The organism is Antarcticimicrobium sp., assembly GCF_029212575.1.
Classification (GTDB): Bacteria; Pseudomonadota; Alphaproteobacteria; order Rhodobacterales; family Rhodobacteraceae; genus Antarcticimicrobium.
This window is the reverse complement of record NZ_JARGPK010000032.1, coordinates 1-46,044: the sequence shown is the minus strand read 5'-3', so window position 1 is coordinate 46,044 and position 46,044 is coordinate 1. Positions and strand designations below refer to the sequence as shown.

55 protein-coding genes, 2 tRNA genes, 2 pseudogenes and 1 riboswitch are annotated in these 46,044 nt (G+C 62.9%); of the genes and pseudogenes, 40 read left to right on the top strand and 19 right to left on the bottom strand.

The genetic code is table 11. From position 1 onward, the window contains the following. The 4 genes and pseudogenes from P1U75_RS05855 to P1U75_RS05845 all read left to right on the top strand — a co-directional run. Positions 1 to 114 (top strand): annotated as a pseudogene (locus P1U75_RS05855) (IS5/IS1182 family transposase); the annotation flags it as partial. Positions 115 to 511: 397 nt separating this feature from the next. Then, positions 512 to 763, top strand: a pseudogene (locus P1U75_RS20600) (Arm DNA-binding domain-containing protein); the annotation flags it as partial. 112 nt (positions 764 to 875) lie between these two features. Further along, on the top strand, positions 876 to 1,970 hold the full coding sequence (locus P1U75_RS05850) for a hypothetical protein (protein WP_300240866.1): 1,095 nt from the start codon (positions 876 to 878) through the stop codon (positions 1,968 to 1,970). Next, entirely contained in the window at positions 1,898 to 2,320 is a 423-nt protein-coding gene (locus P1U75_RS05845; RefSeq protein ID WP_300240864.1) for a DUF6362 family protein, read from the top strand. The genes P1U75_RS05850 and P1U75_RS05845 overlap by 73 nt, the downstream gene beginning before the upstream one ends. Before the next feature lie 143 nt (positions 2,321 to 2,463). Here the strand turns inward: P1U75_RS05845 and P1U75_RS05840 are convergent, their stop codons facing one another. Beyond that, a complete protein-coding gene (locus tag P1U75_RS05840) occupies positions 2,464 to 3,321 on the bottom strand; it encodes a hypothetical protein (protein ID WP_300240862.1) in 858 nt (285 codons plus the stop codon). 489 nt (positions 3,322 to 3,810) lie between these two features. Here P1U75_RS05840 and P1U75_RS05835 point away from each other — a divergent pair. The 5 genes from P1U75_RS05835 to P1U75_RS05815 all read left to right on the top strand — a co-directional run bounded on the left by P1U75_RS05835 (position 3,811) and on the right by P1U75_RS05815 (position 6,772). Continuing rightward, a tRNA-Met gene (locus P1U75_RS05835) sits at positions 3,811 to 3,888 on the top strand. A 105-nt stretch (positions 3,889 to 3,993) separates the two neighbouring features. Further along, complete coding sequence (locus tag P1U75_RS05830) at positions 3,994 to 4,266, top strand: ParB/Srx family N-terminal domain-containing protein (RefSeq protein WP_300240860.1); 273 nt, start codon at positions 3,994 to 3,996, stop codon at positions 4,264 to 4,266. Between the two features lie 20 nt (positions 4,267 to 4,286). Next, positions 4,287 to 4,580 carry a hypothetical protein gene (locus P1U75_RS05825; RefSeq protein ID WP_300240858.1) on the top strand — a complete coding sequence of 98 codons (294 nt, stop codon included), beginning with the start codon at positions 4,287 to 4,289 and terminating at the stop codon, positions 4,578 to 4,580. Between the two features lie 5 nt (positions 4,581 to 4,585). Further along, positions 4,586 to 5,059, top strand: coding sequence for a hypothetical protein (locus tag P1U75_RS05820; protein ID WP_300240857.1), 474 nt, complete (start codon positions 4,586 to 4,588; stop codon positions 5,057 to 5,059). Between the two features lie 378 nt (positions 5,060 to 5,437). Continuing rightward, positions 5,438 to 6,772 carry a tyrosine-type recombinase/integrase gene (locus P1U75_RS05815; protein WP_300240855.1) on the top strand — a complete coding sequence of 445 codons (1,335 nt, stop codon included), beginning with the start codon at positions 5,438 to 5,440 and terminating at the stop codon, positions 6,770 to 6,772. Here P1U75_RS05815 and P1U75_RS05810 read toward each other — a convergent pair. Both P1U75_RS05810 and P1U75_RS05805 read right to left on the bottom strand, forming a co-directional pair. Then, positions 6,741 to 7,637, bottom strand: a complete 897-nt coding sequence (locus P1U75_RS05810; RefSeq protein WP_300240853.1) for a hypothetical protein — start codon at positions 7,635 to 7,637, stop codon at positions 6,741 to 6,743. The two genes, P1U75_RS05815 and P1U75_RS05810, sit on opposite strands and share 32 nt — an antisense overlap. Continuing rightward, on the bottom strand, positions 7,634 to 8,071 hold the full coding sequence (locus P1U75_RS05805; protein WP_300240851.1) for a hypothetical protein: 438 nt from the start codon (positions 8,069 to 8,071) through the stop codon (positions 7,634 to 7,636). Before P1U75_RS05805 ends, P1U75_RS05810 begins: the two co-directional genes overlap by 4 nt. A 281-nt stretch (positions 8,072 to 8,352) precedes the next feature. Here P1U75_RS05805 and P1U75_RS05800 point away from each other — a divergent pair, with 281 nt between their 5' ends. Beyond that, on the top strand, positions 8,353 to 8,697 hold the full coding sequence (locus tag P1U75_RS05800) for a hypothetical protein (RefSeq protein WP_300240848.1): 345 nt from the start codon (positions 8,353 to 8,355) through the stop codon (positions 8,695 to 8,697). Positions 8,698 to 8,868: 171 nt separating this feature from the next. On the opposite strand, the gene P1U75_RS05795 is transcribed toward P1U75_RS05800, so the two are convergent. From P1U75_RS05795 to P1U75_RS05780, 4 genes are all read right to left on the bottom strand, one after another. After that, the gene (locus P1U75_RS05795; RefSeq protein ID WP_300240846.1) at positions 8,869 to 9,348 is read right to left on the bottom strand and encodes a hypothetical protein; all 480 of its coding nucleotides are present in this window, start codon (positions 9,346 to 9,348) and stop codon (positions 8,869 to 8,871) included. Positions 9,349 to 9,503: 155 nt separating this feature from the next. Beyond that, entirely contained in the window at positions 9,504 to 9,848 is a 345-nt protein-coding gene (locus P1U75_RS05790; RefSeq protein WP_300240844.1) for a hypothetical protein, read from the bottom strand. 3 nt (positions 9,849 to 9,851) lie between these two features. Continuing rightward, complete coding sequence (locus P1U75_RS05785; protein ID WP_300240842.1) at positions 9,852 to 10,085, bottom strand: hypothetical protein; 234 nt, start codon at positions 10,083 to 10,085, stop codon at positions 9,852 to 9,854. A 3-nt stretch (positions 10,086 to 10,088) separates the two neighbouring features. After that, on the bottom strand, positions 10,089 to 10,484 hold the full coding sequence (locus P1U75_RS05780; RefSeq protein ID WP_300240840.1) for a hypothetical protein: 396 nt from the start codon (positions 10,482 to 10,484) through the stop codon (positions 10,089 to 10,091). Positions 10,485 to 11,379: 895 nt separating this feature from the next. Between P1U75_RS05780 and P1U75_RS05775 the strand changes: the two genes are divergently transcribed. Then, positions 11,380 to 11,613: a hypothetical protein gene (locus P1U75_RS05775; protein WP_300240838.1), complete on the top strand. Its 234-nt coding sequence runs from the start codon at positions 11,380 to 11,382 to the stop codon at positions 11,611 to 11,613. Next, a complete protein-coding gene (locus tag P1U75_RS05770; RefSeq protein WP_300240836.1) occupies positions 11,610 to 11,870 on the top strand; it encodes a hypothetical protein in 261 nt (86 codons plus the stop codon). Before P1U75_RS05775 ends, P1U75_RS05770 begins: the two co-directional genes overlap by 4 nt. On the opposite strand, the gene P1U75_RS05765 is transcribed toward P1U75_RS05770, so the two are convergent. The 3 genes from P1U75_RS05765 to P1U75_RS05755 form a co-directional block, all read right to left on the bottom strand. After that, a complete protein-coding gene (locus tag P1U75_RS05765; protein ID WP_300240834.1) occupies positions 11,867 to 12,979 on the bottom strand; it encodes a hypothetical protein in 1,113 nt (370 codons plus the stop codon). The genes P1U75_RS05770 and P1U75_RS05765 overlap by 4 nt on opposite strands. Beyond that, positions 12,976 to 13,155: a helix-turn-helix domain-containing protein gene (locus P1U75_RS05760; RefSeq protein ID WP_300240831.1), complete on the bottom strand. Its 180-nt coding sequence runs from the start codon at positions 13,153 to 13,155 to the stop codon at positions 12,976 to 12,978. The genes P1U75_RS05765 and P1U75_RS05760 overlap by 4 nt, the downstream gene beginning before the upstream one ends. Positions 13,156 to 13,253: 98 nt before the next feature. Further along, positions 13,254 to 15,806, bottom strand: coding sequence for an N-6 DNA methylase (locus tag P1U75_RS05755; RefSeq protein ID WP_300240829.1), 2,553 nt, complete (start codon positions 15,804 to 15,806; stop codon positions 13,254 to 13,256). A 208-nt stretch (positions 15,807 to 16,014) separates the two neighbouring features. Here P1U75_RS05755 and P1U75_RS05750 point away from each other — a divergent pair, with 208 nt between their 5' ends. The 5 genes from P1U75_RS05750 to P1U75_RS05730 all read left to right on the top strand — a co-directional run bounded on the left by P1U75_RS05750 (position 16,015) and on the right by P1U75_RS05730 (position 18,969). After that, positions 16,015 to 16,545, top strand: coding sequence for a hypothetical protein (locus tag P1U75_RS05750; protein ID WP_300240826.1), 531 nt, complete (start codon positions 16,015 to 16,017; stop codon positions 16,543 to 16,545). Then, on the top strand, positions 16,542 to 16,934 hold the full coding sequence (locus P1U75_RS05745) for a GIY-YIG nuclease family protein (RefSeq protein WP_300240824.1): 393 nt from the start codon (positions 16,542 to 16,544) through the stop codon (positions 16,932 to 16,934). The genes P1U75_RS05750 and P1U75_RS05745 overlap by 4 nt, the downstream gene beginning before the upstream one ends. A gap of 65 nt (positions 16,935 to 16,999) precedes the next feature. Next, a complete protein-coding gene (locus P1U75_RS05740) occupies positions 17,000 to 17,170 on the top strand; it encodes a hypothetical protein (protein WP_300240822.1) in 171 nt (56 codons plus the stop codon). Then, positions 17,167 to 18,459, top strand: a complete 1,293-nt coding sequence (locus tag P1U75_RS05735; protein ID WP_300240820.1) for a glycosyltransferase family 2 protein — start codon at positions 17,167 to 17,169, stop codon at positions 18,457 to 18,459. The genes P1U75_RS05740 and P1U75_RS05735 overlap by 4 nt, the downstream gene beginning before the upstream one ends. A 9-nt stretch (positions 18,460 to 18,468) precedes the next feature. Beyond that, positions 18,469 to 18,969 carry a hypothetical protein gene (locus P1U75_RS05730; protein ID WP_300240817.1) on the top strand — a complete coding sequence of 167 codons (501 nt, stop codon included), beginning with the start codon at positions 18,469 to 18,471 and terminating at the stop codon, positions 18,967 to 18,969. Between the two features lie 147 nt (positions 18,970 to 19,116). Here the strand turns inward: P1U75_RS05730 and P1U75_RS05725 are convergent, their stop codons facing one another. Both P1U75_RS05725 and P1U75_RS05720 read right to left on the bottom strand, forming a co-directional pair. Continuing rightward, positions 19,117 to 19,365: a hypothetical protein gene (locus P1U75_RS05725; RefSeq protein WP_300240814.1), complete on the bottom strand. Its 249-nt coding sequence runs from the start codon at positions 19,363 to 19,365 to the stop codon at positions 19,117 to 19,119. Between the two features lie 198 nt (positions 19,366 to 19,563). Then, positions 19,564 to 19,639, bottom strand: a tRNA-Thr gene (locus tag P1U75_RS05720). Positions 19,640 to 19,782: 143 nt separating this feature from the next. Between P1U75_RS05720 and P1U75_RS05715 the strand changes: the two genes are divergently transcribed. The 5 genes from P1U75_RS05715 (at position 19,783) to modC (ending at position 23,692) form a co-directional block, all read left to right on the top strand. Then, the gene (locus P1U75_RS05715) at positions 19,783 to 20,658 is read left to right on the top strand and encodes a hypothetical protein (RefSeq protein ID WP_300240811.1); all 876 of its coding nucleotides are present in this window, start codon (positions 19,783 to 19,785) and stop codon (positions 20,656 to 20,658) included. A gap of 22 nt (positions 20,659 to 20,680) precedes the next feature. Then, positions 20,681 to 21,052, top strand: a complete 372-nt coding sequence (locus tag P1U75_RS05710) for a LysR family transcriptional regulator (RefSeq protein WP_300240808.1) — start codon at positions 20,681 to 20,683, stop codon at positions 21,050 to 21,052. A gap of 77 nt (positions 21,053 to 21,129) precedes the next feature. Continuing rightward, positions 21,130 to 21,912, top strand: a complete 783-nt coding sequence (gene modA / locus P1U75_RS05705; protein WP_300240804.1) for a molybdate ABC transporter substrate-binding protein — start codon at positions 21,130 to 21,132, stop codon at positions 21,910 to 21,912. After that, positions 21,909 to 22,607, top strand: a complete 699-nt coding sequence (modB, locus tag P1U75_RS05700) for a molybdate ABC transporter permease subunit (RefSeq protein ID WP_300240802.1) — start codon at positions 21,909 to 21,911, stop codon at positions 22,605 to 22,607. Before modA ends, modB begins: the two co-directional genes overlap by 4 nt. After that, a complete protein-coding gene (gene modC, locus P1U75_RS05695) occupies positions 22,604 to 23,692 on the top strand; it encodes a molybdenum ABC transporter ATP-binding protein (protein WP_300240800.1) in 1,089 nt (362 codons plus the stop codon). Before modB ends, modC begins: the two co-directional genes overlap by 4 nt. A 19-nt stretch (positions 23,693 to 23,711) precedes the next feature. On the opposite strand, the gene P1U75_RS05690 is transcribed toward modC, so the two are convergent. Beyond that, on the bottom strand, positions 23,712 to 24,860 hold the full coding sequence (locus tag P1U75_RS05690) for a GAK system CofD-like protein (protein ID WP_300240798.1): 1,149 nt from the start codon (positions 24,858 to 24,860) through the stop codon (positions 23,712 to 23,714). Positions 24,861 to 24,964: 104 nt separating this feature from the next. On the opposite strand from P1U75_RS05690, the gene P1U75_RS05685 reads away from it, so the two are divergent. From P1U75_RS05685 to P1U75_RS05655, 7 genes are read left to right on the top strand one after another with little or no spacing between them, the layout of a single operon-like run. Then, entirely contained in the window at positions 24,965 to 25,420 is a 456-nt protein-coding gene (locus tag P1U75_RS05685) for an NUDIX domain-containing protein (RefSeq protein WP_300240796.1), read from the top strand. Beyond that, a complete protein-coding gene (locus tag P1U75_RS05680) occupies positions 25,407 to 27,038 on the top strand; it encodes an aminoglycoside phosphotransferase family protein (protein WP_300240794.1) in 1,632 nt (543 codons plus the stop codon). Before P1U75_RS05685 ends, P1U75_RS05680 begins: the two co-directional genes overlap by 14 nt. After that, on the top strand, positions 27,031 to 27,912 hold the full coding sequence (locus P1U75_RS05675; protein ID WP_300240793.1) for a GAK system ATP-grasp enzyme: 882 nt from the start codon (positions 27,031 to 27,033) through the stop codon (positions 27,910 to 27,912). The genes P1U75_RS05680 and P1U75_RS05675 overlap by 8 nt, the downstream gene beginning before the upstream one ends. Beyond that, the gene (locus P1U75_RS05670) at positions 27,909 to 28,982 is read left to right on the top strand and encodes an HprK-related kinase B (RefSeq protein WP_300240791.1); all 1,074 of its coding nucleotides are present in this window, start codon (positions 27,909 to 27,911) and stop codon (positions 28,980 to 28,982) included. Before P1U75_RS05675 ends, P1U75_RS05670 begins: the two co-directional genes overlap by 4 nt. Continuing rightward, positions 28,975 to 29,661, top strand: a complete 687-nt coding sequence (locus P1U75_RS05665; protein WP_300240788.1) for a histidine phosphatase family protein — start codon at positions 28,975 to 28,977, stop codon at positions 29,659 to 29,661. The genes P1U75_RS05670 and P1U75_RS05665 overlap by 8 nt, the downstream gene beginning before the upstream one ends. Positions 29,662 to 29,689: 28 nt before the next feature. Continuing rightward, positions 29,690 to 30,994, top strand: coding sequence for a metallophosphoesterase family protein (locus tag P1U75_RS05660; RefSeq protein WP_300240786.1), 1,305 nt, complete (start codon positions 29,690 to 29,692; stop codon positions 30,992 to 30,994). Positions 30,995 to 31,009: 15 nt separating this feature from the next. Beyond that, entirely contained in the window at positions 31,010 to 31,282 is a 273-nt protein-coding gene (locus P1U75_RS05655) for an amphi-Trp domain-containing protein (protein WP_300240784.1), read from the top strand. A 36-nt stretch (positions 31,283 to 31,318) separates the two neighbouring features. Here P1U75_RS05655 and P1U75_RS05650 read toward each other — a convergent pair whose 3' ends face one another. Then, a complete protein-coding gene (locus P1U75_RS05650) occupies positions 31,319 to 31,588 on the bottom strand; it encodes a DUF2312 domain-containing protein (RefSeq protein ID WP_300240782.1) in 270 nt (89 codons plus the stop codon). Positions 31,589 to 31,716: 128 nt separating this feature from the next. Further along, a riboswitch (cobalamin riboswitch) is annotated at positions 31,717 to 31,927 on the top strand. A gap of 133 nt (positions 31,928 to 32,060) precedes the next feature. On the opposite strand from P1U75_RS05650, the gene P1U75_RS05645 reads away from it, so the two are divergent. The 6 genes from P1U75_RS05645 (at position 32,061) to P1U75_RS05620 (ending at position 37,499) form a co-directional block, all read left to right on the top strand. Then, on the top strand, positions 32,061 to 33,905 hold the full coding sequence (locus tag P1U75_RS05645) for a TonB-dependent receptor (RefSeq protein WP_300240780.1): 1,845 nt from the start codon (positions 32,061 to 32,063) through the stop codon (positions 33,903 to 33,905). Next, complete coding sequence (locus P1U75_RS05640; protein WP_300240777.1) at positions 33,892 to 34,728, top strand: ABC transporter substrate-binding protein; 837 nt, start codon at positions 33,892 to 33,894, stop codon at positions 34,726 to 34,728. The genes P1U75_RS05645 and P1U75_RS05640 overlap by 14 nt, the downstream gene beginning before the upstream one ends. Further along, on the top strand, positions 34,725 to 35,705 hold the full coding sequence (locus tag P1U75_RS05635) for an iron ABC transporter permease (protein WP_300240775.1): 981 nt from the start codon (positions 34,725 to 34,727) through the stop codon (positions 35,703 to 35,705). Before P1U75_RS05640 ends, P1U75_RS05635 begins: the two co-directional genes overlap by 4 nt. Further along, complete coding sequence (locus P1U75_RS05630) at positions 35,702 to 36,460, top strand: ABC transporter ATP-binding protein (protein ID WP_300240773.1); 759 nt, start codon at positions 35,702 to 35,704, stop codon at positions 36,458 to 36,460. Before P1U75_RS05635 ends, P1U75_RS05630 begins: the two co-directional genes overlap by 4 nt. Continuing rightward, on the top strand, positions 36,457 to 37,110 hold the full coding sequence (locus P1U75_RS05625) for an adenosylcobinamide amidohydrolase (RefSeq protein ID WP_300240771.1): 654 nt from the start codon (positions 36,457 to 36,459) through the stop codon (positions 37,108 to 37,110). Before P1U75_RS05630 ends, P1U75_RS05625 begins: the two co-directional genes overlap by 4 nt. Positions 37,111 to 37,280: 170 nt before the next feature. Continuing rightward, positions 37,281 to 37,499: a hypothetical protein gene (locus P1U75_RS05620; RefSeq protein ID WP_300240868.1), complete on the top strand. Its 219-nt coding sequence runs from the start codon at positions 37,281 to 37,283 to the stop codon at positions 37,497 to 37,499. Between the two features lie 24 nt (positions 37,500 to 37,523). Here the strand turns inward: P1U75_RS05620 and P1U75_RS05615 are convergent, their stop codons facing one another. After that, entirely contained in the window at positions 37,524 to 37,739 is a 216-nt protein-coding gene (locus tag P1U75_RS05615; protein ID WP_300240770.1) for a hypothetical protein, read from the bottom strand. A 270-nt stretch (positions 37,740 to 38,009) separates the two neighbouring features. Here P1U75_RS05615 and P1U75_RS05610 point away from each other — a divergent pair, with 270 nt between their 5' ends. From P1U75_RS05610 to P1U75_RS05595, 4 genes are all read left to right on the top strand, one after another. Beyond that, entirely contained in the window at positions 38,010 to 38,873 is an 864-nt protein-coding gene (locus tag P1U75_RS05610) for an MBL fold metallo-hydrolase (RefSeq protein WP_300240757.1), read from the top strand. Between the two features lie 130 nt (positions 38,874 to 39,003). Beyond that, the gene (locus P1U75_RS05605) at positions 39,004 to 39,432 is read left to right on the top strand and encodes a YeeE/YedE thiosulfate transporter family protein (protein WP_300240755.1); all 429 of its coding nucleotides are present in this window, start codon (positions 39,004 to 39,006) and stop codon (positions 39,430 to 39,432) included. Next, a complete protein-coding gene (locus tag P1U75_RS05600) occupies positions 39,432 to 39,863 on the top strand; it encodes a DUF6691 family protein (RefSeq protein WP_300240753.1) in 432 nt (143 codons plus the stop codon). The genes P1U75_RS05605 and P1U75_RS05600 overlap by 1 nt, the downstream gene beginning before the upstream one ends. A gap of 8 nt (positions 39,864 to 39,871) precedes the next feature. Next, a complete protein-coding gene (locus P1U75_RS05595; RefSeq protein ID WP_300240751.1) occupies positions 39,872 to 40,300 on the top strand; it encodes a TIGR01244 family sulfur transferase in 429 nt (142 codons plus the stop codon). A gap of 45 nt (positions 40,301 to 40,345) precedes the next feature. Here the strand turns inward: P1U75_RS05595 and P1U75_RS05590 are convergent, their stop codons facing one another. The 4 genes from P1U75_RS05590 to P1U75_RS05575 all read right to left on the bottom strand — a co-directional run bounded on the left by P1U75_RS05590 (position 40,346) and on the right by P1U75_RS05575 (position 45,158). Beyond that, a complete protein-coding gene (locus P1U75_RS05590) occupies positions 40,346 to 43,027 on the bottom strand; it encodes a sensor histidine kinase (protein WP_300240749.1) in 2,682 nt (893 codons plus the stop codon). Next, positions 43,027 to 43,311, bottom strand: coding sequence for a hypothetical protein (locus P1U75_RS05585; RefSeq protein WP_300240747.1), 285 nt, complete (start codon positions 43,309 to 43,311; stop codon positions 43,027 to 43,029). Before P1U75_RS05585 ends, P1U75_RS05590 begins: the two co-directional genes overlap by 1 nt. A 38-nt stretch (positions 43,312 to 43,349) precedes the next feature. Next, positions 43,350 to 43,730 (bottom strand): response regulator, encoded by a 381-nt coding sequence (locus P1U75_RS05580; protein WP_300240745.1) that lies wholly within the window; start codon positions 43,728 to 43,730, stop codon positions 43,350 to 43,352. Between the two features lie 117 nt (positions 43,731 to 43,847). Beyond that, complete coding sequence (locus P1U75_RS05575) at positions 43,848 to 45,158, bottom strand: helix-turn-helix domain-containing protein (protein WP_300240743.1); 1,311 nt, start codon at positions 45,156 to 45,158, stop codon at positions 43,848 to 43,850. Positions 45,159 to 45,391: 233 nt separating this feature from the next. On the opposite strand from P1U75_RS05575, the gene P1U75_RS05570 reads away from it, so the two are divergent. Further along, positions 45,392 to 46,044, top strand: a 653-nt coding sequence (locus tag P1U75_RS05570; protein ID WP_300240741.1) for an ABC transporter substrate-binding protein, incomplete at its 3' end; no start/stop codon positions are given.

Genomic DNA, 46,044 nt, shown 5'->3' with positions numbered 1-46,044 from the left:
CAGTCCCTGAGGGCCAGAGACTTTGATCGCCAGGTCGCGGAATTCCGGATCCGCATCGCGGTGCTCGACCGCTACACCGCTCCTGGCATACCCATTACAAAGCCGGCAGGATGAGCCTGTCCGGGGCAAGGGGAAGTTTGCCCCTCAACCGATTTGCGCAACAAAGCCCGAGCGCGGCGAAAAAATCACGCCGTTCAATGGAGTGTGAGCAATCGCCTCACCGGGCAATACCCCATCAATTAGGGTGGACAGAGGGGTGGTCACAAAACACCAAACCTCCAACAAGTCACTGAAAATCCACGGTATTTTAGAGTGTGATGGTGCCCCCACACTGACTGCGCGAAGCGTACTATAGCGTTGCATAGTGTTGCATAGTGTTGCGCATGATCTTGATATCTTTCGTGTTCTAGGGACTACTGTGTCGCATGTCGTCGCACCGGAAAGCCCCGAAGCGCCGGCCCGATTGTGGGTTCAATTGTGGGTTTGCGTGCGCCTCGACACGGGAGCTCAAATGGGACGCGCAAAGAACAAGCTCACTGCAGTTGCGATCAGGAATGCCGCGCCCGGCATTCTTCAGGACGGTGGCGGCCTGATCCTGCACAAGCGGCCGGCGTCGGGCCGCTGGGTTTATAGATACTCGATCGCCGGCCGCCGCCGGGATATGGGGCTCGGAAAGCTCGAGGACGTTTCTCTCGCGGACGCTCGGAAGGCCCGTGACAAGTGGGCGGCCGTGCTGGCAGAGGGACAAGATCCAATCAGCGAGCGCGAAAAGCAGCGCGCCCAAGTCGCCGCCGATCTGGACCAGGAGGATCCCACCTTCCAGGAATGGACCCTCCAAGTATTTGAGGGGCGAAAAGCGAAGCTAAGGGGCGATGGTGAGCGCGGTAGGTGGCTTTCGCCTCTCACGCATCACATCGTTCCGAAAATTGGCAAGCGGCGGATGTCGTCGCTGCACCAAACCGATAATCGAACCCATGATGCGGTGGCACGAGGATCTCGATGGAAACTTCGTGGAGCAGTTCCAGTCCACCGCTTTCGACCAGCGGATTTGGGAACTTTACCTTTTCGCGACGCTCATCGAACTCGGGTTTTCCCTGAACACGAAGCATGCTGTGCCCGACTTCATCGGCACTAGCCTGTTCGGGTCCGTCGCCATTGAAGCGGTGACGGTTGGACCGACCCGGCGAGGCGCTGAAATCGTTCCGCCACCGCCGGTTGAGACCGAGGAACAGATGGAGGCGTATCTGCGGGACTACATGCCGATCAAGTTCGGCAGTCCATTGTTTAGCAAACTGAGGAAAAAATACTGGGAGAAGGAGCAGATCGCGGGTGTGCCGCTGGTGTTCGCGATCGCGGATTTCTCATCGCCCGGCTCCATGATCTATACCCGATCCGCGCTCGAGCGATATCTCTATGGCTACTCCTTTGATCTGGCGTGCGAGGAACAAGGACGAGCCGTAGCAAAGCCCACTAAGATCATTGAGCACCGTTGGGGGGACAAGGTGGTTCCCGCGGGCTTCTTTGACATACCGGACGCGGAACACGTCAGCGCGGTTATCTCCACCACCGCGGGCACGATCTCAAAATTCAATCGAATGGGGATTCTGGCCGGGTTCGACGCGGGCGACGTTTTGATGACGCGTACCGGCACTGTCATCGACCCCAACCCCGAAGCGACGAACCCGCTGCTCTTTAAGGCGATCGTGAACGCCAAAGGGTACCATGAGAGCTGGGTGGAAGGGCTTAACGTCTATCACAACCCGCGCGCCATCATTCCGCTTGAAGAACACCTTATTCCCGGTGCCGCGCATCATCATTGCGACGCGAAAGGCAACTGGACAACAACAGCTCCCCGCTTTCACCCACTGGCATCAAGTACCGAAAGGGGCAGGCGGAAATGGCGAAGCAGACCGATGCGCTCCACCTCACGGTGGCGGAAATCGAGGACCGGCTGGAGGAGGCTGCGCTGACGCTGCGCCGCCTGCCGGCCAAGGATGGACCAAAGGGCTATGGCTCGAGTTGGCCGGACGTGGTGCGCTCGCGCTTCACCGCCTATGGTTTCGAACAGGCGCGCGTGCGCGTGGTGCCCAGTGCGAAGGAAATCCAGCGGATGGAGGAGGCGATCGATTGGCTTCGTCTGATCCATTACCCGCAGGATCCGCAGCGCGCGGCAGATGATCGCCGTATCGTCTGGATGCGGGCAGAGAACCTTCGTTGGCGTCCGATCTGCCGCCGCGTCGGGCTTAGCCGTTCGCAGGCTTGGCGCCGGTGGTCGGCCGCGCTCATAATTATCCAGAGGCGCCTGGCGCCTCGTGTTTAGATACCCAGAAAGAATTGCGCCGAAAACAGTCCAATCATCGGCTTTTCATTAAACACAAATTCACAAAGACCAATACCGAGACCACATAGATGCATGATGAAGCGGGAGGTCAGGGTCAGCGGTCGAACGGCTGGAACGTCCCCTCAGTTCTGTTTGAGGGCCCTCTTTAGGACCTGGAAATCTCCTTCCGAGATCTTGTAGCTCTTCCCCGCGCACACAGTCATCGTACCGATAGAAAACACGATTTTCCGGTCAGGATCATAGCAACGTGTGGGTAACCCCCAGGTTGATCCAGTATAGGGGTTTGGCACATATGGCTGATCGACGTGGCTCTCTTCCTCTTCGCGTGGGTCAGCTTTGAGCCTCGCAACGATGCGGGAGTCGGAAATGTCGATCCGGGACAGAGCGTTGTCGGTACTTTTTCGAGTGCGAAACCCGTAATATCCTTGGTTTGTCTCGACGACGTATGCCTCAATCGCAACATCACGGGATCCGCCCTTTGAAGGAAAGCTGTCACCCTTGAGGCGGCTGTCAAAGATATGCTCAGTGACAAATCCGTAGATGAAGCGCGTTTTGAAGGCCGCGTCTCGCCAATATCCCCAGGTCGTTTTGAACCATCCGTCTTTCCACCTATCGGCGGCGGTGTTTCCACCAAATCGACGTGGAGGCTCGCGTCGATGGAAATTCTGAGCGGCGAGATAATCTCCGGCCACGCCCAAGAAGGTGATAGCTTCGAATTTCTCGTCTCTTGAGTTAATTATGACCGAACGGATACGGTCAGAAACAATCGGGAGCTCGCTGTATTTCTCCAACCCAATCAGTGTGACTGTGGTGAGGCGTATTCCAGTCAAGTAGCCAGTGTAGAAGTTGGTTCTCTTAAGGCGTATTCGCTCCCCGTGTTTTTCCTGAATGTAGACGCCCTCATATTGGGGCCATTCCTCAGCTGAAACCGACTGTCCAGCAAGCAAGACAATGAGAGTAAATAGAAGGTACAGTCGCATGAAACTGTCATCCCCCAAAATATAATTTATCTATGTAGGTTCGTTGATTTCGACCCACGAATCAAGGGAAGCTCGAAGACTCGACGCCTGGCCAGCATGCAAGTGGTTTTGCGCGGGTCCCGATTCTTCGGCTACTCGGTGCCCCTTGGCCGCGCGTCGTCGCTAATCCTGCGCCGACCGGTCGTCCGGCTAGTGTCTTAGCGGCGTCACGCTATTGTCTCGAAGCGGAATTTCTCGCGCGACAAAACCGCCGGTTCTGGGCCATCCTATGGGTATGCTGGCGGTGCCCTGCGCGCAGCTCGGTTTCGCCTCGGCGGACCCCGGCGCCCCCGCAGTCAAGCCCCTTTCGGGTCCTTCCAGGGCGGAAAACGTATGCGGGGGGCGGTAGCGCGTTAGGTCGCTAGTTTGAAAGGAAAAATCTGGGTTCGCATCCGGTTCGCGGGGTGCGCACCCTTCGTCGCAGGGCCGGGCATCGCTCGGCCTTTTCTGTGTCGCGGTGGAGCAGTCTGGTAGCTCGCTGGGTTCATACCCCGGAGGTCGTCGGTTCGAATCCGGCCCGCGCAACCAATGAAAGGGGAAGATGCCGCGCCCCGATCGATGACAAGGCGCTGGAGCTCCGGCGCCCCGGCATCCTGGCGGGAGGGTAGCCCGCCATCGAACAAGGAGACGCTTTTGAAGATCGAGCATCTGCCCACGACCGAGGTTGTGCCCTATGACCGTAATTCGCGGACGCACTCGGCATGGCAGATCGCGCAGATCGCGGCGTCGATCGAGGAATTCGGCTTCACCAACCCGATCCTGATTGGCGGTGATGGCATCATCATCGCCGGGCACGGACGCCTGGCCGCAGCGCAGCAGCTCGGGCTTGAAACCGTCCCGGTGATCCGGCTGGCGCACCTGACGCCCGCGCAGCAGCGGGCGCTGGTGCCTGGACCGCCGGGCTGATCCCCGATCCGGTCGTGCCGGTGGAATGGTCGACGCCGAAATTCGAGAGCGTCAACCCCTGGCAGGACGCGCAGACCGACCTTCTGGAGACCCGCGCCGGCTTCGTCTCGCTGCCCGAGCAGATCGCCAAGCGGGGCTATAACGCCGAGGACGTGCTCAACGAGCACAAGAAGATTCTCGATCTGGCCGACGCGCTCGGGCTGGTGCTCGATTCCGACCCGCGCAAGGTCACGAAGACCGGCCTTGCCCATGCCAACCCGCCGAACGAGGACGAGGCCGATCCCGGCGGTGCAGGCGCCAACAACAGGGAGTAACCCCCATGCGCAGGGATGCATTCGACCTGCCCGTCATCGGGCGGGCCGCCGCCGTTGTGCCGGCGACCATCAACGAGAAGGAGCGCACCGTGGAGGTGTGCTGGACCACCGGCGCGACCGTGCAGCGGCTCCGCTTCGAAGGATGGGACATCAAGATCGTGGATGAAGAGCTGGCCGTGGACGAGCAGTCCATTCGGCTGGAACGCCTGCGCTCCGGCGCGCCCTTCCTCAACAGCCACAACGGCTGGAGCCTGGACGCGGTTCTGGGCGTCGTCGTCGAGGACTCGGTTCGGCTCGAGGGCGGACGCGGTTACCCACACGGCAAGGGACCACGGGAGTTCTTCCGATCCCGGTCCTTCGCCAAGCTCGTCCTGTCCGACAGCGGGGCCGAGATAGGCGACGTCGTGATCTTCGAGAAACTCGGCTCACACGAGTACCGTCTGCATCTTGAGAAGCCGTCGGGCGAACGGATCGGGTAACCCGGAAACCTACGGAATCGCCGTTGCCAAGATGTGATTCGCGGGCTGCGAAATCCGCCTCAAACCTACGGTCTGGCACTACTCAGAACTGGTTGAGAAATTCGGACACACACCGGACACGACCGCATCTTGGGGTAAGAAATTTTCACCTAAGTCATTGATTTATATGGTGCCCCCACACGGACTCGAACCGCGGACCTACTGATTACAAATCACTCAATGCGGGTTTTCCAGAACGCTGCAAAGACAAGCGGTTAGCCCATAAAACCTAATAAAATCAATTTACTACCTTGCAAGACCAGTTGCGTAGACCCCCGACAACGACCGACAACGATGGTGACTTAGCGGTCAAGAAGCCATCAAACTCGGAGTTACGACATGCCCCACACCAAGATCACACAGGCCTTCGTTGAGGGCCTACCATTCCATGATTCCACAGACTGGTATCACGACACGGAACTCGCTGGGTTCAACCTATCGGTCGGACGCCGCAGCAAAACCTACTACGCAGCAGCCGAGAACGACGGGCGGTTCATGCGCGTTAAGATCGGTCGCGCCGACGTGACCAAGGCGAACGAAGCGCGGGCTGTCGCACGAGACATTCTTCTTCCAGAGATCAGGCGCGGCGTCGATCCTAGGTCAAAGTATTTCGATGATGCAGGCGACACAGCCTATGCGCGCATCATGCGTGGCATCCGTATGTCGGATGATAAAGCAGACCTCGCACTGCGAGGGCGTCGTAAGAAGGGCGCGGACAACGTCACTGTCGGGCACGTTTGGGCAATGTATGAAGAACATCACCTCGCACGCATGATTGAGGAACGGGGGCCTGAAAAAGCAAACCGCGCCAAGAAACATGTCGCGGAGCAGCGTCGATACCTTGGCGGTGCGGAATCTTACGGAAAAGATGGCCCGCCCGCTTCGACGATGGAATGGCCGGACGGTTGGTGGAACCGCCCGATCACAAGCATCACGCCAGAGCTTTGCTCGCAGACATGGCGCAACCTCAGTCGCACGCGCGGACGACGCACAGCGCAATTGTTCTTTATGGCGGTCAAGGTGCTGCTCAACTACGCGGTCGCGAAAGAAGAAGTGCCCGTCACATCGCACCCTATGGTGATCGACATAGCAGGCGATGGTCGCGGCTTGCCAAAGGGTTGGCAGAGCCTGCGCGCGCAGAACGCGGTGGAGCGCATCTCGGACATTCGGGCATGGTGGCGGCAGGTAGACAAGCTGACCGTGATCCCAAAGTCAGCGCTTAAGGTCGCGCTGCTGACTGGGATGCGTCCGAGCGAAGTTCTCACGATGCGCTGGGAGAACGTGGACCTTGACGCTGGGAAGGTGTGGTTCGGGATGACCAAGACCACTGACTACCGAGAGGTTGCGTTGTCGTCGTGGTCAGTCGCGCAGTTGAAGCGGCTTCAATCAATGTCTGGACGTCACGAATACGTCTTCACCGGCCCCACAGGCGGGCGCCTGCAATCGTTGCCTACAATCAAACGCGGTGCTGATCGCTGGACACCAAAGCAATGCCGCAAGGAGTGGCAGACCGTTGCGGTTGAGCTGGGCGTGAGCGACACGCAGCGCCTGTCACAGGTTGGCAAGGGCCTCGGCGGGACGGATGGACACTACGTTGTCACCCCTGACCTGCGCTCAACGGTTCAGCAGGTCGCGGACGAGATTATGCGGCGAGTGGAAGGTGCCGCAACCTGAGATGAACAGTTACAGCATCTGAGGAATAACTGACCGGGTTACCATCAGCATCCAAATACAGGAGATCGACCTTCATCAAAGATGCCGCCTGCCGCAACGAGTCGAGATTGTATCGGGTGTGGTGTTCGAGGATAAACCCATGCTCCGAACAAGCAGCAGCAACCGCGCGCCCCATCGAGTTCGATTTGCTTGGAAGCAAAGTTCCCAAAAACGTGCAGTACGTGCCGGGTTCCCATGGTTCGTCGATGCGGACGACATGCCCAAGTGGTAGGTCACCCTTCTCAGCATACTCCGCTTTGGCGACCATCCGGCGGTGCTGCGGGCGCAACCCTGCCTCGGTTTCTGCCGTCTTCAACCGTTGTTCGAAGATGCGGCGTTCCTCTTCGAGTTCTGCTTTTGCTTGCCGGTCGATTTCCATCTTTATTGCTGCGCTCTCTTCACGTCGTTCTCGTGCCCGTTCTGCCTGAGCTTTTGCGGATGCTCGCGACGCCTCCTCACGTTTCCGAACCTCGACCAGAAACTTTCGTCCATGTTCTACGTCGAGGTTACCGACGCCGCGCCGTGTGAGGTTTGCGAGATCGTAAGTGCCCTCCAGAATGCCGAGGATACGGGCGCGCATTAGGTCTGGGTCAATATCGACGAGCCAGCACAACCGAACGCGGCTGTCCGCCCAAGTGCCTTTTTCTGCAGTCAGGAAGGCAAAGGCATCGGCGCGATCTGACTCGTCAATATTTGCTGTGAAAAGGTCGGTGACTGATTTGAGGATGACTGCATTGATCAGGGTAGAATGGGAACCCAAAACCGATTTTTCATCGTCCCAAATCCCCCGCTCGTCGAGATCGTCAATCGAGGCCGGTGCGTTCATGCGGCAGAGTGAGCCTTGAGCGCGTCGATGATTGGTTCCGGCGCATCTAGCCAAGAACGCAGAGGCACCACGCGCTTGTGAGCGCTGCGGGCGTTTGTCGTCAGGCGCTTGTAGTCGCGTGGGCTGACCTGCCCAGACAGGATATATAGGGTGTCCTCGGTTTCAAGGTGGTTTGCGTTCGAGGTTGCTGCTGGTTCGGTGTTTGCGTCGCCATCCGGGTCAGCAAAGGTAACAGAAGTACCCAAAACCTCGGCGCATTTCTTCGCCTCGCGATAGGCAGCGGGATCGCGGCGCTTGTCATGGCCGACAACGGCATCTTCCGGTTTGACATGTTTCAGGTCCACGCCCAATTCATCCGCTTTGCGGACGGCTTCCTGGAAGGCGCGGGAGTTGGCCGAGACTTCCTCGGCGCTGATGTAAAGTGGTTCTGACATTCTGGGTCCTTTCGTGAATGGGGCGACGCTTATGTCCGGGATCACGCCGCCCCTGTGCCATCAGGCAACGCGACGATGGACCCTTTGCCGGGTTGTGCTGAACCCGGAAAACAAGGTGCTGGGGCGCTGGACCTCAAGTTGTCGGTCAAAGCGCCATCAAACTGATGATCACGCGCGACTAACCACCAACAAACGCAGCCGCCTTTGTCTGATAGAAAATCAGTTCATGAGAATTCCGTCTGATGTTAAGAGGTTGCCAAGAGTGAATATGGGGAATTGAGATGGGTTGGCTAAGGCAGAAAAGAAAGAGTTTAGAGGTTTGGGGTTTAATACTGATTTTAGGCTCGGCTGGATGGCAGGTTTTCCTTGAGGATGTCATAAACAACTACGCCATTCAGGGTCAGTTTTATGGAATCAAAGAGCAATTATACGTCCTTTGGGAGGCCTTACGTTCTGGTGATCCAATCGAATTTTCACAAAGAAATGAATCATACGACCGCTTCTGGACTGCTTACCAAACCGGCGAAGGGTTCAATGGTTTGGAATGGGTCAGTTGGGTCAGGTTTGTGATTTTCGGCATTGGCAGTATTTTCCTGATCGCGGCGAAGATATTTGAACCCGAGTGAAGTATGCCGATCTTGGCAAAGCGCCTGTGCGAAAGGTCTTTGGTCCCGTCAGGTGTATGGGTGGGCGTGAGTATCAAGACGTCGGTTCGCTTACGCGCTCTGCCGGTCAGTCGCACAAGATCGCGGCGGCAACCCAGATGATACCCCCGACGACGATCACGTCCAGAGTGGTCACTGGTCGTCTCCGGGTCCCGCGAGCGCTGGGATGGCGATCAGGTTTGGCAGCACTTCAACGCCGGTTTGTTCTTCGACATATACCGCTGCTTCCTCATAAGTCAGGCCCTCGCGTTCCATGACTTCCTGCACCAGCACGGAGGCGTCGTTCGCGTCGATTTTGACGCCCATGCGCGAGAATGCCCCAAGGATTTGGGTGCGGCTGTGAGGTTCAGGTGCAGCTTTGTGTTCAATGGTGGTCGCGGCCAGCTTAGGCCTGACGTATTGCGACACCTCCTTGAACGCGACGAGAGCAAGGTGCTTGTCGCCTTCGTCGTAGGCCTCGGCACCGATCAATGCCATCATTTCAACGGGATCGAATTCTTCGAGACCTGCGTGCATATGCAAGGTGCGGAGTTTCCGGTCGATACGCTCGGCCAGTTCCTTTTTGTTCTTGTGCGGCTTGCCGTGTCGAGAGGAATACGCAGTGATGGGCATCAGTTGGGCCTCCCCGAAAGGAGGCCCGCTGACGATGCACGAAGGATGCCCAAAATGGACGCGCCAATCATCGCAGGAAGGCGTATTATATGCGACCGGGATTGCGGGTCTTGGTGATTGATCATCATGGGTAAATGCCCCTTAGAATAACTCAGTTATGCGGCTGTCCGGTCGAGTTTGATGGCTTCTTGACCGGGAAACGTGAAGGCCCAACGGTTTGATGATTGCGCAGCGGGGAGATCGTCGAGAAGGATGCGCCACGGCCATCCTGCAAGGTCACAGGCCCGCAAGGTGTCTGCACCACCTACCGACGCATTATGCAGGGCAACGAGTTCGTTCCGGGTCGATGCGTAGACCATGAGCAAGGTGCCGTCGTCCGCGATCCACGGCGTCAAGCTGTCCTCCCCGGACGAGTAGATCATTGCGTCGTGGTCGGGATCGACCTCCCATGCGTGAGTGTTGGGGAGCCAGAAGTCGGCAAAGGGGTGTGGGTGTTTCATGTGCTACTCGCCTTGTGCTGGTGTTGCGTCGATGGCGTCCAGAAGACACTGGAAACCCTCTTTCATCGCGTCTCTGGTAAGCGTTCGGCTCTCACGTCCCAGTGTCACGGTGATGATGCTCGGGTCTTCGTGCCCAAAAGTTGAGAAGGCAAAACTACGGCTGTCGTAGTCGATGGTCTCGCTTTCGATCACATGAGAGACTGGGCTGTCCTGAAATGTTTTGACGGTGCGCTTCATCGGTCAAGCGTTCAGTTGCGCGATGATGCTGGCGATCTGATCGCGCGGGATCGTCATTGTGCCGTTTGTTGCGAGATCGGTGATGCTCGCGCCATCGTCGGTTGTGTCGATCAGGTAGCCACGCGTGAGAATTTGCCGCGACCTATCTCGGTAATACCCCGGATGGGGTGTTTCGGGTTTCTCAACGTCCACCCACCAATGCTTCATGCCATAATATGCGGGATCGGCTCCGGTCATCGTAAAGGACGAGTCGTCGACCGAGGGGGCCTCAGGGTCAGTGAACATCGCAAGGTCAGCGGCAAGGTTCGATGCGTCAGTGATGGTCAGGGACGTATTGGTGTTCATGTGCTTGACTGCGATGGTCGCGGTCGTGTCGCTTAGTGATGCGCTGATTTGCATGGACGGTCCTTTCGTGCGCTATGTCACGAGGATGATACGACCTGAATGGGTTCTACTTACACCAAAGAACGAGGTGGAGCCTGCGAAGTGATGTGCCATCACCCCAAGACATGTTTTTGCTCAAGTGGTTGTATGTGCGGGATTACCATTTTGACCGGTTCTTGATTGCTACCCCCTCGTGTTTCGCCGGGATCGACGACGGCCAACACTCGGGACGGGCCTGCTACCGCAGCAGCGCGCGGCACTGCTTAGGCACAAGGCGGCGTCTCGCGTTTTTAGGCGTCATGGTAGGGCAGCAATTCGAACGGCCTTCGCTGACGCGCTCTGCCAGGATTACCAATAGGCGTTATAAGGTAACATCGACCCTCTGCGCAGAGAACCGTGTGTGCCGGGGGCAAAGGCGTTCTTAAGTGTTCGCTCGCACGCGAGGCGAATGACTCCAGAGGGAGTGATCATTCTCGCGCGCGTAGTATACACAAGCGCACGCGCGCGAACCGTTCAAAACGATTTGCCTTGATCATACAGCGGGCACCCTGCACGTCACTTTTGGTCAAACCACTTGTTTACAAGGCTCCCTGCACACCCTGCACCCTGCAAGGGTATCGCTCATTCTCCGCCCACAGAATAATCATCAAGATCACCGAACCACCCGTGATGATTATTCTGCGAACGCGCGCACGCGCCAGTGCGCACGACAACAGACGCAGGGCGGTCGCCATGTGATGATTATTCTGCGCATGCGCACGCACGCAAGCGCGCACGAAAACCGATGCAGGGTGCAGGGTGAGCATACCGCCCATAACCAAGTTATAGATTCCACCTTGAATACCGGTCGCGGACGCCGGGTGTCGGGCAATATGATCGACGCATCACTTAACCAACGGAGTGTCCCGACATGACCCAAACCGCCTCATTGCCCGACAACGCCCTGCCTCGCAAAGCGTTTCTCACTGGTTCACCCGACGAGCCGTCCTTTGCTGAGTGGGCTGTCGGATGCCTGTATCGCATCGGCGCTCTTGAAGATCGTGGTCGTGCGAACGCTTGGTTTCGTGCCCGCGTGGACGACCAACGCCGTAAGGTTTACATGAGCGCTTTGTTCCCCGGTCAGAACTACTGGGACCACGCATGACCCCAATCATCGAGCAAGAAGCGCGAAGCGCACTCAGAGCGCAAATTGAAAACCTCCCGCGCATTCGCCGGGAGGTTGTTGCGTCACTGACTGAGGACAACACCGCCGCAGAAGTCCTGCAACTCACAACACGCGCCTGTTGCGACGCGGGCCTTCGCATGACCAAAAAGCAATTCTCTGATTTCTTTGAGACGGTCTTTAAGGCGAGGCAGGAGCATTTCCCGCATCGCCTGATTTTCAATCTCGCCGGGATTTAATTCTGACGGTACTTGGCCATTATCGCGTCTTTTGCTTCGGCAATTCTGCGACCTTCGTCCTCGATTTTTTCTTGCTGTTGTTGGAGGCGTCTTTCCTCTTCATTCAGGGTTTTAGAAGGCTCCCACCGCTCAACAACTTTGGTCTCATAGTCCTGCCCATTCCATGTGTGACGGACCACACTCGGTTCCGCCTCTGGATAGGCCTTGGGCGGATGGTATCGAGAATGCACTCGCACGTCCCAAGTGTCGCCCTGAAACCGACCCGCCATAGCATCCACGAAACCGGACAGTAGCGCCTGATCGACTATTGCCTGCGCCGCCTCATAATCCTCAGCGTCCGGCTCAACTCCGTAGGTCAACGCGCACTTCTTCACATCGGGCAAAAGCGTTTCAACATCCTGCAACGCGCAGGCGCGGGCAGCACACTCGACCAGTTCGTCAGACGTCTTTTTGGTCACAGCAAGGTCGCGCAGGACTGTGTGCATCCCCTCAGGCGCGCGGCGTCGCTTGATCCTTTCTACGGGTTTCTCGCTGATCATACGCCCATCAACCCAGCGGCCCGCATCGACGTCGAGCAGCACCCAAGGGTTTCTAGTGAAGTTCAGGGGAAAACCATCGACCTCAACCCATTCGTCATACCCCGGATGAACAATGTCCGCTTCCCAAGCCAGCTTGAGCCGAGCATCCGCCGCATGGCGATCACACACCACCTTGAGCCGGGCGCGATAGTCGTCAAGTAGCGCCTGCACCATCTCCCGACGTTCCTCAGAAAGGGGTCGCTTGCGCATGAGGTTCCAAGTGTTCAAAGGCACGTCCGGCTTGAGCGTTTCGTGCCACCAAGGCAACCCTGTCAGGTCTTCGACCTTCTCTGGTGGCTCACACCATTGCCAAGGGTCGCGCATCGCCTGCGTGTGCAGGGCGTCGAGCGCCTCCGTTAAGTGATGATCAAATTTCTCACCGCGCAGCGCCCGCGAAACGGTCCCATCGTTGACCCTTTCGGTCAAACCGTATTGCTCGCCATTCTCGTGCAACCAATCTACGACCCGTTTCACTTGAACAAGGAATTGACGCAGGTTTTCGCCCTCTTCGAATTCTGACTTTTCACTCACACCTGCGCCTCCATAAACGCGTCGAGTTCGTCCTTGCGATAGCGCACCATCCGCTGCCCGACGCGTTTAAACGTAGGCCCCTTTCCTTTGCACCGCCAGTCAGCAAGCGTGCTTGCCGATGTATCGAGGTAGCGCGCAGCAACCTCAGGACTCATCCATTCCGGCCATTCGGGCATCGTCTATTCCTTTCGCATTCGTCTTCGATACGACGTTATTCGACGACGACCGGGCCTGTCAGCGAAGGAACAAGGTGGAGCCTGATCTTTTCAAGATGCTAAACTTGCACAACGTGAGACGACCGAGGCGGAATATTTGCTTTCGGAACCTGTTTCCTCAGTTCCTCTCTCGCTACACCGGGTAGCACCAAATCGCCTGACTTAATTTCGGCAAGACGATCCTCGAATTGATCGCGGACAGCCTGCGTTTTGATCTTTGGCAGTATGATTGAGCTGATGTCTTCCGTCGCAACCGACGAGAGACCATCCGACCCCGTTGAACGTGCCCGCATTTGCACCCTGAATGCCTCAGAGGATAGGCCAAATATCAAATCAGGCAAAAGCGCTTCCTGCCCTGGGATCACCTCAAAATGCGTGCAGCCAGTGGTAACGATCAAATGCCCGTCTGCCGCTTCATCACCAGCGATCATCCACTTACCTGCGCTCGACCAGATGTTGGCGATAAAAAGGTCACCGGGGGCCGCGACAAGTTTGCCCCGATCAGGCATAGCCCAACCGAAGTGTTCGTTAGCGATATAGGACCCAAAGTTTTCGTAGATCTTCTCAATCTCCACGTAGCGATAGGTGTCACTTGGGTCTTTTTTCAATTTGCGGATCACAGGTCGAACGACATCACCCACCTTGAAGTGATCAACACTACCGATAGCAGTGACCAGATCAGCGTGCTTTTGTGACCAACGCTTAGGGTCAAGACAGAGGTCGTTTGCTAAGATGTCAGACATCTGCACGACCCAGCCAGCGCCAGACGAGGCACCCGGCACACCTTCCGAGAGCCAATCAAAAGCGTCCACAACGGTTGATGAATATAATTCGGAAAGCACCCGAGAAAAATCAGCGTCCAGAATTGGTTCGTTGGTTGTGGCGTCGAGCACGATTGAGCCATCTTTCGGGTCACGCATGTATCGACGACCTGACCGATTACTTTGTAGGTCCCACCCGACTTTCTCAACTAAGTTAAAGTGTACTGGCTGATCGGGCACATTCGAAAGGTCTTCTAGTGGTTCGGCACGACGCTCAAGAATCAAAACGGATGCCGATACATCCGCCCCCGACTTTTTAAATGTGAACCGGGGGAAACCAACAATTGCAGCGACCTTTGCATGACGGAGAAGCCATTGCCGGAAATCAGCGTAGCGTTTCCCCCGGTTGCCGAGGTAGCCATTGGGTAGAATAATTCCGACACGACCGCCGGGTCTAACCGAGCGCATGCACACCTCGACGAACAGCAGGCCCGTTTCCTGCGACTTGAGAGGAACCCGTTTGCCATCCTTTTCCTCAGTACCAAGTTCAAAGGGGGCGAGGACGTCTTTACGCTTTTCAACAATGCGGGTGCCAAAAGGAGGGTTACACAGCGCGACGGTGTACTTATCCTCATGTTGCAGCATTTCCTTCAAACTGTCCCCCTTGACGATGCTGGAAGAACCGTCGCCGTTCAGAATCATGTTGAAGACTGAGAGGTTGACCGCCATGTCTGCCGTATCAACGCCGTGCAATTGCGGCGAGATGTTGGCTCCGTGGCGCTCGTCCGCAACGCGCATCGCACCAACTAAGAAGTCGGCAGTTCCGCAAGCAGGGTCGCGCACCACATCTCCAAACTTCGGGTTCACCATGCGGACGACTAAATCAATAACTTCATACGGGGTGAAATACTGTCCAAGGTCCACTTTGTAGAGAAACCTGCCGAAGTACATGAAGAAATCTTGGATCACCTGCGGTGAAGACCCTAGAATATCAATGGGGCAGATGATTTGCGAAACTTGTCGTAGCGTCGCGCCCGAACTGCCGATTTTCTTCGACGGCTTCTTCGGCAGGTGCGTTCCATAGACAGTCAGCGCGGTTTCTAGTCCCTTCTCGAATATGCTGTGGACATCCGAATCTGAGATGCTTCGGATCGAAAAGTCCTGAATAATCATGCGTCCGTTTTTAGGTCGTGCGTTCTGCTCGTCGAAGATCTTCGTCAGGAGAATCTGAAACAGTATTGAGTAGCGGTCGTCTTTCGGGTGGCCTGCCTGATGAAGAATATCATCAAGGCGGGCGAACCGACGCACGAGGTCAGTTGCGGGCTTGAGGTCTGCGCAAAAAATGTCCTTTGCAGCAAGCGGCGATCCGAAATTCGGAAGCATCGCGATAGACGCTTCTTTTGTTTCAATCGCGCCCTCTTTCACCTCTTTGTAGAAAATGGTTTGCTCTACATCGTCCCAATATATGCCCAAGGCATCAATGGATGGAGCGAGGTCAAGCGCCGGTTTCAATTGATCGTTTTTGGCAGATTCAGAGTCCGCCGAGTCCCGTTTTATTTCACCAATGATCTTCATTGCAGCTCTCCGTTTGTCATCGGCGAGTGCTTTTACGGCGGCTGCCGGTCGGTCGTAAACCACAACGTCGGCGCGAAGGGAGTTCTTACCTTTGTGCCCAAAACGGATGATGCGGGTTTCTGCCTCAATGCGATCTTTAGGATACCCTTTGCCCAAAAGCAGGTTGATGCAGTCGATGCGGCGTTTTTCTTCAGTAAAGGTTAGGCCGTCTTTCGCCTTGAGCTTTGCCTTTAGCGCCCCTCGGATCGGGCAGAATAGCTGTGGGTTCGTTGTCATAAAAATCTCTTACACTGGGATGTAAGAAGTGAATACTTCGCCAGTACACAAGTGGCAAGTTTTTTCTACAACGGGGTGTAAGGAAAAATTTGGAGGCTAAGTGAGCTGCAAGAAACCGTGAATATTTCCGGTTGAGCAGCACCGGGGACAGGTCCGATAACTTAGTTGTGCTCGGAACATTTCGGGAACAAATCAACGGAGTTACACAATGACCGACCTAACCAACATGACCAAACCTGCCATCAACGCGTTGCTCGCAACGCCCCTGTCTGCCTCGAAACTCAAGAAAACACCAAAGGACGATCTCTTTGCCCTTTTCGATGCGATGCCCGCTGCCGATGCGCTCGACGCTGACTTGCGCGATGCACGCGCCGATGATCCGACGCCGCTCGAACCGAAAGCAGAACCCAAGGCCCGCAAACCGCGCGTTCTTGCTGACCGCGTGATGATCGAACCGGGCAAAGCGGAAGACATCAAAGCGACAAAGGCAGGATCGAAGCGGCACCTATTGGCCGAAGCACTTGCGACGGGCGCGACCATCGAAGAACTGGTTGAACTGCTTGGGTGGAACAAAGACACCGTGTCGTCGGCGTTACGCACGGACATGGGTGCGCTCGGTCTCGGCGTCGAGCGCAAGGCAGGCAAGTATCACCTCCTCTTGCCCACAGGCGTGAAACGTGTCCCGTCGCACGATGCAAATACGAACCGCGCTGCCGCTCTCGTGGCTGCGTGCAAATGAGTGGGCTGACTGTGATCGAGCCGGGTTGGTTATACATCCTGACCAACCCGTTGATGCCTGACTTGTGCAAAGTTGGAATGACCACGCGGACACCAGAGGCACGAGCCGCCGAGTTGCACGATACGGGATCGCCCGCGCCCTACACAGTTGCCAAGGCATGGCCCGTTGACGACGTGCGGGCGGCAGAGCGGGACGCTCATGCGGTCCTCGCCCGCTACCGTGTCAGTGACGAGCGCGAGTGGTTCCGCGTGTCTGTGCCGAAAGCAGTCAAGGCGCTGGGTCGAGACAAACCTGCGCGCCCGTCCATGGTGCGCCGCCTCTGGCGCATGTTCCGCGGCCTCGTCGAAGGCGTCGGATGGCTGACGCTCCTGCTTGTTGCCGCTGGCTGAACCCAACCCCCACTCGCACTGAAAGGCCCGCCACTCGGCGGGTCTTCTGATTCTAGGAGAAACCTATGACCAAAGCCGCAAATCTCACGGACATGTTCCGCAATGGAAATATGCGCGCCGTCGTCGAAGAAGTCATCTGCGACGGTCCTCGCGCCCTCGAACTCTCTGCCCTACTTGCGTCCGATGAACTACGCAGCCTGATCCGTGTCGTCGATGCGCACATAGGTGCCGAATGAAGCATGAGACATTCCGCGACACCGACCATGAAGCCGCCCACTGGGCGGCTTCTTCCGTTCCAGAATATCACTCTGCCCGTTCGATCAAGGAGCCGTGGCTTGCGTCGTCAATCTTCGCCATCGTGGCGTTGCCTTTGTTTTGGGAACTTATGGCATGGGCTTTCGTGCCCTTGTTTGCGGTAATGCTTGCTCTGCGTCTCGGTGCTTTGGTCAGTTGGCAGGATCATCACGATCCCGAACCCGAATGCTGGCCGACGTTGACGATCCTGCTGCCCGTCTATCGGGAGCCGTCAGTGATCCCAGAACTTGCTCGTGCGATGCGCGCACTCGACTACCCGTCGCCCGAAATTGTGCTGCTCGTCGAGGAAGACGACCACGAAACGCGCGCTTTGCTTGATTGCTGGCCGTTTGGCGTCCTCGTCGTGCCTGATGGGAAACCTCGAACGAAACCGCGCGCTGTGAATTATGGGTTGCTGCACACTCGCGGCAATGTGGTCGTGATCTTCGACGCAGAGGATCGACCTGCACCCGACCAAGCGCGCCGTGCGATATCACGCATGTTGAGCGACCCTGACTGTGCCGTCGTGCAGGCGGTGCTTGCCTGCGACCATGACGGGCCGTTGATCGCACGACTTTGGGCGCTTGAGTATGCCGTCCTGTTTCGCGGTGTCCTGCCTCTTCTGGACAGGTTGGGCCTCCCGTTCCTTCTGGGCGGTACGTCGCAGTATCTACGCCGCGATGCCCTGATGGGTGTCGGCGCGTTCGACGCGCACAACGTCACCGAGGACGCCGACCTGTCTTTGCGATTGAGTCGCAATTACACATTCCACACCGTCATGTCCGCGACAGGTGAAGAAGCACCACTGACGGTCACATGCTGGGTCAAGCAGAGGTCGCGATGGCTCAAAGGATTCTGCCAAACGACGATGGTTCATTGGCGCGACGATCTACCGTGGCGGGCAAGGCTGGCCTTCGCGCTGCAACTGCCTGTCCAACTCCTGTGCATCGCGTCGCATCCCATAGGCCTCACCATGATCATCACGCAGCCAGACACCCCACTGACCGCGATGCTGCTTGCAGGATACGCTCTGACCATTGTGACCTTTATGGTCGCCGGGCGTCGCGCAGGTTGCCCAATGCGCGACGCGCTCGCACTTCCCGCTTACTGCTGCCTGCATGTCGTCGCGATGGCGATTGCAGTGGTCGAGTTGATCGTCGCGCCGTCGATGTGGCGGAAAACGTCGCACGGAATTGCTCGACGGAATGACAAAGCGATTAGTGACAATTAAGGTCGGGATATGAATTTGAAGAAATACACTGTTGCAGAATTGCTAGAAACCCACACCGCCGTGCTGAACGAATTGCGGGATCGCGAAATTCTGCGAAGCGCGAACAACCCAACCGGCGACTATGCCGAGTGGTTGTTCTGCCAAGCATTCGGATGGGATCAAGCGGCAAACTCCGTGAAAGGGTTCGACGCTACAGACGCCGAAGGCATCCGGTATCAGATCAAAGGACGACGGCTGCACCAGCTCAACACATCGCGGCAACTCTCCGCCATTCGAGACATGAGCGGGTTTGATGTGCTAGCGGGTGTTCTGTTCGACGCTGCCTTTGTCGTCTCGCGTGCGGCGTTAATCCCATCTGAGATCGTGCGGGATCGCTCCAAATTCACCAAGCACACCAACAGTCACCGCTTTATACTGCGCGATGATATTTGGAACGCCGATGGTGTCGTGGACGTAACGGCGAACCTTCAACAAGTCGCATCGAACAGTGACGTCTCAGCGCGCGTCTAACGCGCGGTGTTGCGTGACAGGCGCAACGATGCCCAAAATATCAAGACGACCGTCAGCGCGCTATTTTTCTGGGGTGCTTGCCCGCGTCTCGTTGAACTCGTCGGGCAATGGCAGCAGCGACGTCGATCAGATCGACGAGACACAGGATTAAATCTCGTCTTCGTCATCGAGCGCTGCCACCTCGTCGATGTAAGCTTGAGGAACCCAAAAATCGTACTTTATCGCGTCCTGAATGAGCTTCGTCCGCTTGAGGCTCTGTCTCTTCGTCGGGCTTCCTTGTTTGCTCACGGCTGGGAACAGCGATCCGTGACCTTCGGCAACGAGCAACTCTTGAAGTTCCTTCTTTACCTTCTTTTGCCGACGGTATTCGGCGGAGGCAGATGGTGGTTTTGACATAGCGGGCAACCCCTTAGCGTGACTTTATCAAAAGTAACGCCCCTTGCGCATATCGAGCAAGAAAATTTCAGCGGGGGTTATTGAAGATGATGGGTCGATGCGTGAACGCATACCAAAACAGTGCTTTTCGCAAGCAATCAAATAGCGATCAAAATCACCGCAAAGTGCTACCCTCGAACCACTAACCAATTGAAATAATGGTGCCCCCACACGGACTCGAACCGCGGACCTACTGATTACAAATCAGTTGCTCTACCAGCTGAGCTATAGGGGCCGATCGCCTTCGATTACCGGCATTCGGAAAGCGCATCAAGCGGCAATCGCGCGTGCACCTGTTTGGCGAAGGGATTTGACTGGGCCGGGGCGAGGCGGTAACCCGGATGCCATGTACCAGGAGTGTCGGGACACGTGCCAGGGATGAATATCATTTTCCATGCCGGGGCGCACTGCACGGATGACGACCGCCTGCTGAAGTGCCTGCTTCGCAACAAGGAAGACCTCTCGCAGCGCGGGATCGCGGTGCCCGGGCCGGGCAAGTACCGCCCGCTGCTCAAGGAGGCGTTCCAGGCGCTGGAGGCCGGACCGGCGGCGCCGGGTGCGCGGGACGTGCTCGTCGATGCGATCCTCGATGAGGAGATCGCCGACCGGATGGTGCTGTCAAACTCGCATTTCTTCGGCTCGCAGCGCTATGCACTGGACCACGGCATGCTCTACCCGGACGCGCCGGACCGGGTGGAAAAGATGTGCGAGCTGTTCGAGGGCGACCAGATCGAGCTTTACATGGCGATCCGCGATCCGGCGACCTTTCTGCCCGCCGCGCTGCAAAAGGCATCCGAACAGCGGATCGCGGAGACCCTGGGCGTCATCGATCCGCAAGACCTGCGTTGGTCGGACCTGTTCCGGCGCATCCGCGATGTGGCGCCGGAGGTAAAGATCACCACCTGGTGCAACGAGGATCTGCCGCTGATCTGGGGCGAGGTGGTGCGCCGGCTGGCCGGGCTGCCGATGGACGAGAAGATCTCCGGCAGCTTCGACCTTCTGACCGAGATCATGAGCAAGGAAGGCATGCAGAGGTTCCGCGCCTACCTGCATCAGAACCCGGTCCTGACCGAGGAACAGCGGCGCCGGGTGATCACCGCATTTCTGGACAAATACGCCATCGAGGACGAGATCGTCGAAGAGCTTGACCTGCCGGGTTGGGACGATGCGCTGGTCGAAGAAATGTCCGAGCTTTACGATACCGATCTCGACGCGATCTCCGACATTCCCGGCGTCCGGATGATCCTGCCCTGACCGCCCAGCCGGGAGAGCGCGCATGACCGATCCCGTTTCCGATGGCCGCCCGGACCTCCGGCTGCGCGTCGTGTTCGGAGACGGGCGGTGGCTGGGGCCGGGCAAGGCCGATCTGCTGGATCTGGTGCGCGAGACCGGCTCGATCTCGGCGGCGGGACGTCGGATGGGGATGAGCTACAAGCGCGCCTGGACCCTGATCGAAGACCTCAACGCGATGTTCCGGAGGCCGCTGGTGCACAGCACGCGCGGCGGGGCAAAGGGCGGCGGCGCCCGCCTGACCGAGGCCGGGGACTCCGTGCTGGCGCACTACCGGGCGCTGGAACGCGCCGCAGCCCGGGGCGGCCGCGCCGAACTCGACGCGCTTGTGGCCCAGCTTCGCGACAGGCCCGGATGAAAATATCGCTTGTAGCCAGGAAGGGCGGGCGCGATATTTCCGCCAGGATATATCGAAATCGCATCGGAACCCGCCTCATGCCGCGTCTTTTGCAAGCTGTGCTTTTGCTTTTGTTGTCGGTCGCCCTGCCCCAGGCCGCGCGGGCCGATACGGTGACGGTCTTTGCCGCCGCCAGCCTGAAGACCGCCCTGGACCAGATTTCCGAACGCTATGAAAAAGAGACCGGTGACGCGCTGCGGATCTCCTATGCGGGCAGCTCCCGGCTGGCGCGCCAGATCCAGCAGGGGGCGCCGGCGCAGATCTTCGTCTCGGCCAATGCGGCGTGGATGGACGTGCTCGAGGGCGAGGGGCTGCTCGCCGCTGCCACCCGCGCCGACCTGCTGGTCAACCGGATCGTGCTGGTGGCCGGGCCGGGCGCGCCCGAGGGGCTGTCGCTTGCGCTGGCGCCCGGCACCGATCTGGCCGGTACACTTGGCGACGGGCGGCTGGCAATGGCGCTGGTCGAGGCGGTGCCGGCCGGCATCTACGGCAAGGCGGCGCTGCAATCCTTGCAGCTTTGGGACAGCGTGGCGCCAAGCGTGGCGCAGGCCGACAACGTGCGTGCCGCGCTGCGGCTGGTGGCCTCGGGCGAGGCGCCGCTGGGCATCGTCTATGCCACTGATGCCATGGCCGAGCCGAAGGTGCGGGTGCTCGACCTATTCCCCGAGGACAGCCATCCGCCGATCCGCTATCCCGCCGCGATCCTGGCCGAGGGCGACGGGCCTGCGGCGCGTGCGGCGCTGCGCTATCTTCGGGGGGACGTCGCGCGCGCGATCTTCCTGCGCAATGGCTTCGGCCTGCCCGAGGGCGCGCCGGAATGACGGGTTGGCTCGGCCCCGAGGAATGGCAGGCGGTGGCGCTCTCGCTCCGGGTCTCTCTCTGGGCCGTGGGGCTGAGCCTGCCGCTGAGCATTCTGGCCGCCTACGCCCTGGCGCGGTGGGATTTTCGCGGCAAGCAGCTGTTGAACGGGGTGATCCACCTGCCGCTGATCCTGCCGCCGGTGGTCACCGGCTATCTGCTGCTGCTGGGCTTCGGGCGGCGCGGACCGCTGGGCGGGGTTCTGGAGGAGGTTTTCGGCCTCGTCCTGGCGTTCCGCTGGACCGGGGCGGCGCTGGCTGCCGCGCTGATGGCATTTCCGCTGACGGTGCGGGCGATCCGGCTGGCGATCGAGGCGGTCGATCCGAAACTGGAACAGGCCGCCGCGACGCTGGGCGCCTCGCGCGCATGGGTATTTCTCACTGTCACCCTGCCGCTGATCCTGCCCGGCGTGATCGCCGGCGCGGTCCTCGGCTTTGCCAAAGCGATGGGGGAGTTTGGCGCGACGATCACCTTTGTCTCCAACATCCCCGGCCAGACCCAGACCCTGCCGCTGGCGATCTATACCTTTCTGCAGGTGCCCGGCGGTGACGGCGCGGCGTTGCGTCTTGTCGCGGTCTCGGTCGCGGTGGCGATGGCCGCCCTGACGGTTTCCGAGGTGCTGGCGCGCCGGGCCGCGAAACGGGTGGCCGGCGGATGAGCCTGCAGGTCGAGATTACCCACCCCCTGCCCGGCTTCGAGGTGAACGTCGCTTTCGAGGCCCCCGGCGGGGTCACTGCGCTGTTCGGTCAGTCGGGCGCGGGAAAGACCACGGTGATCAATGCCGTCGCCGGGCTGCTGCGCCCGCAGGCCGGGTGTATCGCGCTCGCGGGCGAAGTGCTCTACGACGCACAAAAACGCGTGAACCTGCCGGTGCATCGGCGCCGACTGGGTTACGTGTTCCAGGACGGGCGGTTGTTTCCTCATCTTTCGGTGCGGCGGAACCTGACCTATGGCCAGCGCTTCGCGCCGCAGGGCGCCACCGGCCCCGGGCTGGACGAAGTGGCCGATCTGCTCGGGCTGTCCACCATGCTCGACCGGCGTCCGGGCGCGCTCTCGGGGGGCGAGAAACAGCGCGTCGCCTTTGGCCGGGCGCTGCTGGCGCGGCCCCGGATGCTGCTGATGGACGAACCGCTCGCCGCGCTGGACGCCGCCCGCAAGGACGAGATCCTGCCCTACCTCGAACGGCTGCGCGATCAGACCGGGCTGCCGATCCTCTACGTCAGCCATTCGGTGGCCGAGGTGGCCCGGCTGGCCACCACCGTCGTGGTGCTGGAGGCGGGCCGCGTCGTGCGCGCAGGACCAGCCGAACAGGTGCTTTCGGACCCCGCCATGGTCCGTCAGTTCGGCCTGCGCGAGGCCGGCGCGGTGCTGCCGGCCGAGATCGCGCGCCACCACGCCGACGGGCTGACCGAACTGGCAATCTCCGGCGGCCGGCTGTTCCTGCCGCAGATGGACCAGCCCGAAGGCGCCCGTACCCGCGTGCGCATCCTGGCCCATGACGTGATCGTCGCCGACCGCGCACCCGAGGGGTTGTCGGCGCTCAACGTGCTGCCCGGCGCGGTGCTGTCCCTGCGCGAGGGTCAGGGGCCGGGGATGATTGTGCAGATCCAATGCGGCACCGACCGGCTGCTGGCGCGGATCACCCGACGCTCGGCCGAGGCGCTGAGGCTGGCGCCGGGGCGAAGCGTCTATGCGGTGATCAAGACGGTCTCGATCGCCCGCACCGATGTTGCCGCCCGGTGAGAACAGGGCCGCATCGGGATCAGTTGAGCGAAACCAGCAGCCGAGACACCATATCGACGTCGTATCGCGGCGCATCGGCCAGGCTTAACGGCAGCCGATGGCAGGGAATGCCGTGGCGGCTGGTGACCCTGGCGCATTGTGTCTCTGACCAGGATTCATCGCAAAAGACATGGGTCATGAGCGCGCGCGGCGTGGTTTGCGGCCCCGCGTCCTTCCGGAGCGGCGCGAGGATTGCGGAAACCTGATCGGCGAGGTCATGGCCCAGGGCCTCCGGGTCGCGGCCCAGGCTGGGCAGGTAGACCTTGGGCACGCGGCGCCTGGCAACCGCCCGGCCCACGCCCGAGGGCAGCAGGTTGGTGATGACGCTGGAATAAAGGCTGCCGGGGGGATAGCAGATTACCTCGGCCTGTTCGATGAGCTTCCGGTTCCGTTTGGGCAGAGGCACCTCATCCGCCGCCAGCTCGACCGCGCCGTCGCTGAGGAAACACCGGGTGATCGGGCTGTCGATCGGCGGCACCTCTTTTCCGCTGATATGGCGCTGGCCAATGATCTTCTGCCCGTCCGACAGCTCGACCCCCAGGTGCAGGTTCACATCCGCGATGGCGCGTACGGTGCCGCGGACGTCCACCATTTTCGACATCAGGAACAGCACCGGATCCAGGGCGCGGCCGTTGTCCAGGTATCCGCCAGCCAGGATCAGGTTGCCGATGCTGGCATTGCGGTAGTCGAAATCCCCGGGCACCTGTTCGACGAAGCGGCCCAACTGGGTCTGGATCAACTGGCGCATCGGCTTGGCTATGGCGGACATCAAAGGGTGCTTGCCCTGGACCATCCGGGCCACATCCGCCCTCAGGTCCTGCTGCCGCCCCTCCTTCGGCAACCGGTGGCTGAACAGCGCGTAGACGTCCGGCTGGCCCAGAACCGTCTCGTCCGCCAGGGCCATCAGCCGCGACCGGAGATCCCCGACCGCAGGCATGTCGAAGGCCTGGCGCAGGATCTGCGAACTGCCACCGCTGTCAAAGGGGGTGATCAGGTGCATGGAGTTGAACGTGTAGCGTTTAAGCCGGCGCGAAATGCCGTTCAGGGCACTGCCGCCGCTGAAGAACAGGATCCGAGGCCCGAGGTGCGCCGCGCTCTCGGCCCGGGCGACGCGGAGGTCATCGGGCAAGCGGACCTCCCGCTCGACGTTCACTGAGATCATTTTCCGTCGGTCTCCCCGTGACGGGCCAAATCCGCCTTTGCATCCACGCGGCCGGCGGCGCATATGGACCCATGAGCCCTGGAGACGTCATACGCCCGACGATGCGCGCTGTCATCCGCAAGGGAGATCTTGTTCTCGTGCAGCTCAAGCAGGCGGCCTCGGGGCGACGGTACCTGACTCTGCCGGGCGGGCGCCAGGAATTCGGGGAAACGATGCAGCAATGCGTGGTGCGCGAATGCCTCGAAGAGATCGGCGTCGCCCCCCGGGTCGGCGAGGTGCTGCATGTGGCGGATGTCATGCGTGGACGCGAGGGCGGGATGCGCCATCTGATCGAAGTGCTCTTCGACTGTAGCGTTCCCGCGGATTACGCCCCGCGCATGGGCACCCATCCGGACAAGCGGCAGCTGGCAACGATATGGGCGGACCTCTCCGATGATGGCCCGCAGTTCCTGCCGCGCTACGACCTTGCCCTGAATCAGCCTGGCGCGCCGGTCAACCTGGGGAGGCTGAACAGTGTCATCCCCTGACGCCATCGAAGAGAACGTTTCCTTTCTGCTGGCGGAACTTGACGGGCAACTCACCCGGTTGATCACCTATTTCGAGGCGCCCCGGACCGAAACCGCGTTGCAACTGGTCCAGCGGGCCGGCTACGCGCACAACCTGTCGTCTCGGGTGCGCAAGGCCTGCCTGGCCGAAATGATTCGCGGGAAAAAGGCGGAGGCCCGGCAGCTCCGGTTGCAGGGCATCGACACGATCGCACGCAATCTCGACCTGATTTCCCGCCTTGCACGGCGCGCGGTCGAACAGGCCGAGCGGATCGACCGGCAGAAGCTACTGCGCGCGGACACCTATGTGGCGCCGCTCAAGCTGGTGCGAAAGACCGTGGCCCGCATCCAGCAGGCGCTGGAGGCCCGCGACAGCAAGCTTGCGGTCCAGATCGGCCAGACCCGCACCGACCTTGGCGTGTTCAACGACCGGCTGTTCCGGACCTACACGCGGGACATGCAGGGCACCAAGCACACCGAGGACCTGGCCTTCGGGTTGCTGACCCTGAACGAGATCACCCGGATGGGCGAGGCGTTGCAGACTATCAGCGAGGCGATCCTGTCGATCAACATCGGCCAGTCGGTGCAGTTCGAACGCTATTTCGCGCTGCGCAGCGTTCTGGCCGGGGTGGCACGCGACGAGGAGATCACGCTGCAGCCGCTGGCCGAGACCCGTTCGGGCAGCGCGATCTCGAGCGTGAACCTGAGGGGAACCAGGGGCGAGACGGTCGCCGCCGTCTTCAAGGACGGGGACCGCCGCAAGGTCAAGCAAGAGCGGGTCGGCGTCAAGAGCTGGAACTCGGTCTACCCCGGGCTGGCGCCCGAGATCCTGTCCTATGAGAAAAGCGGCAAGTCGGCCGCCCTGCTGATCGAACATCTCGAGGGCGAAACCTTCGAGGACATCGTGCTGGGCGGAACCGACGACGCCCTGGCCGAGGCGCAAAACGCGCTGCACAAGACGGTGCGCGACATCTGGCGGCAGACCCGCACCGATGACCCGGCCGAGATGAAGGCGATGGAGCAACTACGCAAGAGGATGAAGGACGTCTATCGCCTGCATCGCCGCCACGCGCGGGGCACCCAGAACGTGAACGGTGTCACCGTGCCGGGATTCGATGCCCTGATTTCCGCCGCCGCGGCCCGCGAGGCACAGCTCCCGGCGCCGTTCTCGGTCTATATCCACGGGGATTTCAACCTCGACAACGTGATCTACGATCCGGTCGGCCGGAAAATCCGGTTCATCGATCTGCACCGGTCGCGCTATATGGACTACGTGCAGGACATCTCGGTCTTCATGGTGTCGAGCTACCGGCTTCAGGTTCTGGATGCCGGAACCCGCGCGCGCATTGCCAAGGTGGCCACCGACATGCACCAGATGGCCGCCAAGTTCGCCCGCCGGCAAAAGGACCCGACCTTTGAGTACAGGCTGGCACTGGGGCTGGCCCGGTCCTTTGCCAGTTCGACGCGGTTCGTCGTCGATCAGTCCCACGCGCGGCGGATGATCCTGCGCGCCCGCTACATTCTGGAATCCGCGCTCTGCGTGCCCGAGGGCAAGGAGGCGCGGTTCAAACTGCCGATAAGGATGCTGTTCAGTGACTAAGAGGATCGGGGTCATCGGAACCCCGGGGAAATGGTCGACCGAGGCGCTGGCGGATGCCTGCGAGGCCCGGACCGGGCACCGGCAGGTCATCGACATGGCCCGGGTGACGCTGGATCTCTCTGCCGGGACGCTGATGCACGATGGGGTGGACCTTTGCGCGATGGATGGCCTCATCCTCAAGAAGATCGCCGAGGGTTACAGCCCCGACGCGCTGGATCGGTTGGAACTGCTGCGCGTCGCCGAGGCGCGCGGCGTGCGCGTCTTCAGCCCGGCCGAACGCGTGATCCGCCTGATGGACCGGCTGGCCTGCACCGTGACACTGTCCAACGCGGGCATTCCGATGCCACCGACCACAATCACCGAGGACGTGACCGACGCGCACGCCGCGCTGGAGCGTTACGGGTCGGCGGTGTTCAAGCCGCTGTTCTCGACCAAGGCCCGGGGCATGGTTCTGCTGGACCACAAAGCGCCGGATGCGCCGGCGCAGATCGCCGCCTTCAAGTCTGCCAACCCGATGATGTATATCCAGCAAAAGGCGGACCTGTCAGGCCATGACCTCGGGATGGTTTTCCTGGATGGCGCATACGTTTGCACCTATGCCCGCGTCAACCAGACCGACAGCTGGAACACCACGATCCACGCGGGCGGGAAATACGCCCCCTACACGCCGTCGGCGGAACTGATCGAGTTGGGGCAGCGGGCGCAGGCCCCGTTCGGCCTGAGCTTCACCACCGTCGATATCGCGCTTACCTCCGATGGCCCCATCGTTTTCGAGGTTTCGGCCTTTGGCGGCTATAGCGGCGCGCTCAAGGGCAGCGGCATCGACGCCGCCGCACTGGTGGCCGATCACGTGCTCAGGGAGGTCTCTGCATGAGAACCGCCCGTGATATCCTGTCCGCCCTGGACCTGAGCGCCGCCGGAAAGGCCCCCTTTCACCTTTCCGTCGGTCCGGTTCACGTCACGGTGCTCTGCCCGGAGCCGCTGCGCGCCGCCCTCGTTGCCTATTTCGCCGAGGCGCTTGGCGACCGGCCCGGGGAGATCACGGTTCACCTGCTGCCCGGCCAGGCGCTGGCGCCGGAACCCGCCTGGGCCGACTGGTCCCGCGAAGCGGGCAAATCCGGGCGCAAGGACGCGGTCTGCGATCTGGCGGATGCCCGGTTGATCCGCAAGATCCGCAGCGGTGTGACCTTCCTCCAATCCGCCGGGGCGGCGGTTGCATTCGGCCCGCTGGAGCAGAACGAAAGCACCGTCATCAATTTCATCAACACCCAGATCCTGAACGTCTGCCTGCGCGACGGCTGGCAGCTGTGCCACGCAGCGGCGGTGACACGGGGGCCGCGCACGCTGGCGATCTCCGGCCTGTCGGGCGGCGGCAAATCCACCTCGGTCCTGCGGATGATGGACATCGACGGCACCGGGTTTCTGAGCAACGACCGCGTTCTGGTTCGTTCCGGCCGCCCGCCACGCGCGCTGGGCATCCCGAAACATCCGCGCATCAACCCCGGCACGATCCTGGGCAATCCGCGCCTGCACGGAATGCTCTCGCCCGCGCGCCGCGCCGAACTGGCTGCCATGCCTGCGGCCGATCTCTGGGCGCTGGAAGAAAAACGCGATCTCATCATCTCGGAGGTCTACGGCAAGGACCGCGTCACCTATGAGGGCACGCTGACCGATTTCTGGGTATTGAACTGGAGCCGCGACAGCAGCACACCCACGAAGGTGACGGAGGTGACGCTCGCCGAGCGCCCCGACCTTCTCGTCGCCATCATGAAAAGCCCCGGCCCCTTCTACCGGCATCCCGGCGGCAGCTTCGAGCCCAACGGCAACGCGCCCGATCCCGCCCCCTATCTCGCGGCGCTGCAAGGCGTGCGGGTCTGCGAGGTTTCCAGCGGCATCGACTTCGATGCACTGGCCGGGCACGGGCGACGCCTGCTCGATGGCTGACGCCAGCCATATCGCACTCATCCGTCACGGCGCCTATCGCCAGCGCGCCGGGGCGCCCTCGGCGCGGCAGCCCTATCCGCTGACCGACGCGGGCATCGCGCAGGCCCGCGCCGGGGCCGAGACCCTTTCGGGGATGATCGCGGACCACGGAATGCAGCCCGCCCCGATCATCTTCTCCTCGCGCCAGTTGCGCGCCTGGCAGACCGCGCGGGAAATCCTGACACGCCTGCGCGAACTCGGTCATCCGGTGGAGGGGATCGAGGAAACGTCCGCCCTTGCCGAGCGCGGCCTCGGCAGCGCGGCCAACCTGACCGTCGCGGAAATCGAGGCGATTCTGCGCGACGATCCGCGCCACGACCCGCCGCCGCCGGGCTGGAAATCCGACAGCGATTACCGCCTGCCCCTGGAGGGCGCCGAAAGCCTGACGGAGGCGGGGCAACGGGTGGCGCGGCATCTTGTCGATACCGCCCGTCCCGGCCAGCTGACGATCCATGTGGGTCACGGGGCATCGTTCCGGCACGCCTGCTGTCACCTCGGCCTCATCGACAGAACCGAGATCCCGAAACTATCCATGTTTCACGCCAGGCCGTCACTCATCTGTCATGATAGCCATGGTAGATGGCGGCACTTGGCCGGAGCGTGGAAAATCAGGGCACCCGAGGAAGACCCGAAGGACTGACCCCGGTCGCAGAATTGGGGCGCAGACCTTGGACCAGTTTCGAGAGACCTTCCGACCGGATCTTCACCTCTTGCCGCCGGTGTTCGATACCGACGCCTGCCTGCCCGACCTGCCGCGCCGACTGGAGCCCTGGCCCGGGGCCGCCACGCACCCGCAAGTTGCCTCCTGCCTTGAACGTGCGCGCAGGCACGGCGGCTGGCGCTGGCCCGACAAGCCGGTGATCTTCCTCTCCGACGCCCACGCCGATGCCGAAGGGTTCTTGCGATCGCTGATCGCGGCGGGCGTGGTCCGGCGCCGGGGCGCGCGGATCGAGCTGACCGCCTTTGGCCGGGGCGCACGGATCGTTCTGGGCGGCGACAGCCTCGACAAGGGGCCCAGCAACCTCGCGCTGCTCGATGCCATCGCCGCGCTACGCGCCACCGGGGCCGATATCCATATCCTTGCCGGGAATCACGACCTGCGGATGCGCATGGCTATCGCCGCGCTGCGCGGGCCGAGGTCGGCGCTGCACGACCATCTGTTCGCGCGCATGGGCCGCAAGATCCTGCCCGCCCTGCGCGAGGTGCTGGTGCGGTTCGTCACCGCCGCCGATCTCGCCCGCCTGCCGGACGAGGCTGCCTGCAAGACGCGCCTGATGCCCCGTCAGGACTGGGCGGTTCGCTTTGCCGCGGCCGCCCGCGCGGAGCTGCGCCCCAAGGTCGTCGCCAAGGAGATCCGCAAGCTGGAGGAAAAGCTGCGCAAGTTCGACCGGGATCGCGCGCGGTCCGGCATGAGCTATCGGGAAATCCTCGCGGCGGCCCTGAAATGCCACGAGGTGTTTTTTGAGCCCGGCGGCACCTATGCCTGGTTCTATGAAACCATGGACGTGGTGGCGCGCAGCGGGTCGCTGCTGTTCGTGCATGCCGGGCTCTGCGACAACATGTGCGACGCGCTGGTCACCGAAGGGCCTGCTGCGGTCAACGCCCGCTACCGCGAGGCGGCCGAACGCGCCTCGCCGGGGTTCTACTTCGGTCCGCTGGCCAACCTGGTGCGCACGAAATACCGCGCCTCGGACTGCGAGCTGACCGACCGCGGCGTCAGCGCGCTGCATCGCGCCGGCATCCACATGGTTGTCCAGGGCCACGTCAACAACCATGAAGGACAGCGGCTTCTGGCCAAGCGCGGATTGCTGCACCTGGAGGGCGATGTCACGCTGGACCGCGCCTCGCGCGCGCTTGAGGGGCTGGAGGGCATCGGTGCCGGGGCGACCTTGATCTTTCCGTCAGGAGATGTGATCGGATTGAGCCGGGACTATCCCCGGGCCAAGCATTTCGCACCGGACCGGATGAGCTGACATAGGAGAGGTCGCATGAGCGACGCGCGCAACCGCTTCTCGCATGAGTCATTGCAGGACGCAAAGGCGATCAAGACGCTGTTGACCGCGCTGGCCAAGGGTTTCTCCAAGGGCGAGATGACCCTGGGCGACGAGGACGATGAACTGGTCCTGAAGACCGCCGGCCTGATGACCGTCCGGATCAAGGGCGAACGCGAGGACGGCCAGTGCGAGGTCAACCTGCGGATCAGATGGTCGGACCCGTCGGAACCATCGCCGCAAAAGGGTAAACCGCGGATCGAAAGCTGACGCGGTCCTGTCGCCCGATTCGTCGCCGGACCGGACTCACGCCATCCCGAGCGCTTCCTTGTACATCTCCAGCACCGCCTCTTCCTCGGCGATGTCGTCCTTGTCGCGCTTGCGCAGCGCGATCACCTTGCGCATCACCTTGGTGTCATAGCCGCGCGCCTTGGCCTCGGCCATCACCTCTTTCTGCTGGTCGGCGATGTCCTTCTTTTCCGTCTCCAGCCGCTCGAACCGCTCGATGAACTGGCGCAATTCACCCGCGGTCACGCGGTAGTTGGCCTCGGCCGTGCTGTCGTCCACTGGATCCATGTCTTTGCTCCGCTCGATGCTCGGGATGTGAGAGTACCCGCCGGGATACCTGCCCCGCCCGGCTGCCGCAAGACGGGAATGATGCACATCGTGCCGCAATCCGCCTTGCGCCGCGCCGCCGCAGCCCCTATCCACGGTGGTGCTTTGGTTCGGCGGCTTCGGTCGCCGTGAAAAGGGAACGCGGTACGGCCCGGCAACGGGACAATTCCGCGACTGCCCCCGCAACTGTAGGCGGAGAGCGAGGCTGGCAAATACCACTGAACCCAACCGGGTTCGGGAAGGTCCGGCCCTCGCGATGACCCGCAAGTCAGGAGACCTGCCAAGGCGATCACCTTCATTTGGCGCGAGGGGCGTCAGATGGGCGGCGTTCGAACCGTAGGGGTGATGACCAGCTCACCGTTTGCGGAGGAGCGCGGCCAGACCCGTGCCTTTCCAGACAAAACCGATACCTGTCCCGGAAAGGACAACGCCCATGAACAAACTGCTATTCACAGCCTCCTGCCTTGCCGTCTGCGCCGCCGGTGCCGCCCAGGCGCAAGAGGTCTTCGGCCTCGACGAGATCACCTTTTCCGCCAACAAGGCGGGCGCACAAACCCCGCTCGACCGCACCGGGGCAACGGTGCAGGTGATTACCCAGGACCAGCTGGAAAAGGCCGACGAGACCACCCTGGCCGAATTTCTCGCCCGTCAGCCCGGCATCTCGGTCAGCGCCAACGGCGGGGTCGGCGCCAATACCACCCTGCGCATCCGCGGACTGGACGGCAAATACATCAAGGTTCTGGTCAACGGTATCGACGTGACCGACCCCAGTTCGACCCAGGCGCAGTTCAACTGGGGCGGGATGACCACAGCCAACCTTGGCCGGGTAGAGATCCTCAAGGGGTCCAGTTCCTCGCTCTACGGCTCGCGCGCGGTCGGCGGCGTGGTCAACATCTCGACCATCAAGCGCCCGGAGGAGCCGGGCAGCAAGACCACCTTGGCGCTGGAAGGCGGCAGCTATGAGACTTACCGCGCGGCGGCGGGCTATGCCTATTCCGGCGAACGCGGCGGGGTGAGCTTCGGGATCGACCGGGTTACCACCAACGGGTTCTCGGCCAAGAGCGGCGCCGGCAGTACCGAGCCGGACGGCTACGAAGGCACCCAGATCACCTTCTCGGCGGACGTGATGGCGACCGACAGGCTCAAGCTGGGGCTGTCGGCCTATGCGCTCGATTCCGAGGGGGATTACGACGAATTCGCCGGCGATGGCGCGCCGCCCTATGACGAATACAACACCACCGAATCGCGCGGCGTGCGGGCCTATGCCGAACTGATGACCGGCGCGGTCGATCACACGCTGTCGTTTTCCTATTTCAAGACCGACCGTCTGAGCAGCTCCAACGGCTTCGACACCATCTTCGACGGCGAGCGCAAGCGGATCGACTACACCGGTAACTACGTCGCCTCCGACGTGCTGACCCTCACCTTCGGCGCCGATTGGGAGGAGGAGAGCTTCAACTCCGGCGCCGACAGCGGCAGCACGGAAACCGCCGGCCTGTTCGGTGAACTGCTCTTTGCCGCAACCTCGGATCTCGATCTCTCGGCCTCGGTCCGGCTCGACGATCATTCCACCTTCGGCAGCCATGTCACCGGGCGGCTTGCGGCGGCCTATCGTCTGGGCGATGCCACCGTGCTGCGCGCGGTCGCGGCGACCGGGTTTCGCGCCCCGTCGCTCTACGAGCTGAACAGCACGCTTTATGGCAACCCCGCCCTTCAGCCCGAGGAAAGCACCAGTTTCGAGCTCGGCGTGGAACATGACTTCGGCCCCGGCCGCAACCTCAAGGCCACCGCCTTTCACACCCGGATCGACAACCTGATCCAGTTCGTCACGCTCACCTCCTTCCCGCTGCCGTTCACCGGCCAGTACCGGCAGGTTCCGGGCGAATCGACATCGCAGGGGATCGAGCTTTCGGGCGAATGGACGGTGAACGACTGGCTCGGGCTTTTCGGCAACTACACCTATACCGATGCCGAGGATTCCACCGGCGCGCGGCTGCTGCGGGTGCCGGGGCATGACGTGACCATCGGGCTGGGGGCCGCATTCGCCGCCGACTGGGCCGGCGACGTGACCCTGCGCCACGTGGCCGACCGCCCGGCGGAATTCGGCACGCCGATGGGCGATTACACGGTCGTCAATGCCGGTGTAAGCTATGCCTTCACCGACAATGCCGAGGGGTATCTGCGGATCGAGAACCTGTTGGACGAAACCTATGAGACAACGGCCAGCTACCAGGCGTCCGGGCGCGCGGTCTATGTGGGGCTGCGTGCGTCCTTCTAGGATCATCCCCCTGCTTGCCGCGCTGGTGCTGACCGGCGCGGCGGCCGTGGCCGAGGCCCCGCAACGGGTGGTTTCGGTCAATCTTTGTACGGATCAGCTGGCGCTGCTGCTGGCGGCGCCGGGGCAGATCGTATCACTGTCGCGGCTGTCGCAGGACGCGGAGAGCTCCTCGATGGCCGAGGCCGCGCGCGCCTATCCCACCAACGGCTCGGGCGCCGAGGAGGTCTATTTGCTGAACCCCGATCTGGTTCTGGCGGGAACCTTCACCGCGCCGACAACGGTGCAGATGCTGCGCGACCTGGGCATTCGGGTGGAGCTATTCGCCCCCGCCCGGTCGCTGGCGGACGTGCCGGATCGCATCGCGCAGATGGGCGCGGTGCTGGGGCACGAGGCGGAGGCCGAGGCGATGATCGGCGCGTTCCGGGCGGAACTCGCGCGGCTCAGCACGGCGCCGGACCGGCGGCCGCGCGCGGCGCTCTACTATGTCAACAGCTATACCCTGGGCGACCGCACGCTGGCCGGCGACATCCTGCGCGCGGCGGGGTTCGACAATGTCGCCGCCGAGGCCGGATTGGAACAGGGCGGCACGCTGGCGCTGGAGCATCTGATCCTGCTGGCCCCCGAGGTCATCGTCAGCGGCCGCGACTACCCCGGCCAGGCCCGCGCCGAGGAGGTGCTGAGCCACCCCGCCCTGCGCGCCCTGCCCGGCACCCGCGTTGCCGGCACCCTGACCGATCGCGACTGGATCTGCGGCACACCTCTGGTGCTTGCGGCGGTGGAAAAGATGCGCGCGCTGCGCCTGTCGCTGGAGACCGGGGAATGAGGCTGGCGCCGGGTCTGGTCCTGCTGGTTGCGGTGCTTTTCGTGCTGTCGCTGCTCAGCGGTCAGGCCCCGGTGGGCGCGGGCCAGAGCCTGACGGCGCTGATCGCGGGCGACGGCACGCCGCTGGCGGTGGTGATGCGCGAGATCCGCCTGCCGCGGGCGCTGCTGGCGGCGATGATCGGCGCGGTGCTGGGCCTGTCGGGGGCCGCGATGCAGGGCTATCTGCGCAACCCGCTGGCCGAGCCGGGGCTGATCGGCGTCTCCGGCGCCTCGGCGCTGGGCGCGGTGCTGGCGATCCAGACCGGGCTGAGCCTGATGTTTCCGCTGGCGCTGCCGCTGGCGGCACTTGGGATGGCGGTGCTGGCGGTGCTGCTGATCCTGGCGCTGGCCGGACCGCGCGGCGCCTCGATCACGCTGATCCTGGCCGGTATCGCGATCTCGGCACTGGCGGGGGCGCTGACCTCGCTGGTGCTGAACCTCTCGCCGAACCCGTTTGCCGCCGCCGATATCGTGTTCTGGATGATGGGCTCGCTCGCCGACCGCAGCTTTACCCATGTCTGGCTTGCCGCCCCCTTCATGGCGGTGGGGGCGCTGCTGCTGGCCAGCCTCGGGCGCGGCCTTGACGCGCTGACCCTGGGCGAGGACGCGGCCGAGGCGCTGGGGATCGGTCTCTCCGGGCTGCGGCTGCGGCTGATCCTGGGCACGGCGGCCTGTGTTGGCGCGGCGACGGCGGTGGCCGGCGCGATCGGCTTTGTCGGGCTGGTGGTGCCGCACCTGTTGCGCCCGGCGGTGGGCGCGCGGCCCTCGTCCCTGCTCTGGGCCTCGGCCCTGGGCGGCGCGGCGATGGTGCTGGCCGCCGATATCGCGGTGCGCGAACTGCTGCCCGCTCGCGACCTCAAGCTCGGGGTGCTGATGGCGCTGGTCGGCGCGCCGCTGTTCCTGCACCTGATCTACAAGACGCGGAAGGAAATGGCATGAGCCTGATGACCTTGCGCGACCTGACCGTGCGGCGTGGCGAATGCCCGGTGGTCGATCATGTCACGCTCAGCGTGGGCGGCGGCGAATGCATCGGGCTGATCGGCCCCAACGGCGCCGGCAAGACCACGCTGTTGCGCGCCGCGCTCGGCCTGCTGCCCGCCAGCGGCGAGAGTACGCTGGCCACCCTGCCCGCCCTTGAGCGCGCCCGCGCCGCCGCCTGGATGCCGCAGGCGCGCGAGATCGCCTGGCCGGTGACGGTGGAGCGGCTGATCGCACTGGGCCGCATCCCGCACCTGCCGCGCGGCGCCCGGCTGCGGGAGCAGGACCGCGCGGCGGTCGAGGCCGCCATCGCCCGCATGGGGCTGGACAGCTACCGCGCGCGCACCGCGACGCAGCTTTCGGGCGGCGAACAGGCACGGGTGCTGATCGCCCGCGCGCTGGCGCAGGAGACCCCGCTGCTGCTGGCGGACGAGCCGATCGCCGGGCTCGACCCGGCGCACCAGATCGCCACCATGGAGGTCTTCGCGGCTCTCGCGCGCGAAGGGCGTTCGGTCATCGTCTCGCTGCACGATCTGGGGCTTGCCGCCCGGCACTGTACCCGTCTGCTGATGATGGTGCGCGGGCAGCTGACGGCCGACGGTCCGCCCGGCGCGGTGCTGACGCCGCAGAACGTGGACCGGGTGTTCGGCGTCTCGGCCTTCTACGAGGACACCGCGCAGGGCCCGGTGTTCCAGCCGATGCAGGTCACGCGATGAGGGTCACGCTGGACCGGCCCTGGCTGGAACTCGACCTCGGCGCCGAGATGCGTGTGCTGAGCTGGTCGCTGACCCGGCCGGGGTTCGTTTCCGCCCGCCGCATCCTCTGGCGCGAGGTCCGCAACGCCGACCTGCCCGAGGATCTCGACGTGCTGGCCTGGTTTCGCGCCGAACTGGCGGCACGCAAGGCCGGCGACGCGGTGGCGATGCTGACCTCGCGCGATCTGGACGCCTATGAGACCGCGAAGGTGGAGGTCGGGGGCGTCACTGCGGTCTGCCTCGCCACCGTGGGCCTCAGCAACGCCGAGCGCATCGGCACCCGGCTGGACCGGACCGGCAAGGACTGGGGAACGATCAACATCGCGCTGCGTCTCGACCTGCCGCTGAGCGAAGCGGCACTGCTGGAACTGATGTCGATCGCGACCCAGGCCCGGACGGCGGCGGTGATGGAGGCCGGGCTCGACCTGCCCACCGGGCGCGCCACCGGCACCGGCACCGACTGTATCGCCGTGGCCGCCCCTGCCGGAGACACCGCCTTTGCCGGGCTGCACACGCCGCAGGGCGAGGCGGCCGGCCGCGCGGTGCATCGGGCGGTTCGGCAGGGAGCGCAAGTCTGGATGGAGAAGGTGCGCCGCCCCGGCGATCCGTAGAGGTGGGGGGGCCTGCCCGTCAAGGGAACAGGGTCACGCGAACAGCCCCCCGCCTTCGCGAGGATGACAGGAAACCCGAGCCGAAACGACATTGCCCCCCACACCGCCTTGCACCCCCTGCCGCGATCCGATACCGGCGGGGCAATTCGAAACCGGGGAGATGACCCATGCTGTTCGACATCATGATCTGGGCCGGCGTTGCGATGTCGCTGGCCGGGCTGGCCGGGCTGGTCTGGTGCATCCTGCGGGTCGGTCGGGCCCGCCGCGCCAAGCTGCCCGACGACAAGCTGCGCGCTGTGCTGAAATCGGTTCTGCCGGTCAACCTCGGTGCGCTGGGCCTGTCCGTCCTGGGACTGATGCTGGTCGGGGTGGGGTCTTACCTGGGCTGACCGCCCCGCTGTCACGGCAGGCCGTCAGATCGGCATGTTGTCGAATCGATCCTCGATCGCCTCCTCGGTCAGCGCGGCCTCGAGGCGGAGCAACCGCTTCGGCACCGGCTCGCCCTGTTCTTCGAGCTGTTCCAGAATCAGGCTGAACTGTGGCTGCAGCGCCAGGCGCTGATCCCGATCGGCGGCGGAGATCCTGCTCTCCATCCGCTCGGCCTGTGTCAAAAGATCGTGTGCGGTCATGACATCCTCCCAACGCAATAGTATCATGGCATGAGCTTGTGTCACTTTTGCCAAACCGAATCTGAACATGCGATTCCGCGGGCAAATTCGGCGCCTTTCCGCCGGTCCCTCGTGCGTCTCGCGGGACAGGCGCCCAATTCCGCGGCACCGGAGGTCGCGCGGCGGGCAGCTTGGCGACTGGCGCGGGCGGCGCCAGATCCGACCCCGAGTTCGGCCTTGCAACACATTCCGACAAAACTATATGTTCGACGGAAGCCAATGGAGATCCTGATGACCCCCTTTGTGAAAGCCTTTTTCGACGAAGCCACCTTCACGGTGTCCTACGTCGTCCGCGACCCCAACGGAACAGCCTGCGCCATCGTCGACAGCGTGCTGGATTTCGACAATGCCTCGGGGCGCACCGACACGAAGTCGGCCGACGAGATCATCGCCTATGTCCGGGACCAGGGCCTGACGGTGGAGTGGATCCTGGAATCGCACGTCCATGCCGACCACCTGTCGGCGGCGCCCTACATCCAGGAAAGGGTCGGCGGCAAGATCGGCATCGGCGACCGCATCACCGTGGTGCAGGACACCTTTGGCAAGGTGTTCAACGAGGGCACCGAGTTCCAGCGCGACGGCAGCCAGTTCGATGCGCTGTTCAAACAGGGCGACAGCTTCATGATCGGGCAGATGCGCGGCGACGTGCTGCACACGCCGGGCCACACGCCGGCCTGCCTGACCTATGTGATCGGCGAGGCCGCCTTTGTCGGGGACACGCTGTTCATGCCCGATTTCGGCACCGCGCGCTGCGACTTTCCGGGCGGCTCTTCGGAAACGCTGTACCAGTCGATCCAGAAGATCCTGGCGCTGCCCGACGAGACCCGCATCTTCGTCGGCCATGATTACAAGGCGCCGGGCCGCGACGAATACGCCTGGGAAACCACCGTGGGCGAGCAGAAGGCGCTCAACATCCACGTGGGCCAGGGCAAGAAGATCGAGGACTTCGTGCAGATGCGCGATGCCCGCGATGCCACGCTGAGCATGCCGCGCCTGATCCTGCCGTCGTTGCAGGTCAACATGCGCGCCGGCCAGATGCCGCCGCCCGACAAGCAGGGCGACATCTTTCTCAAGATCCCGGTGAACAAGCTGTAACTGCCTGCACCGGGCACAGGACATGGCGGCGGGCCGGGATCGGGCCGCTGCCGACAGGAAACCCGGCGACCGGACCGAAAGAGCCCGCCGCCGGACAAACGCGCGAACATTACAGGGAAACTTGAACTTCATGGAAACGGATTGGATTTGGGGCCTGGTCGGCGGTATGCTGATCGGGACGGGCGGCGCTGTGTATCTGCTTGGCAACGGGCGGATCATGGGCGCCTCGGGCATCATCGGCGGTCTGGTGGACGGCAGCGGCTGGACCACGGCCTGGGAACGGATCGCGTTCCTGGTCGGGGTGGTGGTGATGCCGCTGATCCTGTGGCCGCTCTACAACGTCGGCATCGACACCCACATGACCAAGGATGTCTGGGTGATCGTCACCGCCGGCCTGCTGGTCGGGGTCGGCACGCGGATCGCCAACGGCTGCACCTCGGGGCACGGGGTCTGCGGTATCTCGCGGCTGTCGCTGCGCGGGATCGTGGCGACGGTGTTCTACATCCTCGCCGGCGGCCTGATGCTGGTGCTGTTCCGTCACGTGCTGGAGGTGGTCTGATGCGTATCCTGCTTTCGCTTCTCGCCGGCAGCCTGTTCGGCGGCGGGTTGTTCGTCTCGGGCATGACCGACACCACCAAGGTGCAGGGCTGGCTTGACGTGTTCGGCAACTGGGATCCGACGCTGGCCTTTGTCATGGGCGGCGCCATCATCCCGATGTTCTTCGCCTGGCGGCTGACCGAGGGACGCAAGCCACTGGTGGGCGGCGCGTTTCCCGACCTGCCGCGTCCCGAGCTGGATCACCGGCTGATCACCGGCTCGGTCCTGTTCGGCATGGGCTGGGGGCTGGCCGGGCTGTGCCCGGGACCGGCGGTAGCCTCGCTCACCTATAACGGGGTCGAGGGGCTGCTGTTCATGGCAGCGATGCTGACCGGCATGGGGGTTGCCCCGGTGATCGGCCGTAATCTGGACAGGATCGCCACCACCGCGTAAGGGGAGGCATGGATATTCGCCCCCTTACCCCCGGCTATGCCGTCTCGCCGCAGATCGACGCGGGCGACCTGCCCGCGATCGCGGCGGCCGGCTTCACCACCGTGATCTGCAACCGCCCCGATACCGAGGTCGGCCCCGACCAGGCCAGCACCGCGATCCGGCAGGCCGCCGAGGCCGCCGGGCTGACCTTTTCGGAATTGCCGCTGGTGCAGGAGACGCTGACGCCGGAGAACGCCTCGCGCCAGCGGGAGCTGGTCGAGGCGGCCGGCGGGCCGGTGCTGGCCTATTGCCGGTCGGGCACCCGCTGCACGGTGATCTGGGCGCTGGGCCAGGCCGGGCGGATGCCCACCGAAGAGATCCTGCAGACCGCTGCCCGCGCGGGCTATCAGCTCGACGGCATGCGCCCGGCGCTGGAGTATCTGGCGAAACAGGGCTGAGACACCGCCCTTGGCGAGCCCGGCACCTGCGTGTCGTTTCGCGTTCTACTGCGCCGCTAACCGGTCGCCCTCAAGCGGCAGGCTGACCCGAAAGGCGCCGCCGCTCTGGCCCTGCAGATAGACGATATCGCCGCCCAGCCGCTGCATGATCTCATAGGAGATCGCCAGGCCAAGGCCGGCGCCGCCGGCCTTTTCGGCGTTCACGCGAAAGAACTTCTCGAACACGGTGGATTGCACCTCGGCGGGAATGCCGCTGCCGTTGTCGATGAAATCCACCACCAGCCGCCCGCCCACGTCATGCACCGAGATCGTCAGTTCCGGGTTGGCCGAATCGCAGTATTTCTCCGCGTTGGCGATCAGGTTTATGAACACCTGCGCCAGCCGGTCCAGATCGGTATGCATCCGCACCCCTTCCTGCGCCCGGCGGCGTTTCACCACCAGCGGCCGCTCCTCACCCGCCAGCGCGGTCGAAATCGCCCGGTCCAGCACGTCTCCAAGTATCCCGCTGCGCATGTTCAGGTTCACCTGCCCGTTCTCCAGCACGCTGAGATCGAGCAGGTCATCGAGCAGCCGGGTCAGCCGCAGCGCCTCGTCGAGGATGATGGTCGCATAGCGCACCTTGTCGGTGGGGCCGAGCCCCTCGTTGTCGCGCAGGATCTCGGAGAACGCCCGGATCGAGGTCATCGGCGTGCGTAGCTCATGGCTGATCTGGCCGAGGAACGCATCCTTTTGCAGCGAAATCTGGGTCAGTTTCTCATTCGCCTCGCGCAGCTGTTTCGCGGTGCGCGCCAGTTCGGTCGATTTCACTTCGAGCTGGCTGGAATACTCCATCAGCTGGGCGCTTTCGTCCGCCACCGCCAGCAGGTCCTCGACCGACACCGACGAGCCGCCGACGATCTGCCCGATCATCGCGTGTGCCGCCGCCGCCCCCACCGAACCGGACAGCTCGCGCTCCAGCCGCTCCAGAAACATCGGAGTCGGTTCGGGCAGATGCCCGCGCCCACCCTGCAGCGCCGCCTCGCGCTGGAACAGCTCCTGCGCCTCGCGCGCGCCGAGGATGCGCTGCGACATGATCATCAGATCCTCGCTCTGCGCGACAGATCCGGTCCAGCCGCGCGGCCCGGCGGAATGGTCGAACACATTGACGAACTGCGCCCCCTGCAGCCGCTCCAGTGGCGAGGGGAAGCTCAGCAGCGAGGCGGCGCAGAAGGCCGCCGTGTTGAGCAGCATGCTCCACATCACCGAATGCACGATGGGATCGAGCCCCTCGATCCCGAACAGCGCCTGCGGTCGCAGCCAGCCGATGCCGAAGGGGCCGTCGCTGAGCACCCCATCGGGCATCAGCCCGCCGCCGAGCCCCGGCAGCAGCAGGGTATAGAGCCAGAGCGCGAAGCCCAGCGTCAGGCCGGCCAGCGCGCCGCTGCGCGTGGCCCCGCGCCAGAACAGCCCGCCGACCAGCGACGGCAGGATCTGAGCGATACCGGCAAAGGAGATCAGCCCGATCGAGGCCAGCGCCGCGCCGCCCCCCGACAGCCGGAAATAGAAGTATCCCAGCACCATGATCACCGCGATCGACACCCGGCGCGCCAGCAGGATCACATGGCGCACATCGCCCGAGACCGAGGCGCGGTCGGCCTGCGACGACAGCCAGATCGGCATCACAACATGGTTCGACACCATGGTCGACAGCGCCATCGCGGCAACGATCACCATCGAGGTGGCCGAGGAAAAGCCGCCAAGGAACGACAGCATAGCCAGCGTGTCCTTGCCCTGGCTCAGTGGCACGGTGAGCACGAACATGTCCGGGTTGGACCCCTCAGGCATCACCTCCAGCCCGACCACGGCGATCGGCACGACGAAAAGGCTGATCAGCAGCAGATAGGTCGGAAAGGCCCAGGCCGCGGTGCGCAGGTGGCGTTCGTCGTCGTTCTCGACCACCATCACCTGGAACATCCGCGGCAGGCAGACAAAAGCCGCGACGGCGAGAAAGGTGATCGTGGCCCAGCGGCTGCCGTTGACCTGCCATTCGCCGATCGGCGAGGCGTCGATCCGGGCCATGGTCTCGGACACGCCGCCCGACAGGCCCCAGACGACGAACACGCCGACCGCGAGCAGCGCGATCAGCTTGACCACCGCCTCCAGCGCGATGGCGGTGACCACGCCGTGGTGACGTTCGTTGGCGTCCAGATTGCGGGTGCCGAACAGGATCGCGAAGACCGCCAGCCCCGCGGCGACCCAGAACACCACCGAGGCATCGCTGAACCCGCCGACCGGCGCATCCTCGAAGAAGATCGAGAAGGACAGAGTGATCGACTGCAGTTGCAGCGCGATATAGGGGGTGATCCCGATCACCGCGAGGATGGTGACGCAGATCGCCAGCAGGTTCGATTTGCCGTAGCGGGACGAGATCAGGTCGGCGACCGAGGTGACGCGCTGGCTGCGGCCGACCCGCACCAGCTTGCGCAGCCCCCACCACCAGCCCACCATCACCAGCGTGGGACCGAGGTAGATGGTGACATATTCCAGCCCCGAGCGCGCCGCGTAGCCCACCGCGCCGTAAAATGTCCAGGCGGTGCAGTAGATCGACAGCGACAACGTGTAGATCAGCGGCGAGCGCAACCAGGTGCTGCGCCCGGTCGCGGCCAGCCGGTCGGCGGCAAAGGCGACGATGAACAGCAGCGCCACATAGGCCAGGCAGACCAGCACCATGAGGTTCAGCGTTGCCATCAGCCGAGTCCCCGTTCCGGCACCTCGGCCTCGTCCTCGGCGCGTCCGGGTCCTGACCAGCCGCGCGTGAGCAGCCCGAACCAGATATTGCCCAGGATCAGCAGCGCCCAGACCAGGAAGATGTAACGGATCGCGCGCGACGTGGGCAGCGGCGCCGCCGCGCCGGCATCCTCGGCCCCCGGCCACAGAAGCGGCACGGCGAACAGGAGCGCGCCCAGGACCGGCAACAACCGCGCCGCGTCCATCAACCGGCGCCGGCGATAGGTCTGGCGTTCCAGGAACACCGCTGGCGACCTTCGGTCCGTCCCGTCGCCGTCTCCGGTCATGGCCGCGAGGCCTGCGCGTGAAGGTCGCGCACCGCGGTCAGAACCTCGGCATTGGAAAACGGCTTGGTCATGAAACGGCTGACCCCGGCCTTTTCCGCCATTTCCCGATCGCGCGACTGGCCGCGCGCGGTCAGCATCAGAACCGGCAGATCGCGAAGTCCGTCGCTCTCGCGCAGCTCCCGCAGGATGTCCATTCCGCTCTTGCCCGGCAGCATCACGTCGAGGATCACCAGGTCCGGCCGGGCGGCGCGGATGAGCTCGACGGCATCGCTGCCGTCGGCATGTGTGTCCACATTCCATCCCTCCCGCGTGAGCAGGAAGCGGATCGCCTCGGAAATATTTGCTTCGTCTTCGATCAGCAGAACATGTCGACCCATGCCAGACCATCCCTCCCCAGGTGTGCCGCCTCGCGACCGCGCAATTCTATTGCCTTTCAGCAGTATGTCCACGCAACAACCGGACCGCAACATTCACGGTTGCCACCCCCCGCCCTATCAGAGCCCGTCGCTCAGGATCGACGGCTCACGCCGAGCGCCGCAGCCGGTTCGCGGGCAGACCCGGCAGGTGCTGCCCACCGGCTGAACCAGTACCGCGCCATCGCCGTCGCCCGGCCTGACCGGCAGGATCAGCATGATCGAGCGGTAGAGCGGATCACGTTCAAACCCTGGTTGCCCATCGGGCCATGCCACCGCCAGGCAGTCGAACTCGACCGCCGTGCGCCCCTGTTGCGACACCCGGCGGCGGATCGGCACCAGCGGCCGGTTCAGCGCGGTGAACAGCGGCCAGAGCGGGCAGGCCTCGCCATACCGCGGCAGGGCAAAGCCGGTCACCGCCTTGCGGAACAGGATGCTGCCCGAGGCGTCGCAGACCACCAGACCGACCTCGCCCGGCAGGACATCCTCCGGCAGGGCCGCGACGCGCCGGAACACCGCAGGCAGGTCAACGTCGAAGGCGCTGGCCAGTGCCAGCGGATCGACGCCAACCGATTGCACCTCGCGCCCGAAGGCCGCCAGGGGCATCGCTGCGGCATCCGCTGCATATTGGTCCAGCACCGCGCGGGTCACTTCCCGCGCGGCACGCCCGGTCAGTTCCGGGGCCGTCGCGACGATCTCCTCCGGCGTGGCGGAACCAGCCTCCAGCGCGGGAAAATGATGCCCGTTTGCCATCATGAAGGCCTCGACCTCCTCCTGCGGAGCGCCGCGATGCTCCTCCCCCGCCTCGTTTTCGTCAAGGTAGTTGACCAACGCCTTGGAACTGTCGGCCAGACGGACGCTGTCCTCGTTCAGGTTGCGGTGAAACCGGTCGCGCCATTCGGGCTCCAACTCTCCGGTCTCGGCCAGGATCGAGGCGGTGGACCGGATCGCGGCGGCGGTCGACAGAACCTCGTGCAGAGAGGCGGCGAGCCGGGGATCGTGGGTCAGCCGGTCCGACAGCGTCTCGACCGTGCGCTCCAGCGAGGCGATGCGGCGGTGCGACCAGGCCAGCGCCTCGGCCCAGCCGGGAAACCGGCCGGCAAGCTCCTCGGCACGGTCGGTTTCGGTGATGGCGACCCCGGCCCCCGCTGCGGCCTCGCGCAGGGTGGCGATCAGCGCCGCCTCGGCGCCCTCGGTCAGCATCTGTGGCTCGACCCCGAGCACCTCGGCGATATCGACCAGGAGCTTGCCTCCGATTCTGCGCCGGTTGTGCTCGATCAGGTTCAGATAGGACGGCGAGATCCCGACCTGCCGCGCCAGATCGGCCTGGCGCACCCCCTTGATCCCCCGGCGTTCGCGGATGCGGCTGCCGGTCAGGGTGTCACGAGGCATGACGTCGGGCTTTCTTTTTCATTGGTTTTCAATGCCTTTCTGCACTGCGACATAAGAAACTTTACAACGACTCTGCCATTCCTGTTCATTTGTTGACAAAAATATTGTGCATTTCAAGGGACTTATTGCGAAATTTTCCGAACCCCCATCATACTAAATTTGCACAATACGTGCACGCGCCGCCTCAGGAGTGAGGAGCTCTGCGGCGCGATCCACGAAATGGGAGGATATTTATGTCCAAGAATGATGTCACACGTCGCGGCGTGCTGAAAACCGGCGCGATCGCCGGTGCCGGCGTTGCGCTGCCGACGATCTTCACGGCGTCGTCCGCTGCCGCCTACATGAACGAGCCCACCGGCGGTTCGGTCACGCTGGGCTTCAACGTGCCCCAGACCGGCCCCTATGCCGACGAGGGCGCGGACGAGCTGCGCGCCTATGAACTGGCGGTCGAGCACCTGAACGGCGGCGGCGACGGCGGCATGATGAACACGTTCTCGTCCAAGGCGCTGCAGGGCAACGGCATCCTGGGCAAGAAGGTCGATTTCGTCACCGGCGACACCCAGACCAAATCGGACGCCGCCCGCGCATCGGCCAAGTCGATGATCGAAAAGGACGGCGCCATCATGATCACCGGCGGTTCGTCCTCGGGCGTGGCCGTCGCGGTACAGGGCCTCTGCCAAGAGGCCGGCGTGATTTTCATGGCGGGTCTGACCCACTCCAACGACACCACCGGCAAGGACAAGAAGGCCAATGGCTTCCGCCATTTCTTCAACGCCTACATGTCGGGCGCCGCACTGGCGCCGGTGCTCAAGAACCTCTCCGGCGCCGACCGCAAGGCCTATCACCTGACCGCCGATTACACCTGGGGCTGGACCCAGGAGGAATC

Coding starts and splice junctions, on each gene's coding strand:
- P1U75_RS05845 (WP_300240864.1), top strand. CDS start 1,898: ATGGCGAAGCAGACCGATGCGCTCCACCTCACGGTGGCGGAAATCGAG.
- P1U75_RS05840 (WP_300240862.1), bottom strand. CDS start 3,321: ATGCGACTGTACCTTCTATTTACTCTCATTGTCTTGCTTGCTGGACAG.
- P1U75_RS05820 (WP_300240857.1), top strand. CDS start 4,586: ATGCGCAGGGATGCATTCGACCTGCCCGTCATCGGGCGGGCCGCCGCC.
- P1U75_RS05815 (WP_300240855.1), top strand. CDS start 5,438: ATGCCCCACACCAAGATCACACAGGCCTTCGTTGAGGGCCTACCATTC.
- P1U75_RS05810 (WP_300240853.1), bottom strand. CDS start 7,637: ATGAACGCACCGGCCTCGATTGACGATCTCGACGAGCGGGGGATTTGG.
- P1U75_RS05805 (WP_300240851.1), bottom strand. CDS start 8,071: ATGTCAGAACCACTTTACATCAGCGCCGAGGAAGTCTCGGCCAACTCC.
- P1U75_RS05800 (WP_300240848.1), top strand. CDS start 8,353: ATGGGTTGGCTAAGGCAGAAAAGAAAGAGTTTAGAGGTTTGGGGTTTA.
- P1U75_RS05795 (WP_300240846.1), bottom strand. CDS start 9,348: ATGCCCATCACTGCGTATTCCTCTCGACACGGCAAGCCGCACAAGAAC.
- P1U75_RS05790 (WP_300240844.1), bottom strand. CDS start 9,848: ATGAAACACCCACACCCCTTTGCCGACTTCTGGCTCCCCAACACTCAC.
- P1U75_RS05785 (WP_300240842.1), bottom strand. CDS start 10,085: ATGAAGCGCACCGTCAAAACATTTCAGGACAGCCCAGTCTCTCATGTG.
- P1U75_RS05780 (WP_300240840.1), bottom strand. CDS start 10,484: ATGCAAATCAGCGCATCACTAAGCGACACGACCGCGACCATCGCAGTC.
- P1U75_RS05775 (WP_300240838.1), top strand. CDS start 11,380: ATGACCCAAACCGCCTCATTGCCCGACAACGCCCTGCCTCGCAAAGCG.
- P1U75_RS05770 (WP_300240836.1), top strand. CDS start 11,610: ATGACCCCAATCATCGAGCAAGAAGCGCGAAGCGCACTCAGAGCGCAA.
- P1U75_RS05760 (WP_300240831.1), bottom strand. CDS start 13,155: ATGCCCGAATGGCCGGAATGGATGAGTCCTGAGGTTGCTGCGCGCTAC.
- P1U75_RS05755 (WP_300240829.1), bottom strand. CDS start 15,806: ATGACAACGAACCCACAGCTATTCTGCCCGATCCGAGGGGCGCTAAAG.
- P1U75_RS05750 (WP_300240826.1), top strand. CDS start 16,015: ATGACCGACCTAACCAACATGACCAAACCTGCCATCAACGCGTTGCTC.
- P1U75_RS05745 (WP_300240824.1), top strand. CDS start 16,542: ATGAGTGGGCTGACTGTGATCGAGCCGGGTTGGTTATACATCCTGACC.
- P1U75_RS05740 (WP_300240822.1), top strand. CDS start 17,000: ATGACCAAAGCCGCAAATCTCACGGACATGTTCCGCAATGGAAATATG.
- P1U75_RS05735 (WP_300240820.1), top strand. CDS start 17,167: ATGAAGCATGAGACATTCCGCGACACCGACCATGAAGCCGCCCACTGG.
- P1U75_RS05730 (WP_300240817.1), top strand. CDS start 18,469: ATGAATTTGAAGAAATACACTGTTGCAGAATTGCTAGAAACCCACACC.
- P1U75_RS05725 (WP_300240814.1), bottom strand. CDS start 19,365: ATGTCAAAACCACCATCTGCCTCCGCCGAATACCGTCGGCAAAAGAAG.
- P1U75_RS05715 (WP_300240811.1), top strand. CDS start 19,783: ATGAATATCATTTTCCATGCCGGGGCGCACTGCACGGATGACGACCGC.
- P1U75_RS05710 (WP_300240808.1), top strand. CDS start 20,681: ATGACCGATCCCGTTTCCGATGGCCGCCCGGACCTCCGGCTGCGCGTC.
- modA (WP_300240804.1), top strand. CDS start 21,130: ATGCCGCGTCTTTTGCAAGCTGTGCTTTTGCTTTTGTTGTCGGTCGCC.
- modB (WP_300240802.1), top strand. CDS start 21,909: ATGACGGGTTGGCTCGGCCCCGAGGAATGGCAGGCGGTGGCGCTCTCG.
- modC (WP_300240800.1), top strand. CDS start 22,604: ATGAGCCTGCAGGTCGAGATTACCCACCCCCTGCCCGGCTTCGAGGTG.
- P1U75_RS05685 (WP_300240796.1), top strand. CDS start 24,965: ATGAGCCCTGGAGACGTCATACGCCCGACGATGCGCGCTGTCATCCGC.
- P1U75_RS05670 (WP_300240791.1), top strand. CDS start 27,909: ATGAGAACCGCCCGTGATATCCTGTCCGCCCTGGACCTGAGCGCCGCC.
- P1U75_RS05665 (WP_300240788.1), top strand. CDS start 28,975: ATGGCTGACGCCAGCCATATCGCACTCATCCGTCACGGCGCCTATCGC.
- P1U75_RS05655 (WP_300240784.1), top strand. CDS start 31,010: ATGAGCGACGCGCGCAACCGCTTCTCGCATGAGTCATTGCAGGACGCA.
- P1U75_RS05650 (WP_300240782.1), bottom strand. CDS start 31,588: ATGGATCCAGTGGACGACAGCACGGCCGAGGCCAACTACCGCGTGACC.
- P1U75_RS05645 (WP_300240780.1), top strand. CDS start 32,061: ATGAACAAACTGCTATTCACAGCCTCCTGCCTTGCCGTCTGCGCCGCC.
- P1U75_RS05635 (WP_300240775.1), top strand. CDS start 34,725: ATGAGGCTGGCGCCGGGTCTGGTCCTGCTGGTTGCGGTGCTTTTCGTG.
- P1U75_RS05630 (WP_300240773.1), top strand. CDS start 35,702: ATGAGCCTGATGACCTTGCGCGACCTGACCGTGCGGCGTGGCGAATGC.
- P1U75_RS05625 (WP_300240771.1), top strand. CDS start 36,457: ATGAGGGTCACGCTGGACCGGCCCTGGCTGGAACTCGACCTCGGCGCC.
- P1U75_RS05615 (WP_300240770.1), bottom strand. CDS start 37,739: ATGACCGCACACGATCTTTTGACACAGGCCGAGCGGATGGAGAGCAGG.
- P1U75_RS05610 (WP_300240757.1), top strand. CDS start 38,010: ATGACCCCCTTTGTGAAAGCCTTTTTCGACGAAGCCACCTTCACGGTG.
- P1U75_RS05605 (WP_300240755.1), top strand. CDS start 39,004: ATGGAAACGGATTGGATTTGGGGCCTGGTCGGCGGTATGCTGATCGGG.
- P1U75_RS05600 (WP_300240753.1), top strand. CDS start 39,432: ATGCGTATCCTGCTTTCGCTTCTCGCCGGCAGCCTGTTCGGCGGCGGG.
- P1U75_RS05595 (WP_300240751.1), top strand. CDS start 39,872: ATGGATATTCGCCCCCTTACCCCCGGCTATGCCGTCTCGCCGCAGATC.
- P1U75_RS05590 (WP_300240749.1), bottom strand. CDS start 43,027: ATGGCAACGCTGAACCTCATGGTGCTGGTCTGCCTGGCCTATGTGGCG.
- P1U75_RS05580 (WP_300240745.1), bottom strand. CDS start 43,730: ATGGGTCGACATGTTCTGCTGATCGAAGACGAAGCAAATATTTCCGAG.
- P1U75_RS05575 (WP_300240743.1), bottom strand. CDS start 45,158: ATGCCTCGTGACACCCTGACCGGCAGCCGCATCCGCGAACGCCGGGGG.